The organism is Winogradskya humida, assembly GCF_016862215.1.
GTDB classification, from domain to species: Bacteria; Actinomycetota; Actinomycetes; order Mycobacteriales; family Micromonosporaceae; genus Actinoplanes; species Actinoplanes humidus.
This window is the reverse complement of record NZ_BOMN01000132.1, coordinates 1-57,671: the sequence shown is the minus strand read 5'-3', so window position 1 is coordinate 57,671 and position 57,671 is coordinate 1. Positions and strand designations below refer to the sequence as shown.

44 protein-coding genes and 1 pseudogene (1 of these 45 running past the window's edge) are annotated in these 57,671 nt (G+C 71.3%); 23 read left to right on the top strand and 22 right to left on the bottom strand.

Annotation, left to right across the window (positions count from 1 at the left end):
* A protein-coding gene (locus Ahu01nite_RS45440) for a cation:proton antiporter (protein ID WP_203842977.1) crosses the window boundary here: on the bottom strand, positions 1-45 show its 5' end (the start). Its footprint begins 1,665 nt before the window's first position; the window shows 45 of its 1,710 coding nt (coding positions 1-45); its start codon is at positions 43-45; its stop codon lies beyond the left edge, outside the window.
* Between the two features lie 31 nt (positions 46-76).
* Positions 77-13,333: a fibronectin type III domain-containing protein gene (locus Ahu01nite_RS45435; RefSeq protein WP_203842976.1), complete on the bottom strand. Its 13,257-nt coding sequence runs from the start codon at positions 13,331-13,333 to the stop codon at positions 77-79.
* 124 nt (positions 13,334-13,457) lie between these two features.
* Between Ahu01nite_RS45435 and Ahu01nite_RS45430 the strand changes: the two genes are divergently transcribed.
* From Ahu01nite_RS45430 to Ahu01nite_RS45415, 4 genes are all read left to right on the top strand, one after another.
* The gene (locus Ahu01nite_RS45430; RefSeq protein ID WP_203842975.1) at positions 13,458-13,862 is read left to right on the top strand and encodes a PPOX class F420-dependent oxidoreductase; all 405 of its coding nucleotides are present in this window, start codon (positions 13,458-13,460) and stop codon (positions 13,860-13,862) included.
* Complete coding sequence (locus tag Ahu01nite_RS45425; RefSeq protein WP_203842974.1) at positions 13,859-14,809, top strand: D-2-hydroxyacid dehydrogenase family protein; 951 nt, start codon at positions 13,859-13,861, stop codon at positions 14,807-14,809. The genes Ahu01nite_RS45430 and Ahu01nite_RS45425 overlap by 4 nt, the downstream gene beginning before the upstream one ends.
* A gap of 329 nt (positions 14,810-15,138) precedes the next feature.
* Positions 15,139-17,277 carry an MMPL family transporter gene (locus tag Ahu01nite_RS45420; RefSeq protein ID WP_203842973.1) on the top strand — a complete coding sequence of 713 codons (2,139 nt, stop codon included), beginning with the start codon at positions 15,139-15,141 and terminating at the stop codon, positions 17,275-17,277.
* Positions 17,278-17,327: 50 nt separating this feature from the next.
* Entirely contained in the window at positions 17,328-18,002 is a 675-nt protein-coding gene (locus tag Ahu01nite_RS45415; protein WP_203842972.1) for a response regulator transcription factor, read from the top strand.
* 360 nt (positions 18,003-18,362) lie between these two features.
* On the opposite strand, the gene Ahu01nite_RS45410 is transcribed toward Ahu01nite_RS45415, so the two are convergent.
* Complete coding sequence (locus Ahu01nite_RS45410; RefSeq protein ID WP_203842971.1) at positions 18,363-19,454, bottom strand: Gfo/Idh/MocA family protein; 1,092 nt, start codon at positions 19,452-19,454, stop codon at positions 18,363-18,365.
* Positions 19,455-19,861: 407 nt separating this feature from the next.
* Between Ahu01nite_RS45410 and Ahu01nite_RS45405 the strand changes: the two genes are divergently transcribed.
* The 3 genes from Ahu01nite_RS45405 to Ahu01nite_RS45395 all read left to right on the top strand — a co-directional run bounded on the left by Ahu01nite_RS45405 (position 19,862) and on the right by Ahu01nite_RS45395 (position 23,795).
* On the top strand, positions 19,862-20,449 hold the full coding sequence (locus tag Ahu01nite_RS45405) for an esterase/lipase family protein (protein WP_239159660.1): 588 nt from the start codon (positions 19,862-19,864) through the stop codon (positions 20,447-20,449).
* Between the two features lie 217 nt (positions 20,450-20,666).
* Entirely contained in the window at positions 20,667-20,921 is a 255-nt protein-coding gene (locus Ahu01nite_RS45400; RefSeq protein WP_203842970.1) for a TM2 domain-containing protein, read from the top strand.
* Between the two features lie 45 nt (positions 20,922-20,966).
* The gene (locus Ahu01nite_RS45395; protein WP_203842969.1) at positions 20,967-23,795 is read left to right on the top strand and encodes a glycoside hydrolase family 2 TIM barrel-domain containing protein; all 2,829 of its coding nucleotides are present in this window, start codon (positions 20,967-20,969) and stop codon (positions 23,793-23,795) included.
* A 12-nt stretch (positions 23,796-23,807) separates the two neighbouring features.
* On the opposite strand, the gene Ahu01nite_RS45390 is transcribed toward Ahu01nite_RS45395, so the two are convergent.
* Complete coding sequence (locus tag Ahu01nite_RS45390; RefSeq protein WP_203842968.1) at positions 23,808-24,752, bottom strand: aldo/keto reductase; 945 nt, start codon at positions 24,750-24,752, stop codon at positions 23,808-23,810.
* Positions 24,753-24,910: 158 nt separating this feature from the next.
* Here Ahu01nite_RS45390 and Ahu01nite_RS45385 point away from each other — a divergent pair, with 158 nt between their 5' ends.
* Together Ahu01nite_RS45385 and Ahu01nite_RS45380 are read left to right on the top strand one after the other, a co-directional pair.
* Positions 24,911-25,570, top strand: a complete 660-nt coding sequence (locus Ahu01nite_RS45385; RefSeq protein WP_203842967.1) for a response regulator transcription factor — start codon at positions 24,911-24,913, stop codon at positions 25,568-25,570.
* Between the two features lie 46 nt (positions 25,571-25,616).
* Positions 25,617-27,014, top strand: a complete 1,398-nt coding sequence (locus Ahu01nite_RS45380) for a sensor histidine kinase (RefSeq protein ID WP_203842966.1) — start codon at positions 25,617-25,619, stop codon at positions 27,012-27,014.
* A gap of 603 nt (positions 27,015-27,617) precedes the next feature.
* Here Ahu01nite_RS45380 and Ahu01nite_RS45375 read toward each other — a convergent pair.
* Positions 27,618-28,556, bottom strand: a complete 939-nt coding sequence (locus Ahu01nite_RS45375; RefSeq protein ID WP_203842965.1) for a TAXI family TRAP transporter solute-binding subunit — start codon at positions 28,554-28,556, stop codon at positions 27,618-27,620.
* 122 nt (positions 28,557-28,678) lie between these two features.
* Between Ahu01nite_RS45375 and Ahu01nite_RS45370 the strand changes: the two genes are divergently transcribed.
* Complete coding sequence (locus tag Ahu01nite_RS45370) at positions 28,679-29,323, top strand: hypothetical protein (protein ID WP_203842964.1); 645 nt, start codon at positions 28,679-28,681, stop codon at positions 29,321-29,323.
* Positions 29,324-29,352: 29 nt separating this feature from the next.
* Here Ahu01nite_RS45370 and Ahu01nite_RS45365 read toward each other — a convergent pair whose 3' ends face one another.
* Complete coding sequence (locus Ahu01nite_RS45365; RefSeq protein WP_203842963.1) at positions 29,353-30,459, bottom strand: glycoside hydrolase family 27 protein; 1,107 nt, start codon at positions 30,457-30,459, stop codon at positions 29,353-29,355.
* Between the two features lie 86 nt (positions 30,460-30,545).
* Positions 30,546-32,309, bottom strand: a complete 1,764-nt coding sequence (locus Ahu01nite_RS45360) for a hypothetical protein (RefSeq protein ID WP_203842962.1) — start codon at positions 32,307-32,309, stop codon at positions 30,546-30,548.
* Between the two features lie 44 nt (positions 32,310-32,353).
* Here Ahu01nite_RS45360 and Ahu01nite_RS45355 point away from each other — a divergent pair, with 44 nt between their 5' ends.
* Positions 32,354-33,382 (top strand): FAD-dependent oxidoreductase, encoded by a 1,029-nt coding sequence (locus Ahu01nite_RS45355; RefSeq protein ID WP_203842961.1) that lies wholly within the window; start codon positions 32,354-32,356, stop codon positions 33,380-33,382.
* 4 nt (positions 33,383-33,386) lie between these two features.
* On the opposite strand, the gene Ahu01nite_RS45350 is transcribed toward Ahu01nite_RS45355, so the two are convergent.
* Positions 33,387-34,001, bottom strand: a complete 615-nt coding sequence (locus Ahu01nite_RS45350) for a TetR/AcrR family transcriptional regulator (protein ID WP_203842960.1) — start codon at positions 33,999-34,001, stop codon at positions 33,387-33,389.
* Positions 34,002-34,095: 94 nt separating this feature from the next.
* On the opposite strand from Ahu01nite_RS45350, the gene Ahu01nite_RS45345 reads away from it, so the two are divergent.
* From Ahu01nite_RS45345 to Ahu01nite_RS45335, 3 genes are all read left to right on the top strand, one after another.
* Positions 34,096-34,839 carry an SDR family oxidoreductase gene (locus Ahu01nite_RS45345; RefSeq protein WP_203842959.1) on the top strand — a complete coding sequence of 248 codons (744 nt, stop codon included), beginning with the start codon at positions 34,096-34,098 and terminating at the stop codon, positions 34,837-34,839.
* Positions 34,839-35,699 (top strand): SDR family NAD(P)-dependent oxidoreductase, encoded by an 861-nt coding sequence (locus Ahu01nite_RS45340; RefSeq protein ID WP_203842958.1) that lies wholly within the window; start codon positions 34,839-34,841, stop codon positions 35,697-35,699. The genes Ahu01nite_RS45345 and Ahu01nite_RS45340 overlap by 1 nt, the downstream gene beginning before the upstream one ends.
* A gap of 63 nt (positions 35,700-35,762) precedes the next feature.
* A complete protein-coding gene (locus Ahu01nite_RS45335) occupies positions 35,763-36,527 on the top strand; it encodes an SDR family oxidoreductase (RefSeq protein WP_203842957.1) in 765 nt (254 codons plus the stop codon).
* Between the two features lie 34 nt (positions 36,528-36,561).
* On the opposite strand, the gene Ahu01nite_RS45330 is transcribed toward Ahu01nite_RS45335, so the two are convergent.
* Positions 36,562-37,092, bottom strand: a complete 531-nt coding sequence (locus Ahu01nite_RS45330; protein WP_203842956.1) for an aminotransferase class IV — start codon at positions 37,090-37,092, stop codon at positions 36,562-36,564.
* 233 nt (positions 37,093-37,325) lie between these two features.
* Here Ahu01nite_RS45330 and Ahu01nite_RS45325 point away from each other — a divergent pair, with 233 nt between their 5' ends.
* Complete coding sequence (locus tag Ahu01nite_RS45325; protein WP_203842955.1) at positions 37,326-38,345, top strand: glycoside hydrolase family 6 protein; 1,020 nt, start codon at positions 37,326-37,328, stop codon at positions 38,343-38,345.
* A 50-nt stretch (positions 38,346-38,395) separates the two neighbouring features.
* On the opposite strand, the gene Ahu01nite_RS45320 is transcribed toward Ahu01nite_RS45325, so the two are convergent.
* The 3 genes from Ahu01nite_RS45320 to Ahu01nite_RS45310 are packed head-to-tail and all read right to left on the bottom strand — an operon-like array spanning position 38,396 to position 40,118.
* The gene (locus Ahu01nite_RS45320; RefSeq protein WP_203842954.1) at positions 38,396-38,977 is read right to left on the bottom strand and encodes a DUF3618 domain-containing protein; all 582 of its coding nucleotides are present in this window, start codon (positions 38,975-38,977) and stop codon (positions 38,396-38,398) included.
* Positions 38,953-39,378, bottom strand: coding sequence for a phage holin family protein (locus Ahu01nite_RS45315; RefSeq protein ID WP_203842953.1), 426 nt, complete (start codon positions 39,376-39,378; stop codon positions 38,953-38,955). The genes Ahu01nite_RS45320 and Ahu01nite_RS45315 overlap by 25 nt, the downstream gene beginning before the upstream one ends.
* The gene (locus Ahu01nite_RS45310; protein WP_203842952.1) at positions 39,375-40,118 is read right to left on the bottom strand and encodes a CsbD family protein; all 744 of its coding nucleotides are present in this window, start codon (positions 40,116-40,118) and stop codon (positions 39,375-39,377) included. The genes Ahu01nite_RS45315 and Ahu01nite_RS45310 overlap by 4 nt, the downstream gene beginning before the upstream one ends.
* A gap of 239 nt (positions 40,119-40,357) precedes the next feature.
* On the opposite strand from Ahu01nite_RS45310, the gene Ahu01nite_RS45305 reads away from it, so the two are divergent.
* The 3 genes from Ahu01nite_RS45305 (at position 40,358) to Ahu01nite_RS45295 (ending at position 42,756) form a co-directional block, all read left to right on the top strand.
* Positions 40,358-41,137, top strand: coding sequence for a SigB/SigF/SigG family RNA polymerase sigma factor (locus tag Ahu01nite_RS45305; protein WP_203842951.1), 780 nt, complete (start codon positions 40,358-40,360; stop codon positions 41,135-41,137).
* Positions 41,138-41,248: 111 nt separating this feature from the next.
* Complete coding sequence (locus Ahu01nite_RS45300; protein WP_203842950.1) at positions 41,249-41,980, top strand: GAF and ANTAR domain-containing protein; 732 nt, start codon at positions 41,249-41,251, stop codon at positions 41,978-41,980.
* A 44-nt stretch (positions 41,981-42,024) separates the two neighbouring features.
* The gene (locus Ahu01nite_RS45295; RefSeq protein ID WP_203842949.1) at positions 42,025-42,756 is read left to right on the top strand and encodes a GAF and ANTAR domain-containing protein; all 732 of its coding nucleotides are present in this window, start codon (positions 42,025-42,027) and stop codon (positions 42,754-42,756) included.
* A 12-nt stretch (positions 42,757-42,768) separates the two neighbouring features.
* Here the strand turns inward: Ahu01nite_RS45295 and Ahu01nite_RS45290 are convergent, their stop codons facing one another.
* Positions 42,769-44,031, bottom strand: coding sequence for an alpha/beta hydrolase family protein (locus tag Ahu01nite_RS45290; RefSeq protein ID WP_239159659.1), 1,263 nt, complete (start codon positions 44,029-44,031; stop codon positions 42,769-42,771).
* A gap of 54 nt (positions 44,032-44,085) precedes the next feature.
* A complete protein-coding gene (locus tag Ahu01nite_RS45285) occupies positions 44,086-44,529 on the bottom strand; it encodes a MarR family winged helix-turn-helix transcriptional regulator (protein WP_203842948.1) in 444 nt (147 codons plus the stop codon).
* A gap of 250 nt (positions 44,530-44,779) precedes the next feature.
* Here Ahu01nite_RS45285 and Ahu01nite_RS45280 point away from each other — a divergent pair, with 250 nt between their 5' ends.
* On the top strand, positions 44,780-45,859 hold the full coding sequence (locus tag Ahu01nite_RS45280; RefSeq protein ID WP_203842947.1) for an alkene reductase: 1,080 nt from the start codon (positions 44,780-44,782) through the stop codon (positions 45,857-45,859).
* Here Ahu01nite_RS45280 and Ahu01nite_RS45275 read toward each other — a convergent pair.
* On the bottom strand, positions 45,829-46,350 hold the full coding sequence (locus tag Ahu01nite_RS45275) for a winged helix-turn-helix transcriptional regulator (RefSeq protein ID WP_203842946.1): 522 nt from the start codon (positions 46,348-46,350) through the stop codon (positions 45,829-45,831). The two genes, Ahu01nite_RS45280 and Ahu01nite_RS45275, sit on opposite strands and share 31 nt — an antisense overlap.
* 78 nt (positions 46,351-46,428) lie before the next feature.
* Between Ahu01nite_RS45275 and Ahu01nite_RS45270 the strand changes: the two genes are divergently transcribed.
* Entirely contained in the window at positions 46,429-47,598 is a 1,170-nt protein-coding gene (locus Ahu01nite_RS45270) for an SDR family NAD(P)-dependent oxidoreductase (protein WP_239159658.1), read from the top strand.
* Positions 47,599-47,712: 114 nt separating this feature from the next.
* Here the strand turns inward: Ahu01nite_RS45270 and Ahu01nite_RS45265 are convergent, their stop codons facing one another.
* From Ahu01nite_RS45265 to Ahu01nite_RS51085, 3 genes are read right to left on the bottom strand one after another with little or no spacing between them, the layout of a single operon-like run.
* Positions 47,713-47,991 carry a hypothetical protein gene (locus tag Ahu01nite_RS45265; RefSeq protein ID WP_203842945.1) on the bottom strand — a complete coding sequence of 93 codons (279 nt, stop codon included), beginning with the start codon at positions 47,989-47,991 and terminating at the stop codon, positions 47,713-47,715.
* The gene (locus Ahu01nite_RS51090; protein ID WP_239159657.1) at positions 47,988-48,581 is read right to left on the bottom strand and encodes a class I SAM-dependent methyltransferase; all 594 of its coding nucleotides are present in this window, start codon (positions 48,579-48,581) and stop codon (positions 47,988-47,990) included. The genes Ahu01nite_RS45265 and Ahu01nite_RS51090 overlap by 4 nt, the downstream gene beginning before the upstream one ends.
* Positions 48,578-49,981, bottom strand: coding sequence for a glycosyltransferase family 39 protein (locus Ahu01nite_RS51085; RefSeq protein WP_239159656.1), 1,404 nt, complete (start codon positions 49,979-49,981; stop codon positions 48,578-48,580). The genes Ahu01nite_RS51090 and Ahu01nite_RS51085 overlap by 4 nt, the downstream gene beginning before the upstream one ends.
* Positions 49,982-50,204: 223 nt before the next feature.
* On the opposite strand from Ahu01nite_RS51085, the gene Ahu01nite_RS45255 reads away from it, so the two are divergent.
* Together Ahu01nite_RS45255 and Ahu01nite_RS45250 are read left to right on the top strand one after the other, a co-directional pair.
* On the top strand, positions 50,205-50,675 hold the full coding sequence (locus Ahu01nite_RS45255) for a hypothetical protein (RefSeq protein WP_203842944.1): 471 nt from the start codon (positions 50,205-50,207) through the stop codon (positions 50,673-50,675).
* Positions 50,676-50,711: 36 nt separating this feature from the next.
* Positions 50,712-51,626, top strand: coding sequence for a serine hydrolase (locus Ahu01nite_RS45250; protein ID WP_203842943.1), 915 nt, complete (start codon positions 50,712-50,714; stop codon positions 51,624-51,626).
* Positions 51,627-51,660: 34 nt separating this feature from the next.
* On the opposite strand, the gene Ahu01nite_RS45245 is transcribed toward Ahu01nite_RS45250, so the two are convergent.
* Positions 51,661-52,107, bottom strand: a complete 447-nt coding sequence (locus Ahu01nite_RS45245; protein ID WP_203842942.1) for a hypothetical protein — start codon at positions 52,105-52,107, stop codon at positions 51,661-51,663.
* Between the two features lie 76 nt (positions 52,108-52,183).
* On the bottom strand, positions 52,184-53,782 hold the full coding sequence (locus Ahu01nite_RS45240) for a chitinase (protein ID WP_203842941.1): 1,599 nt from the start codon (positions 53,780-53,782) through the stop codon (positions 52,184-52,186).
* 90 nt (positions 53,783-53,872) lie between these two features.
* Between Ahu01nite_RS45240 and Ahu01nite_RS45235 the strand changes: the two genes are divergently transcribed.
* Positions 53,873-56,890 (top strand): EAL domain-containing protein, encoded by a 3,018-nt coding sequence (locus tag Ahu01nite_RS45235; RefSeq protein ID WP_203842940.1) that lies wholly within the window; start codon positions 53,873-53,875, stop codon positions 56,888-56,890.
* 14 nt (positions 56,891-56,904) lie between these two features.
* Here the strand turns inward: Ahu01nite_RS45235 and Ahu01nite_RS45230 are convergent.
* Both Ahu01nite_RS45230 and Ahu01nite_RS45225 read right to left on the bottom strand, forming a co-directional pair.
* Positions 56,905-57,102 (bottom strand): annotated as a pseudogene (locus Ahu01nite_RS45230) (transposase family protein); the annotation flags it as partial.
* A 318-nt stretch (positions 57,103-57,420) separates the two neighbouring features.
* Positions 57,421-57,671: hypothetical protein (locus Ahu01nite_RS45225; RefSeq protein WP_203842939.1), on the bottom strand; the 251-nt coding region annotated here is incomplete at its 5' end.

Below are 57,671 nucleotides of genomic sequence, written 5' to 3'. Positions count from 1 at the left end.
GATCACCATGAGCGCGGTCACGATGACGACAAGTAGCTCGGTCACGGCGGCAGGCCCTCCCGGCGCGAGAAAGGGGTCAGCGGCGGCGCGGGCCGTCGCGCCGGACCAGGGCCAGCCCCAGACCGGCGATGATCATCAGGAGACCCACCCCGGCGATGAGCGCGATGTTCTCGCCCGTCCGCGGCATGGTGGTGTCGGTGGGCGGCGTGGTGGTCGGCGCGGGAGTGGCCGGGGTCGGCGTGGAGACAGCGGGCGTGGGGGTGGGCGTCGTCGTGGCGGCCTTGACCGTGACGGACAGGCTGCGGCTGAACGTGTTGCCCTGCGGGTCCACGCCCGTGGCGAGCAGGGTGTGCCGGCCCGGGTCGAGGCCGGCCGGGATCGTCACCGCCTTGCGGAACGCGCCGCCGGCGTCGGTGGTCGCGGTGGCAAGCAGCGTCGGGGTCGAGTAGAGGGCGATGGTGATCGTCGAGTACGGCGCGAAGCCGTCGCCGACCAGGATGATCTGCTCGCCGGGCACCGCGGTGCTGATGTCGCCCTTGGTGGTGGTCAGCGCGGGCGCCGAGGCGGGCGGCGCGGCGGGCAGCGACGGCGCGATCGGCGTCGCCGTAGCCGATGCGGAGGAAGTGGTCGAGGCACCGCCGGCGGCGAGGGCCACGACCCGCAGCGTGTAGCGCACGCCCGCGGTGCCGCCGATCAGGCAGGACGTCTCGGTCGGACCGGTGGCGCAGGTCGCCACCCCCGGCGTGGCCACGACGCGGTAGCCGGTGATCGGGACCGGTGTGGTGGCGGGTGGCGTCCAGGTCACCAGGATCGACGAGGTACGGGCGGCGGCGGTGACGTTGCCGGGAGCGCCTGGGGCCGTGCTGCCGGTGGACGTGACCGCGGTGCTGGCCCGGCCGGGGCCGGCGGAGTTCACGGCGCGGACGCGGAACGCGTACGTGGCGGTGTTGTCGAGGCCGGTGACCACGTAGGGGCTGGCCAGGGCCGTCCAGGTGGTGCCGTTGTCGGTGGAGTACTGGTAGCCGGTGATCGTGTCGTCGTCGGGGGCGGTGAAGGCCAGGGCCGCGGTGGTGTCGCCGCGGGTCACCGTGAGGCCTGTGGGCGCCGCTGGCGGGGTCGCGAGGTTGAACTCCGTATCGGCATCCCCCGCGCCGACGGCGTTGCGGGCGCGCAGGGCGACCTGGTACGTCGCTCCGGTGGTCAGGCCGGTGACCGTGGCGGTCAGCGTGCCCGTGCCGGTCGTGGTGATCGGGTTGTAGGTCGATCCACCGTCGAGGGACAGCTCGTACGCGGTGATCGCGGACCCGCCGTCGGATGCCGGCGCGGTGAACGTCACGGTCGCGGTGGTGCCGGAGAAGGCGACCGTGACGATCGACGGCTGTCCCGGGACCGTGGCCGGGGTGACCGGGACCGACGGCGTGGCAGGGCCGGAGCCGGCGGTGTTGACCGCGCGGACGGCGATCGCGTACGTGGTGCCGTTGGTCAGGCCCGCGACGATCCGGTTGGCCGCGAGCGGGCGCCACGTGACGCCGCCGTCGATCGAGACCTCGTAGCCGCTCGGGTCGCCGCTGCCGGCCGTGAACGCGAGCGTCGCGGACCCGTCGCCGCGGGTGACGGTCAGGCCGGTGGGTGCGCCGGGCAGCGCCGCCCGCGGTGTGACGGTGACCGCCGCCGACGCGGGCCCGGCACCGACGGCGGTACGGGCGCGGAGCCGGATCGTGTAGGTGGTGCCGTCGGTGAGTCCGGTGACGATGCCGGTGGCGGGCAGCGCCGTCCAGGTCACGCCGTTGTCGGTGGACACCTCGTAGCCGGTGATCGGGCTGCCGCCGGTGGCGGGTGCGGTGAAGCTGACCGACGCCGAGGCGTCGCCGGCGGAGGTGGCGACCGAGGTGGGTGCGCCGGGCAGACCGGCGGGGGTGACGGTGGTGGTCGCGCTGGGTGCGCCGGTCCCGGTCGCGTTCACGGCACGAAGCTTGATTTTGTACGCCGTCCCGTTCGTCAGCCCTCCGACCACACCGCCCGCCGGTAGCACAGCCCACGTCGTGCCGTCGTCGACCGACACCTCGTAGCGCGTGATGGGCGAGCCGCCGTCCGAGGCGGGCGCGGTGAACGTCACCGTCGCCGACGAGTCGCCACGTGCGGCGCTGACCCCGGTGGGCGTACCCGGAACGGTTGAGGGTGTGACGGTGACCGACGCGGGAATGCCCGCGCCGACGTCGTTACGGGCGCGGACGCGGACCACGTAGGTCACACCGTTCGTCAGCCCGCCGACGGTCAGCGAGGCGGGCAGCGCCGACCAGGTCGTGCCGTCCAGGGAGTACTGGTAGTCCGTGACCGGCGAACCGCCGTCGGACGCGGGCGCGGTGAACACGAGGGTCGCGCTGCCGTCGCCCGCAGCCGCGGTCAGCCCCACCGGCGCGCCCGGGGTCGTCGCGGGCGTCACCGTCACTGCGGCGCTGGCCGGGCCGGTTCCCACGTCGTTGCGGGCGCGCAGCCGGATCGCGTACGCGGTCCCGTTGGTCAGGCCCGTGATCACGCCGTTGCCGGGCAGCGCCGACCAGGTCGCGCCGTTGTCGGTGGACACGTCGTAGCCGGTGACCGGTCCGGACGGCGGGATGAAGTAGACCGAGACGGAGGCGTCGCCGCGGGTCACGGTCACCGATCCCGGTGCGGCGGGCAGCCCGGACACCGGGGTCACGGTGACGCCCGCGCTCGGTGCGCCGATGCCCGCGTCGTTGCGGGCCCGGACCCTGACGGTGTACGCGGTCCCGTTGCTCAGCCCGCCCACGGTGTTCGACGCGGCGAGGGTGGCCCAGGTCATGCCGTCGTCGGTGGACACCTCGTAGCGGGTGACCGGCGAACCGCCGTCGGCCGGCGCGGTGAACGTCACGGTCGCCGTCGAGTCCCCGGGCGCCACGCTGAGATCCGTCGGGGCGCTGGGCACGGTCGCGGGTGTGACGGTGGCCGGCGCGGATGCCGGGCCGGTGCCGGCGCTGGTGCGGGCGCGGAGCCGTACCGTGTAGGTGGTGCCGTTGGTGAGCCCGGTGACCGTGCCGCCGGCCGGTAGCACCGCCCACGTGGATCCATTGTCGATGGACACGTCGTACGCGATGATCGGGCTTCCGCCGTCGGAGTCCGGCGCGGTGAACGTGACCGTGGCACTGCGGTCCCGGCCGACCGCGACGACGCCGGTGGGCGCGCCCGGCACCGCGGTGGGAGTCACCGGCGGCGCCGACGCGGACGGCCCGGCGCCGACGTCGTTGCGGGCCCGGAGCCGGATCGTGTACGCGGTCCCGTTGGTGAGGTCACCCACGGACGATGAAGGGGGCAGCGCCGACCACGTCGTGCCGTCGAGGGAGTACTCGTAGCCGGTGATCGGCAGGCCCCCGTCGTAGGACGGCGGCGTGAACGACACGGTCGCGCTGCGGTTGCCCGGGGTCGCGGTGACCCCGGCCGGCGCGGACGGGTTCGTCGCGGGGGTCACGGTGACCGGGGCCGACGCTGGCGAGACGCCGTTGTCGTTGACCGCGCGGACGCGGAAGGCGTAGCTGACGCCGTTGGTCAGCCCGGTGACCACCCCGTCGCCGGGCAGCGTCCGCCACGTGGCCCCGTCGTCGACGGACACCTGATAGCCGGTGACCGTCCCGGTGGCAGGCGTGTAGGTCACGGTCGCGGAGGCATCGCCCCGGGTCACCGCGACGTTGCCGGGCACGCCGGGCAGCCCGGCCGAGGGTGTCGCCGTGGCGTTGTCGCTCGCGGCGCCGGTGCCGGCGGCGTTGCGGGCACGGACCCGGACGGCGTACGTGGTCCCATTGGCCAGCCCGTCCACGGTCTGCGACGCGGGCAGCACGGTCCACGTGGTCCCGTTGTCCACGGACACGTCGTAGCCGGTGATCGCGGAGCCACCGTCCGACGCGGGCGGCGTGAACCGCACCACGATCGACGCGTTGCCCGGCGTGGCGGTCAGCCCGGCCGGCGCCCCGGGAACCGTCGCCGGGGTGGCGATGACCGACGAGCTGGCCGGCCCGGCACCCACGCCGTTGCGGGCACGGACCCGCACGGTGTAGGTCGCGCCGTTCGTGAGCCCCCCGACGACCCGGGAAGCGGGCAGCGCCGCCCACGTCACGCCGTCGTCGACGGACACGTCGTAGCCGGTGATCGCGGAACCGCCCACGCCGGCGGGTGCGGTGAAGCTCACCGAGATCGAGCCGTTGCCCGGGGTCGCGACGAGATCCGTGGGCGCACCGGGGACAGCGGCCGGGGTGACGGTGACGGCGGCGCTGGCCGGGCCGACACCCGCGGCGTTGCGGGCACGGAGCCGGATCGCGTACGCGGTGCCGTTGGTCAGCCCGGCGACGACGCCGTTGGCGGGCAGGACCGCCCAGGTCACGCCGTTGTCGGTGGACACCTCGTACCGGGTGATCGCCGAGCCGCCGTCGGACGCGGGCGCGGTGAACGTGATCGTCGCGGTGCCGTCCCCCGGCGTGGCGGCGACGTTGGTGGGAGCGCCGGGAAGGGCTCGCGGTGTCACGGAGACGGAAGCGCTCGCCGGGCCGGCCCCGACGTCGTTGCGGGCGCGGACCCGGACCGGGTACGCCGTCCCGTTCGTCAGCCCGCCGATGATGAGGGAAGCGGGCAGCGCGGACCAGGTGGTGCCGTCGAGCGAATATTCGTAGCCGGTGATCGTGGAGCCGCCGTCGGAGGCGGGCGCGGTGAACGTCAGGGTGGCGGTGGTGTCCCCCGCTGTCGCGCGCAGCCCGGCCGGTTGTCCCGGCACGGCCGCCGGGGTGACCGGGGCGCTGTCGCTCGCCGGGCCGGGGCCCGCGGCGTTGACGGCGCGGACGCGGACGGCGTACGTGGTGCCGTTGCTGAGCGCGGTGATCCGGTTGTCGGCGGCCAGGGGTGCCCAGTTCCAGCCGTCGTCGGTGGACACCTCGTAACCGGTGATCGCGGATGAGCCCGGGTTGGCGGGTGCGGTGTAGGAGACCGTCGCCGAGCTGTCGCCGCGGGTCGCGGTCAGGCCGGTCGGTGCGCCGGGCAGCCCGTTCACCGGCGCGGCGGAGATGCTGTCGGTGACGGCTCCGGGACCGGCGGCGGTGACCGCGCGTACGCGTACCCGGTAACTGGTCCCGTTCGTGAGCCCGGTGACGATCCGGTCCGGGGCAACCGCCGCCCAGGTGCCGCCGTCGTCGACGCTGACCTCGTACCCGGTGATCGGGCTGCCCCCGTCGGACGCGGGCGCGGTGAAGTACAGGTACAGCTGCCCGTCACCGGACGTGACGTTGAACGCGGCCGGCGCGTCCGCAGTGGTCGCCGGGGTCACCGTGGCGCTGTCGCCGGCCGCGCCCTTACCGGCGGCGGTGACGGCGCGGACGCGGATCGGGTACGAGGTGCCGTTGGTCAGCCCGGTCACAGTGCCGGTCAGGGTCGCGCCGCCGGAGACGGTCAGCGGGTTCCAGGTGGTGCCGTCGTCGACGGACACGTCGTAGCCGGTGACGGCGCTGCCCCCGGTGTCCGCGGGCGCCGTGAAAGTCAGCGCCGCCGAGGAATCGCCGGGGGTCGCGGTCAGTGCGGTGGGTGCGGCCGCGGTGGTCGCCGGGGTGACGGTGACGCTCGCGCTGCCGGGTCCGGCACCGGCGGCGTTACGGGCGCGGACACTGATCTGGTACGCGGTCCCGTTGCTCAGCCCCGTGACAACGCGGTCAGCCGCGAGGGGCGTCCACGTGATCCCCTCGTCGACGGAGACGTCGTAGCCGCTGATCGGGGACGAGCCGGCCGACGCGGGCGCGGTGAACGTCAGGGTGGCGCTCGCATTGCCGGGTGCCGCGGTCAGCCGGGTGGGCGCGCCCGGGCGGCCCGGCGACGGGGTCACGGACACCGCGTCGCTGCTCAGGCCGGTGCCGACGGTGTTGACCGCGCGGACGCGTACCGGATAGGCAGTCCCGTTGGTGAGCCCGGTGACCACCCGGTCGACGGGCAGCGTGACCCACGACGTGCCGTTGTCGGTGGACACGTCGTAGCGGGTGATCGGGTCGCCGCCGTCGCTGACCGGCGCCCGGAACGCCAGCGCCGCCGTCGTGTCGCCCGGATTCGCGGTGAGCCCGGTCGGCGCCTGCGGCACGGTCGCCGGGGTGGCCGTCGCGCTGCTGCTCGCCGGTCCCGGCCCGGCGCTGTTACGGGCACGGACCCAGAACTCGTACGCCGTCCCGTTCGTCAGCCCGCCGACGACACCACCCACGGCCAGCGCCGTCCACGTGACCCCGGCGTCGGTGGAGTACTCGTACCCGCTGATCGCACTGCTTCCCGGATCGGCCGGCGCGGTAAAGGTCAGCGTGGCGCTCTGGTCGCCCCGCGCGGCAGCGAGCCCGGTCGGCGCCCCCGGCACCCCACTGATCGGCGTCACCGTGACGGCGGCGCTGGACGCTCCCGTCCCGACGCCATTGAACGCCCGGACCCGCACGGTGTACGCGGTCCCGTTGTCGAGCCCCGTCACCGTGCCCGTCCTGGCCGAACCCGATCCGGTGGCGGTGAACGCGGACCACGTACCGCCGTCGTCGGCCGACACCTCGTAACCGGTGACCTGGTCGCCGCCGTCGTCGGGGGCGGCGAACATCAGCGTCGCGCTGCTGTCCCCCGCGGTGGCGGACAACCCGCCCGGCGCGCCGGGGCTTGTGGCCGGGGTGACGAGCGTGCTCGCGCTCGCCGCGCCGGGCCCCGAGCTGTTCACCGCGCGCACCTGGACCGTGTACGTGACGCCGTTGGTCAACCCGGTCACCGTGCGGTCGGCCGCCAGCCCCGCCCACGTCTGCCCGTTGTCGGTGGACACCTGGTAGCCGGTGATCGGGTCCCCGCCGTCGGACGCCGGGGCGGTGAACGTGAGCGTCGCGCTGCCGTTGCCGCGCTGGGCGGTCAGCCCGGTGGGCGCCGCGGACGTGGTGGCCGGGGTGATGGAGACGCTGGCGCTGGGCGTTCCGGCGCCGACGCCGTTGACCGCGCGTACCCGGATGACATAGGTCGTGCCGTTGGTGAGCCCGGTGACGGTCCGGTCGGCCGCGAGGGGGTTCCAGGTCGCGCCGTTGTCGGTGGAGACGTCGTAGCCGGTGATCGGGTCGCCGCCGTCGTTGACGGGCGCGGCGAACATCAGGGTCGCGCTGTGGTTGCCGCGCGACGCCCGCAGGTTGGTGGGCGCTCCGGGCGCGGCGGCGGGGGTGACGGTCACGCTCGCGGAGGACGGTCCCGCTCCGGCGTCGTTCACTGCCCTTACCCGCACTGTGTACGCGGTCCCGTTCGTCAATCCGCCGACGATCCGGGAAGCGGGCAGCGCCGCCCACGTCGTCCCGCCGTCGGTGGACACCTCGTAGCCGCTGATCGCGCTGCTGCCCGGGTCGGCGGGGGCGCTGAACGCGAGCGTCGCGCCGCGGTCGCCGCGGGTGGCCGACAGCCCGGTCGGCGCCCCGGGCAGGCCGTCGACGGGGGTGACCGTGACGGCGGCGCTCGCGGGGCCGGTTCCGGTGCTGTTCACCGCGCGTACCCGGATGGTGTAGGTCGTGGTGTTGGTCAGGCCCGTGACCGTGCCGTTCGCGGGCAGGGTGGCCCAGCTGACGCCGTCGTCGGTGGACACCTCGTAACGCGTGACCGGCGAGCCGCCGTCGCTGGCCGGGGCGGTGAAGGTCACCACGGCCCGGCCGTCACCCGCGGTCGCGGACACGCCGGTGGGCGCGCCGGGAACCGTCGACGGCGTGCCGGTGGTGCCCGCGGTGGGGGTGCCGGCGCCGACGCTGTTCACCGCGCGGACGCGGAACGTGTACGACGTGCCGTTGGTCAGGCCGCCGACGATCCGGGAAGCGGGCAGCGCCGCCCACGTGCTCCCGTCGTCGGTGGACACGTCGTAACCGGTGATCGCGTCACCGCCGTCGCTCGCCGGGGCGGTGAAGGACAGCGTGGCCGTGCCGTCGCCCATCGCCACGGACAGGCCGGTCGGTGTGCCGGGAGTCGTCGCAGGCGTCACGGTTGCCGAGGCGCTCGCCGGCCCGGGACCCGAGGCGTTCACCGCGCGTACCCGGACCGTGTACGTGGTCCCGTTCGTCAAGCCGGTGACCACTTTCGACGCGGCCAGCGCGGACCATGTCGCGCCGTCATCCGTGGACACGTCGTAGGAGCTGATCGGGCTCGCACCGGTCATCGCCGGCGGCGTGAACGTCAGGGTCGCGCTGCGGTCGCCACGCGCGGCGCTCAGGCCGGTGGGCGGGTCCGGGGTGTTCGGCACCGGGGTCACGCTGACCGGCGTGCTGGACGCGCCCGCGCCGACGGCGTTGAGGGCCCGGACGCGGACGGCGTACGTCGTGCCGTTGGTGAGACCGGTGACGGTGCCGGACGCGGGCAGCGCCGCCCACGTCGTGCCGTCGTAGGTGGAGACCTGGTAGCCGGTGACCGGGCTGCCGCCCGTGCTCGCCGGCGCCGTGTAGGTCACCGTGATCTGGGTGTTGCCCGGTGCGGCGGCCACGCCGGTCGGGGCGCCGGGCACGGTCGCCGGGGTCACGGTGGCGGTCGCGCTGGGAGCTCCGGTGCCGGCGAGGTTCAGGGCTCTGACGCGTACGGAGTAGGTGATGCCGTTCGTGAGCCCGGTGACGGTCGCCGTGTTGGTGGTGCCGGACGTGGACACGGTCAGCGCCGACCACGTGCCGCCGTTGTCCGTCGACACCTGGTAGCCGAGGAGCGTGTTGCCGCCGTCGGCCGGTGTGGTGAACGTCAGGACCGCCTGGCCGTTACCGGGGACGGCGATGAGGCCGGCCGGCGCGTACGGCGCCCCGCGCGGGGTCACCGGGACGCTGTCGGTGGCCGGGCTCGGGCCGGTCGGGTTGAGGGCGCGGACCCGGATCGCGTACGTGGTGCCGTTGACGAGCCCGGTGAGGGTCGCGTTGCGCATGCCGAGCAGGCCGTCGGTCGTGGCGAGCGCCGACCAGGTGGTGCCGTCGTCGGTGGACGCCTCGTAGCCGGTGATCGTGGCGCCGCCGTTCGCCGAGGGCGGCGCGAACATCAGGGCCACGGTGGTGTCCCCCGCGATCGCGACCAGCCCGGACGGCGCAGTGGGGGCCAGGGCGGGCAGGACCACGGCGGTGCCCGCGCTCGCCGCGCCGGTGCCGCCGAGGCTGTACGCGCGGACGCGCAGCGCGTACGTCCTGCCGTTGGTGAGGCCGGTGACCGTACCCGTGTTGGTGGTTCCCGACGTCGTGACCGTGAGCCCCGCCCACGTCGAGCCGTCGTCGGTGGAGACCTGGTAGCCGAGGATCCCGTAGCCGCCGTCGTTCGGGGTCGTGAACGTCACGGTCGCCTGCGTGTTGCCGGGCACGGCGGAGAGGCCGGTCGGCGCGTACGGTGCGCCGCGCGGGGTCGCGCTCGCACTCCCGCTCGCCGGGCCGGGGCCGACGGCGTTGAGCGCGCGGACGCGTACGGCGTAGGTGGTGCCGTTGGTCAGGCCGGTGAGTGTCGCGTTCTTGACCCCGAGCAGGCCGTCGGTGGTGCTGAGCGTGGTCCAGGTGGTGCCGTTGTCGACGGACGCCTGATATCCGGTGATCGCGCTGCCCCCGTTGGCGGCCGGCGCGGCGAAGCTGAGCGTGACCGACGAGTCCCCGGCGCCGGCGACCAGACCGGTCGGCGCGTCGGGGGCCAGGGACTGCAGCGTGACGGACGCGGCCGTGCTCGCGATGCCGTTGCCCGCGAGGTTGAGCGCGCGGACCTTGAGCGCGTAGGTCGTGCCGTTCGTCAGGCCGGTCACCGTGCCCGTGCCGGTGGAGCCCGTGGTGGTGACCGTGAGGGCGTTCCAGGTGGTGCCGTTGTCGGTGGAGACCTGGTAGCCGAGGATCGCGTTGCCGCCGTCGGCGGGCGTGGTGAACGTGACGGACGCCTGGCGGTCACCGGGGGTGGCCGTGAGGTTGACCGGCGCGTACGGGACGCCGCGTGGCGTAGCACTGACAGCCGCAGTAGCGACGCTGGAGCCTATAGCGTTGACCGCGCGGACCTTCACGGCATAGGTCGTGCCGTTGGTGAGGCCGGCGATCGTGCCGTTGCGGACGCCGAGCAGGCCCGCGGTCGTGGTGAGCGAGCTCCACGTCACGCCGTTGTCGGTGGACGCCTCGTAGCCGGTCAGAGCGCTGCCGCCCGTGGTGGCCGGGGGCGCGAAAGTGACCGCGATCGAGGCATCCCCGGCGATCGCGACCAGCCCGGTCGGCGCGTCGGGCACGAGCGCGGGCAGCGTCACCGGGGCCGGCGAGCTCGCGATGCCGTTGCCTGCCAGGCTGATCGCGCGGACCTTGAGCGCGTACGTGGTGCCGTTGGTCAGGCCGGTCACCGTGCCGGTGTTGGTGGTGCCGGCCGTCGTGACCGTCAGCCCGTTCCACGTCGCGCCGTTGTCGGTGGACACCTGGTAGCCGAGCAGCGCGTTGCCACCGTCACCCGGCGTCGTGAACGTGACGGTCGCCTGGCGGTCACCGGGTGCGGCGGTGAGGTTCGTCGGCGCGTACGGGACACCGCGTGGCGTAGCACTGACAGCCGCAGTAGCGACGCTAGGACCCACAGCGTTGACCGCGCGGACCTTCACCGCGTACGCCGTACCGTTGATCAGGCCTGTGATCGTGCCGTTCCGCACGCCGAGCAGGCCCGCCGTCGTCGCGAGCGGGCCCCACGTCACGCCGTTGTCGGTGGACGCCTCGTAGCCGGTCAGCGCACTGCCGCCCGTGCTCGCCGGGGGCACGAACGTGACCGCGATCGAGGCATCCCCTGCCACGGCGATCAGCGTTGTCGGAGCGTCCGGCACCAGGGCCGCGAGGGAGACGGTGGTGGCTGAGCTCGCCGCGCCGGTGCCGGCGAGGTTCACTGCTCTGACGCGTACGGGGTAGACGGTCCCGTTGCTGAGGCCCGTCACGGTCGCGGTGTTGGTCGTCCCTGCCGTGGTGACCGTCAGCGCTGCCCAGTTCGCGCCGTCGTCGGTCGACACCTGATACCCCAGGATCGCGTTGCCACCGTCACCCGGCGTCGTGAACGTCAGCGTCGCCTGGCCGTTGCCCGCGACGGCGGTCAGCCCGGTCGGCGCGTACGGCGCGCCCCGGGGAGTCACCGTGACGCTCGTGCTCGCCGGGCTCGGGCCGACGGCGTTCACCGCGCGCACCCGGACCGTGTACGACGTCCCGTTGGTCAGACCGGTGATCGTTGCGTTCCGCACGCCGAGCAGGCCGGCCGTCGTCGCGAGCGCGCTCCAGCTCGTGCCGTTGTTCGTGGACGCCTCGTAGCCGGTGATCGCGCTGCCGCCGTTGCTCGCCGGGGGCGTGAAGCTGACCGCGATCTGGGCGTCCCCGGCGACGACGACCAGCCCGGTCGGGGCGTCGGGCACCAGCGCGGCGAGGGAGACGGTGACGGCTGAGCTGGCGATTCCGGTGCCGGCCAGGTTCAGGGCTCTGACGCGTACGGGATAAGCAGTGCCGTTGGTCAGCCCTGTCACGGTCGCCGTGTTGGTCGTCCCGGCCGTGGTGACCGTCAGCCCGGCCCAGTTCGCGCCGTCGTCGGTGGACACCTGATAACCCAGGATCGCGTTGCCACCGTCGGCCGGCGTCGTGAACGTCAGCGTCGCCTGCGCGTTACCCGGGACGGCGGTGAGATTCGCCGGCGCATAGGGCGCACCCCGCGGCGTCGCGGTCACGGCAGCTGTCGACGGGCCCGGGCCGACAAGATTCACTGCCCGGATCTGAAAGGTGTACGCCGTCCCGTTGGTCAGCCCGGTGACGTTCCCGGACAGCCCCAGCACGCCGGTCGCGGCGAACGCCGACCACGTGGAGCCGCTGTCGGTGGACACCTCGTACCCGGTGATCGCGCTGCCCCCGTCGTTCAGCGGCGGGACGAACGTCAGGTTCACCTGGCCGTCCTGGCCGACCGGGATCAGCGCGGTCGGGGCGCCCGGCGCCGTCGCGGGCGTGACGGTGGTGCTCGCGCTCGCCGTGCTCGTGCCGACGGCGTTGACCGCCCGGACCCGTACGGTGTAGGCGATGCCGTTGATCAGGCCCGTCACCGTGCCGGTCTTCGTGCCCGACCCGGTCGTGGCCAGCGCCGCCCACGTGGTGCCGTTGTTCGTCGACGCCTCGTAACCCGTGATCGTGCTGCCGCCATCGCTTGCCGGCGGGGTGAACGTCAGGATCGCCTTCGACGGGCCGGGAACCGCGGACAATCCGGTCGGGGCGCCCGGCACGGTCGGTGCCGCGATCCGGAGCAGGTAGTTGTTGTCCGTGTCACCGGCCAGCACCGTGCTCGCCGCGGGGGCCACCAGAGCCGGGATCGTGCCCAGCGGCGAGCTCGTCGAGACGCCGGCGACGGGCGTACCCGTACCGCCGGTGCCCGCCACCAGCGTCGGCGCGCCGAGCCCGGCCAGCGTGAACGACAGGATCTGGTGGCTGTAGTTCTCGGCGACGTAGAGGATCGAGGCGCTGTCGAAGGCCATCGCGTACGGCGCCGGGACCGGTGAGGTGATGCTGCCCGGCACGGGGGTCGCGGTCGCCCCCGAACCGGCGAAGAAGCTCAGGACGTTCGCGGTGCTGACCTGGTAGATGCGCTTGTTGCCGATGTCGCCGACGTAGAGGTTCCCGGTCGTGTCGACGGCGAGGCTCGCGGGCTGGCTGATCTGCGTCAGCGTGGCGACGCCACCGAGGATCGGGGTGCCGGCGGTGCCAGTCCCCGCGTACCGGGTCAGCGCCCCCGCCGCGGTGATCTTCACGACCTGCGCCTGGCTCACATACCCGACGAAGAGATTCCCGGACCCGTCGACCGCCATGCTGTCGGGCCGCACCGCGGTCGAGGTCGCCGATCCCGCGACCGGTGCCGTCGTCGTCCCGTTCCCGGCGAAGACCGACAGCGTCCCGCCGGACGTGACCTTGAAGACCCGCGCGTTGCCGTAGTCCCCGACGAACAGGTTCCCGCTGCCGTCCACGGCGAGCGCCTTGACACTGCTCGACAACGGCGACGACGTCGCGTCACCGGCAACAGCGGCCCCGCACGTCCCGTTACCCACAGCCGGGGACAGCGTGCCCGCCGCGGAGATCTTCACGACCCGGCACGCGGAGCGCACGTACACCCAGACGTTGCCCGCCCCGTCGGTGGCCATCGCGTCCGGCCGCCCGATCGGGCTCGACCCGGCCGGACCGGACACGGGGGCACTCGCCGCCCCTGTACCGCCGTAGAGGGACAGCACGTACCCACCCGCTGCCGCCGCCGGACCGGACAGACCGACCACCGCTGACAGCGAAACCAGGACAATGATCGTGAACAGAGCCACCGCGCGGCGTGACGTCATCGGCCTCTCCTACGAGTGGGCAGCGCTCACCACCACCTCCCGCGAGCTAATCAGAATAAAGCTCGCAAAACTCGCACATTCACGCTTCGACATGTTGAATCCGGGACCCTCTAGGCTTGATCGCATGACAGCCATGCCCCTGCCCACCCAGGTCCTCGATCTGCTCCGCCTCCCCAACCCGGCCGTCATGGCCACGGTCGCCGCCGACGGCCGCCCGGTCACGGTCGCCACGTGGTACCTCCTCGAGGACGACAGCAACGTGCTGCTCGGCCTCGACGCCACCCGGGTCCGGATCAAGCACCTCAAGAAGGACCCCCGCGTCTCCCTGACCGTCCTCGCCTCCGACGACTGGTACACCCACGTCAGCCTGCAGGGCACCGTCTCCGAGATCGTCGAGGACGTCGACCTGGCCGGCATCGACCGCATCTCCCGCCACTACAACGGCGACGCCTACCCCGACCGCGAAAGCCCCCGGGTGCTCACCCGGCTCGCCATCGAGCGCTGGCACGGCTGGGGCAAACTCAAGTGAGAATCGTCGTCCTGGACGACTACCAGCGGGTGGCAGCCGGCTTTCTCGACGGCGCTTCCGTCGAGGTCCTGCACGACCACATCGACAACCTCGACGACCTGGCCGCCGCCCTCCGCGGCGCCCAGGTCGTCATCGCCATGCGCGAACGCACCCCGTTCCGGGCCGAAACCTTCGACCGCCTCCCCGACCTGCGACTCCTGGTCACCACCGGCATGGTCAACGCCTCCATCGACCTGACGGCAGCCGCCGCCCACGGCGTCACGGTCACCGGCACAGCCATGGCCGTGCCCGCCTCGCCCAAGAGCTCCAACACCGCCGAACTCACCTGGGCCCTGATCCTCGCCTGCCGCCGCCACGTGGTCACCGAGGACCGGGCCCTGCGAGACGGCCGCTGGCAGACCACGGTCGGCACGGACCTCGCGGGCAGCACCCTGGGCGTCCTGGGCCTCGGCCGCCTCGGCACCCAGGTCGCCCGCATCGCCCAGGCCTTCGACATGAAGGTCAACGCCTGGAGCGAAAACCTCACCCCCGACCGCGCCGCCGAGGCGGGCGCCACCTGGGTCCCCAAGGACGAACTCCTGTCCACCAGCGACATCCTGACCATCCACCTCAAACTCAGCCCCCGCACCACAGCCCTGATCGGCACCCCCGAACTAGCCGCGATGAAGCCATCGGCCCTCCTGGTCAACACCTCCCGAGGCCCCATCGTGGACGAAACCGCCCTCGCCGCAGCACTGACAACCGGCACCATCGCCGGCGCCGGCCTCGACGTCTACTCCACCGAGCCCCTCCCGGCCGGCCACCCCCTCCGCGGCGCCCCGAACACGGTGCTCCTCCCCCACCTCGGCTACGTCACCGAAACCACCTACCGCACCATGTACACCCAAGCCCTCGAAAACATCGCCGCCTGGCAGTCCGGCACCCCCCTACGAGTCCTCACGCCCTGAGACCGCGGATTCAGCCAGCTGATCGAGCACCTCCCGTGCGAAGGCGCCCCATCCCTCGAACGGGAGGTCGTGCCAATCGCCTGTCGCCAGGGCTCTGGCCAGTAGCTGTCGGGCCCGTCCCTGTCCCCCGCCCCGGCACGGAGGGTCACCAGGCGACTCAACGTGAAAGCGCGGGTGGACGGGTTGGTGATGCCGATCTGGGCAACGTTTCCACGCCCTCACCACGTCGGTTTCATGACGGCGCCGGCAGGCCCGTACCGCGGGTGCGGTACCCGGGACCACCGCGCTGGGTTGACGACGAAAATGCAGGTCGCAGCGAGGCTGGACGCATGACCTCACTTGCTCGCTGGTGCTCCCGGTGGCGCTTCGCCGTCCTCGGTGGCTGGATCGTCGCCCTCGTCGCCCTCGCGGTCGTGACCCTGAGCGCCGGGACCGCGTTCACCGACTCGACAAACCTGCCCGACAGCGAACCCGCCAAGGCGTACAGCCTGCTGGCACAAGGCTCTTCCGCCGACACTGAACAGGGCACCATCGCCTGGCGCACGACCGGTGCCGGCATCGATGACGACGCCGTCCAGAGGCGGATCACTGCGATGCTCGACGAGGTCGCGGCGCTGCCCGGTGTCGAATCGGTGGTCAGCCCGTACGGGAAAGCCGGCGCCGCGCAGATCAGCGCCGGCTCGGACACCGCCTACGCGATCGTCGTGCTGGACAGGGATGCCGACACCGGCCCGATCATCGAGGCCGCGTCGGATGCGGCCGGCGGCACCGTGGCGGTGACGACCGGCGGGGCCGCGTTCACCGAGCAGCCCGGTGCGTCGCACGGCACCGAGGCCGTCGGCATCCTGGCCGCCCTCGCGATCCTGCTGCTGGTCTTCCGGTCCGGCTGGGCCGCCGCGCTGCCGATCGTCACGGGCCTGGTGGGGGTGGCGGCCTCGCTGCTGCTGGTGATGCTCGGCTCGCACGTCGTCGACCTCGCGGCGACCAGCCTGACCATGGGCGCGCTGATCGGCCTGGGCGTCGGCATCGACTACGCGCTGTTCATCGTCAACCGCTACCGGAAAGCCGTGCAGGGCGGCGCGTCCGGACCCGACGCGATCGCGAAGTCGCTGGACACCTCGGGCCGCGCCGTCGCGTTCGCCGGTGCCACCGTCATCGTCGCGCTGCTCGGTATGCGCGTGGTGAACCTCGGCATCCTCACCGGCATGTCCCAGGCCGCCGCGGTCACGGTCGCGTTCACCGTCGCCGCCGCGATCACGCTGCTCCCCGCGCTGCTGGCGATCCTCGGCCCGCGTGTCCTGCCCCGCTCCGCGCGCCTCTCGCAGCCGGCCGGCGGATTCCTGACCCGCTTCTCCCGGCCGGTCCATCGTGCCGGGTTTGCCGAGCGCTGGGCTGCTCTGGTGCAGCGCGCCCCGCTGCGCCTCGGCTCCCTCGCCGTCGTGGTTATCGTCGCGCTCGCCCTGCCGGTCACCGCCCTGCGCGTGGGCGACGCCGACGCCAGCAGCGACCCCGCCGGAACGTCCTCCCACGCCTACTACGAGATGATGTCGCAGGGCTTCGGCGACGGCTTCGACGCCACCCTGCTCCTGGTCTCACCGACCCCCGGCACCGCGTTCACCGCCCTGGTCAAGAGGCTGCCTTCCGTACCAGGCGTGGCATCGGTGAAGGCCGTGCCCGCGCAGAACGGCATCGCGGTGGCAACCGTGACCCCGGCGACCAGCGCTCAGACCGCCGAAACCTCGGATCTGGTCGCCACCCTGCGCAACGATGTCATCCCCGCGTCCGGCGCCGAGGTCTACGTCGGCGGCACGACCGCCACGAGCATCGACCTGTCCGGCGCGCTGATGAGCAAACTCCCGCTCTACCTGGGCCTGATCGCGCTGCTCGGTTTCCTCCTGCTGGCCGTGGCGTTCCGCAGTCTCCTGGTGCCGCTGGTAGGAGCGATCAGCAACGTGGCCACCATCGCCGTCGGCCTCGGCGTCGTCACCGCGATCTTCCAATGGGGCTGGGGCACGGAACTGCTGGGAGTCGGCACCGGCGCCCCGGTCATGTACCTCATCCCGGTTCTGATCGTCGGCATCATGTTCGGCCTCTCCATGGACTACCAGGTCTTCCTGGTCAGCCGCATGCACGAGGAATGGACCCACACCCACGACAACCACCGCGCCGTCCGCACCGGCGTAGCCGAGACCGCCGTGGTCATCGCCGCCGCGGCAACCATCATGCTCAGCGTCTTCGCATCCTTCGGCTTCAGCGGCGAACGCATCGTCTCCATGATCGGGATCGGCCTCGCCATCGCCGTCCTCGTCGACGCCCTGGTCGTCCGGCTCACCCTGATCCCCGCCCTGATGACCCTCCTCGGCCGGGCAAACTGGTACTTCCCCCGCTGGGCCGACAAGCTCACCCCCAAGGTCTCCATCGAAGGCCCCGCCCCCGCCGAAACCCGCGACCCCGTCACCGTCGGCTGACGTTCCCGCCGCCTCCCGCGCCGCCCGTCCGCTTCTGAAAGGCTCACCCGGTGACAGTTCGCGTCCTCCTCGCCGACGACCAGGCCCTGCTCCGCGCCACCTTCCGCCTGCTGATCGACAGCACCGAAGGCCTCGAAGTGGTCGCCGAAGCCGCCACCGGCGAGGAGGCGGTCGCCCTGGCCCGTACCTCCCAGGCCGACGTGGTCCTGATGGACATCCGCATGCCGGGAACGGACGGCATAGCCGCCACCCGCCAGATCACCGAGAACGAGGACCTGGCAGGCGTACGCATCCTGGTCCTCACCACCTTCGAAACCGACGAACTGGTGGTGGCAGCCCTCCGCGCCGGCGCGAGCGGCTTCCTGGGCAAAGGCGTAGACCCCGAAGAACTCCTCCAGGCCATCCGTACGATCGCAGCCGGCGAATCCCTGCTCTCCCCGTCCGCCACCACAGCCCTGATCGCCCGCTTCCTGACCCAACCAGCAACCCCGCCCGTCCAGCACACCCCGTTGCCGGCCGAGCTGACCGCCCGCGAACGCGAAATCACCGCCCTCGTCGGCGCCGGCCTCTCCAACACCGAAATCGCCGACCGCCTCTACATCAGCGCCTCAACAGCCAAAACCCACGTCAACCGAGCCATGATGAAAACCACCTCCCGAGACCGTGCCCAACTGGTCGTCTTCGCCTACGAAACCGGCCTCGTCACCCCCGGCCGCCCCACCTGACCCGGCCACATTCACCGCGTTCCCGGAGCTGCCACCCCGCTACGGCTTGTCTTCCTCGCCGAGGTTGGGCCGATTCCATACCGGACCCTGCGGACGGATTTGATCCCTCCGCCGGCCCGTGGCAGGAGGCTCGGGGCTGTCCCGAGCTTTCGGCTCGGCCCCTCGTGAGGCCCGCGGTGCTGTTCCTGGACGCCTGGGGATCACACAACGCCACATGATTCGCGGGCCGAACGGACCGAGCGTGGTGGACGGCAGACGGTGACCGAGCCCGTGGTGATGCTCCGGCCGCCGCCGGACAGGTGGCGCAGCGCCTCCTGGACGGCATGCACCGGGCCCGCGCGGGTGGGTGTGGCAAGCCATCTACAGGTGGGTGGTTACTCGCCGGCCTGTGTCGGCGGAGCGGGTGATCGCGTCCAGGAGGCGGTGGCGGCGGACGGCGTGGGTGAAGTCGGGTGCTGTGGACGTGCCGTGGATCAGGTCGTCGCGGATGGCGGTGTAGGCGTGGGTCAGGGTGTGGATGTGCGTTCCGGCCAGGCGGGGATGGGCGTCGTAAGCGCTGGGCAGGGGGAGCTCGGCCGGGCGGGTGTGACCGCGGGTGCCCCGCACCGTGACCGGTCCGAGGTGGGGGAACTCGGCGCCGGTGACGTCGAGCCTGCCGTCGGTGCCGTCGATGATCAGGGAAAATCCCGCTCCCGAGGTCGCACCACCGCGATGGTGGACGGACAGGATCGCCCCGCCGGCCAGGGTTCCTGAGACGGCGATCTGGTCCTCGGCGGTCATCGGGACGAGTTGACCGGTGGTGGCCAGAGGCACGTGGTGGCGGCGGGTCGCGGTCGTGGCGACCACATCCTGCAGTTCACCTAGGACCATGGACACCAGGTCGATCGCCGGAGCGAACGCGATGGTCAGCATCGTGGCCCCGAGCGTGCGATCGAGGGTGTAGACCCCACGCGGCGGCACGGGTGTGCCCCATTCGGTTGAGGACGCCACCACGGTGGCGGAGAGCACCTCCCCCACGTATCCCTGTGCCACCAGGTCGCGAAGCCAGCGGAAAGTGGGCGACGATCGCCCCTGCAGGCCGACGAAGGCCGGCGTTGCTCCGGCCGCGCGTTGCAGTTCCTCGGCCTCGGGCAGGTCAACCGCGAGCGGCCACTCCGACAGCACCGGGACGCCGGCCCTCAGCACGGGCAGTACGAGCTCGCGATGCTGAGGCACCTTGACGGCGACGACCACGAGGTCGACGCTCTCGTCGTCGGCGAGCTGCTCGACGGAGGCGTAGGCGGGGACGCCGTACGCTGCCCCGGCGGCGCGGGCCGAGGCGGGTGAGCTTGTCGCCAGGGCACGCAACTCGATCCCGTCGACCGCCGCCAGGGCGGGCAGGTGACCCGCGGCCGCCCAGCCCCCCTTGGCGCTCAGGCCGACGATACCGACGCCGATCGGCCGGTCAGCCATGCCGCTGCTCGGTGAGCGGCTCGGCGTCGTGCAGGTTCGCCATGTGCGGATCCATGCCGGACATCAATACCCTTTTTCGGCTCCGCGGCGGAAGCCAAGCTCGGGCGTTCGGCGGGCTGAGACATGTGGCCGAGGCGTTGATGGTCACCGGCCCGCTGGATTCAGCATGCGAGCCGCCGGCGCTACGGTCCATGACGCCGAGTCCGAGATTTATTGCGCATCGTCCACAGCCGGGACTTCCCGACACCCGACGCCGCGACCACCACCCGGCTGATCTGTTCGGGTGATGGGGTGGCGGGCGGCAGTGCGGCGGGGGTGGGGGGCGGTCATCTGTTTCGGGGATACGGGGGCGGTTCGGGGCTGGTTTTCTGGGGCGGACTCAGCGGCTCTGCAGACAGGACGAGATCATGGCCGGCGAACGTACCCCCATTGTTTTTATTCATGGGTTGTGGCTTCACGCTTCGAGTTGGGGACCGTGGGTGGAGTTCTTCCGGGAGGCGGGTTATGAGCCGGTTGCGCCCGGGTGGCCCGGGGAGCCGGACACCGTAGAAGAGGCGCGGGCGAACCCCGATGCGGTTGCCGGCACCGGCATCGACGATGCCGTGGCGCATTACGCGACGATCATTGAGTCGCTGCCGGCCAGCCCGATCATCATCGGGCACTCGTTCGGCGGGCTCGTGGCGGAGAAGTTGCTCGGGCAGGGCGTCGGGGTAGCGGCCGTGGCTGTTGATCCGGCTCAGATCAAGGGTGTGTTCGCTCTGCCGTTTGCTCAGTTGCGGTCGGCGTTGCCGGCGTTGCGGAATCCGGCGAATCTGCACAGGGCTGTGTCGCTGAGCCGGGAGGAATGGCGTTACGGGATCGGGAATGAGGTGAGTGAGCAGGAGTCGGGGGCGTTGTTCGATGCGTGGTCGATTCCTGCGCCGGCGCGGCCGGTGTTTCAGGTGTCGGCGGCCAACTTCGCGGTGCATTCGGCGGGGGCATTCGCTGACCGTTGATCACGGGTGGCGGGAAGTGGCCGGCGTGACGCTGAAATGGCTGCAGGATCAAGGTTTCTGAAAGCGCAGGAACGGTGCAAGCGGGCGGCGACAGGGGTCCGGAACGGTACGCACAGCCCATCGTGACCAGCCGAACGGACAGGTTTGCCCGGTCGGTGTCCCATATTGTGGACCCCGGGCGTAGCGGAGCACATAGAGATCACTATGGTTCCGCGTCATGACCACACCTCAGTACCAGCAGCCGGGCGGTGTCTCGGACAAGAGCAAGCTCGTCGCCGGGCTTCTCGGTATCTTCCTCGGCTCGCTCGGCATCGGCCGGTTCTACATGGGTCACACCCGTACCGGTGTGCTCCAGCTCGTCGCTTCGGTCTTCACCTGTGGCATCGGGGGCCTGTGGGGCTTCATCGACGGCATCATGATTCTCGTCAACGGTGGCGTGGACGGCCAGGGCCGTCCGCTGCGCGACTCCTGACATAGCTGAAGGCGGCGGCGCCGGGGGTTGAGTAGCCTGCAGAAGGTGATCAACGACCTGGCGTCGCCGCTGCCCGGCACCGGGGGCCGCGCACCCCGTGCACACCTGCGCTCCGACGCTCCGCGGCAGGTGCTCGACGGCACGTGGCAGGTGCGGTCGTTCCCGACCCCGCGCCACGTCACCGACGACGATCAGGGGATCTGGTCACCGGTTGAGGTGCCCGGCCATCTGGCCCTGCAGGGAATCGGCACCCCGATCTACGCGAACGTCGACTATCCGTTCCCGATGGATCCGCCGTTCCCGCCGGACGACAACCCCGTTTACGACCACCGCCTCGAGTTCAACGCCGGCTCGGACGTGCTCGCCCACCCCTCGGTGCTGCGGTTCGAGGGCGTCGACGGTGCCGCGACCGTGTGGCTCAACGGCGTCGAGCTCGGCACGCTTCGCGGGAGCAGGCTCACCACCGAGTTCGAGACCACCGGGGTGCTGCGGGCGGGTGCCAACCTGCTGCTCGTACGCCTGGCGCAGTGGTCCGCGCACAGCTACCTCGAAGACCAGGACATGTGGTGGATGCCCGGCATCTTCCGCAGCGTCACCCTGCTCGCCCGCCCACGTGGCGGAATCCGCGACGTCTTCGTGCACGCCGGATACGACAACGGCGCCGGCACCCTGCGCATCGATGTCGACAGGGAGAACGGCGACGCGAAGAACGGCGACGCGGAAAACCACGACGTGGAGGACGGTGCCGAAGCGACCATCAGCGTCGACGGCCTCGGCGACTTCACCCCGGGTGTGGACCATCTCCTGCCATCGGTCCGGCCTTGGAGCGCAGAGACACCTTATTTGTACGCGGCCCAGGTGCGCACGCCGTCCGAGACCGTGAACCTGCGCATCGGTTTCCGGACCGTGCACGTCGAGAACTCCACACTGCTGCTCAACGGCGCGCCGTTGCTGTTCCGCGGCGTGAACCGGCACGAGCACGACCCGCGCAGGGGCCGGGCGGTGGACCTCGACACCGCGCGGGCCGAGTTGCTGCTCATGAAACAGCACAACATCAACGCCGTACGCACCTCGCACTACCCGCCCGACGCCGCGTTCCTGGACCTCGCCGACGAGATCGGGATCTACCTCGTCCTGGAGAACGACCTCGAGACGCACGGCTTCGTGACCGAGGACTGGCACCGTAACCCGAGCGACGACCCGCAGTGGCTGCCCGCGTACGCCGACCGGATGCGCCGCACGGTGGAGCGCGACAAGAACCATCCCAGCGTGCTGATCTGGTCGCTGGGCAACGAGGCCGGCACCGGCGCGAACCTCGACGCGATCGCGATCTGGGCGAAACAACGCGACCCCGAGCGGCTCGTGCACTACGAGGGCGACCCGCGCTCACTGCACGTCGATCTCTACTCCCGCATGTACGCGACGACGGGCGAGGTCGAACGGATCGGCAGCTTCGCGGACCCCGACGAGGACGAGCACCGGCGCTCGCTGCCGTTCATGCTCTGCGAGTACGCCCACGCCATGGGCAACGGGCCGGGCGGGCTCAGCGAATACCAGGAGCTGTTCCACACCTACCCGCGGCTGGCCGGCGGCTTCATCTGGGAATGGGTCGAGCACGCGCTGTACGAGATCGGCGGCCGCCCGGTCAGCCTGTACGGCGGCGACTTCGGCGAACGCGTCCACGACGGCAACTTCGTCATCGACGGGCTCGTGCACGCCGGCAAGACGCCCGGCCCCGCTCTCGCCGACCTCGCGCGCGTCTTCTCCCCCGTCGGCCTGGAACTCGCCCCGGACCTGTCGGCGGTGACCGTCATCAACCGCTACCACGCGCTGGACCTGGCACACCTGGAAGCGGTCGCGGTCGTCGACGGGGTCACCACGCCGATCGAGTTGCCTTCGGTGACGGTGGGCGCACAGGTCGTCGTACCGTTGACTTTGGCCGCCACGAACGGCCCGGTGATCATCAGCCTGCGGCGGCGTGCGGCCGGCGACGGGTGCGAGGCCGGGCACGAGGTCGCGTGGGTCCAGCACGTCCCGCACCGCCCGGCACCGACCCTGACGTCGGTCCCGCTGCGACTCGGGCCCGCGGTTTTCGACGAGCACACAGGCATGCCGGTACGCCTCGGCGAGCTCGACCTGCACGACGTGGCCGTGAGCCTGTGGCGGGCACCCACCGACAACGATCGCGGCACCGGCTGGGAGGAGCAGGACCTGCCCCCGGTCGCCGTCCGCTGGGCGAACGCGCGGCTGGACGACCTGCGGACCCGGCTGGTCGAGTTCACTGAGGACGGCGACGCACTGGTGGTGCGGACCCGTCATGGTCTGCCCGTGCGCTACGCGGGTGTCGCCGCGACCTGGCGCTGGACCACCGACGGCACCGCGCTCGCCCTCGACCTGAGCCTGGAACCCTACGGTCCGTGGCCGTGCGACTGGGCCCGCGCCGGACTCGACCTGCGCGTGGCGGCACCGGCCCGGCAGGTCACCTGGACCGGCTACGGCCCCGGACCGCAGTATCCGGACACCGGCCAGGGCGCGCGCTACGGCACGTTCACCGCGAGCACCGATGACTTCGCGGTCCGGACCGTACGCCCGCAGGAGCACGGCGCCCGCGTGGTCGACGACGCGCTGATCGACCTCGGGGCAGCGTCCCTGCGCGTGCTCGGCACGGACGTGTCGCTGACCGTGCGCCCGTGGTCCCGCGCGACGATCGCCGCGACCGCCCACGACCACGAACTGCCTGACGCCACGGAGACCTGGATCTCGCTGGACGCTGCCACCAGCGGCGTCGGGACTGCTTCGTGCGGCCAGGGCGTGCTGCCCGAATACAGGCTCACGCCCTCGCCGCAACGACTCCGCGTCATCCTGCAGGCTTGATCCGGCCCGCTCCTACTGCGGGACGCTCGCGGAGACCTCGTCGAGCGCGCGGCGTCCGTCGGCGCTGAGCTCGAACGTGGCCGAGGCGAGCAGCGCGGGGAGCTGCTCGACCTTGCTGGCGCTGGCGATCGGGGCGGCCACGTCGGGACGGCCACGCAGCCAGGACAGTGCCACCGTGGCCGGGGCGACGTCGCTGCCCGCTGCGATGTCCTCGAGCACCTTGACGACGGCGAGCCCGGCATCGTTGAGATACGAGCCGGCGGCCTGCCCGCGTGCCCCGGCCACATCGGCGGCGGTCTTGTACTTGCCGGTCAGGAAGCCACTGGCCAGGCCGTAGTAGGGCACGACGGCGAGGTGCTCGGCGGCGGCGACGGGGGCGATGTCGCGCTCGTACGCGCCGCGTTTGACCAGGTTGTAGTGCGGCTGGACCGCGACGGGCAGTGCGTAGCCCTCGCGCCGGGCGATCTCGAACCACTCCCGGATGCGGTCGCCGGTGTAGTTCGACACCCCGATCGCGCGCACCTTGCCGGCCCGCACCAGCGCGTCGAACGCCCCGGCGGTCTCCTGCAGGGGCGTGTTCGCGTCGTCGTAGTGCGCCCAGTAGAGGTCGATGACGTCGGTGCGGAGCCGGGTGAGGGAGGCGTCGGCTGCCGCGGCGATATTGGCCGCGGAGAGGCCGCGGAACTGCGGGTGCTGGCTGACCTTGGTCGCGAGGACGATGCGGTCGCGGTTGCCGCGGGCGGCCAGCCAGGCACCGATGATCGTCTCCGACTCGCCGCCGGAGTTACCGGGGGCCCACGCCGAATATCCGTCGGCGGTGTCGATGAACGTGCCGCCGCCCGCGAGGTAGGCGTCGAGGACCTGCTCCGACGTGCTCGCGTCGCTGGTCCACCCGAAGGTGTTGCCGCCGAGGGCGAGCGGGAAGACCTCGATGCCGCTGTTCCCGAGTTCAGTCATAAGTCAACCGTAGCGTTACATTCCGGCGTGCACGAAGCGACTACGGTCACAGGAGAGCGAGGGCCGACCTGAACCCGGGGTGCCGGGAGGCGAAACATCCGGGGGTTATCTTCTGGCCTCGGACGGGCGGGTGCGAGGCGGAAGATCGGCGGCGGGGCATGCGGATTTTGCTGGTGGAGGACGACCGCCGGGTGTCCGCGGTGATGGTCTCGATGCTGCAGCGCCGCGGCTACGACGTGGAGCACGCGGCCACCGCCGGCGCGGCACTCGCGGCCGCCCCGTGCGACCTGGTGCTGCTCGACCTCAACCTGCCCGACGGCGACGGCCTCGACGTGTGCCGCACCCTGCGGGCCCGCAGCGCGAACCTCGGCATCATCGCGGTGACCGCACGCGCCGAGGAACGCGACCGGGTTACCGGGCTGCGGGTCGGCGCGGACGACTACGTGGTCAAGCCGTACTCCATGGCGGAGCTGCAGGCCCGGATCGAGGCGCTGCTGCGACGGGCCACCCGCCCGGGGCCGCCGCCACGGGACGTCGCCGAGGTGGGGGCGCTACGGGTCGACTTCTCCGCGCGTACGGTCGAGGTGGATTCCCGGCCTGTCTCCCTGACCCGCAAGGAGTTCGACATCCTGGCGTCGCTGGCGCGGCGGCCGGGTGACGCGCTGACCCGCGAGCGCATCCTGCTCGACGTCTGGCAGACCACGTGGTCGGGCAAGCACACCCTCGAGGTCCACGTCGCGTCGCTGCGCGCGAAACTGGGCCGCCCCGAGCTTGTGGAGACCGTCCGGGGCGTCGGGTACCGTCTGCGCACCGACTGACGACGGCCCCGTTGACGGCGGCAGGGATGACGACGGTGGGGGCGGTGTGCGCACGCGACTCGTTACCACGTACGTCCTGTTGCTGTGCCTGGTCCTGCTCGCCCTCGAGGTGCCGCTGGCGATCGCGCAGACCAACCGCGAGACCGAGTTGCTGCTCGCGGACCGGCTCGCCGACGCGACCCGGTTCGCGTCGCTGGCGGCGCCCGCCATCCGCACCGGCGAACTGGACTCGGTCATCGGCGAGCTGCGGCAGTATCACGACCTCTACGGCATCAGCACCCGGCTGATCGATCAGGACCAGCGGCTGCTGACCGGGTTCGGTGACCCGGTGAGCGATCCGCCGGGCGCGGGACCGGCCGTGCGGGGCGCGCTGGCCGGGCGGCAGGTGGGCACCCCGGCGACGCTGTGGCCGTGGGAGGAGCATCCGCTGGTCGTCGCCGTGCCGGTCAGCGACGGCGGCGCCGTGCTGGGCGCGGTCCTGACGATCTCCCCGACCGGGCGCAGCCGGCGCGCCGTCATCGTCGACTGGCTGGTCCTCGGCCTGGTGTGGGTGCTCGCGGTCCTCGCCTGCGTGACCGCGGCGGTGCGGCTCGCGAGCTGGGTCCTGCGCCCGGTGACCCGGCTCGACGCGGCGGCCCACGAGATCGCAGGCGGCGACGGGGGCGCCCGGGTGCCGCCCGGGGTCGGCCCGCCCGAGCTGCGCCGGCTGTCGGCCAGCTTCAACGAGATGGCCGACGCGGTGGCCGAGGCCCTCGAACGCCAGCAGTCCTTCGTGGCGCACGCCAGTCACCAGCTGCGCAACCCGCTCACCGTGCTGCGCCTGCGGGTGGAGGATCTGGGCGGCATGCTGACCGGCGACACCGCACGCGCCGACCACGAGATGGTGCTGGAGGAGACCGACCGCCTCGCGGACGTGCTCGACGGCCTGCTGGCCCTGGCCCGCGCCGAACGGGAACGCCCCAGCGTCGAGGTGGCGGACGCCGTCGCGATCGCCCTGAACCGCCGCAAGGCGTGGCTCCCGCTCGCCGAACGCCGCGGCATCGACCTCGTCACCGCGACCCCGGACGAGCCTCGTCCCGCCCTGCTCGTCGCGACCGCGCTCGACCAGTCACTCGACGCCCTGATCGACAACGCCCTGAAGTTCACGCCGGCCGGCGGACGGGTCGTCGTGGCGGTGACCGACCACGACGACGGCATCGAGGTCACCGTCCGCGACACCGGGCCGGGCATGACCGACGATCAGTGCCAGCAGGCGACCCAGCGTTTCTGGCGCGCCCCGGACGCGCAGAACGTCGACGGCGCCGGCCTCGGCCTGCCGATCGTCGCCGTCCTGGCCGAGGCATCCGGCGGACGGCTGACGTTGTCCCGCGCGGACGAAGGCGGCCTGGCCGCCCGGCTCTGGTTCCCCGCCCCGAAACCGGCCGATAAAGTAGGCACCGCGTGACTCGACGTGATCCCCCCAAGCCGGACCCTTGTAATGTGGTGGTGAAATTGCCGACTTCCGCATAATTATTCTTGCGTCCCGGATTGCCGGTCAGAAGATACCGTCAAATCGCCCGATAAAATGAAATAAAGATTACGTGTCAGCGGCCGCAAACCGCGCCAGGCTGGCTGAATCTTGAGGTGAAACCGTGGACGGTGAGCGGCATACCGGTCGCTCGTAGTCATCCGCCCTGGCCGGCGCCCACGCCATTGAATAGTTATTCGGGGCTCCTCGGTTTCTTGTTTAGACCGAAGTCACCAGACATCAAGTCGCTCTCAATATGTGTCTCGAACGTCGCTACCCGAAATTGTCGCAGCGTGCGACGTTGCCTCTGGCCACCCTGGTAACGCGGCGTGGCTTCCGGCCCGTTGCGGCCCGCGGATCATCTCTCCAGGGCTTCCGGATCCCGTCCCGGTCGGCCGATCTATGCACTCACGGCCGATCTATGCACTCACGGCCGGTCTATGTACTCACGGCCGGTCGACGCTGACGCCCCATGTGATGGTGCTGCCGCAAACATTCGATCCGGCCGGCCGCCGTCAACCACCTGTCCGGGCAGGGCGTTCAGGGCTTGACGGAGCGGTAGTAGCGGGCCGCGCCGGGGTGGAGGGGGACGGGCAGGGTGGCGATCGCGGTGCGTGGGTCGAGGCGTTCGGCTGCCGGGTGGGCGGCGGCGAGGACCTCGCGGCGTTCCATCAGGAGGCGGGTCAGGTTGTAGGCGAGGTCGTCGGGCATCGAGGCGGGGACCACGAGCAGGTTGGGGACGGCGATGGTTGCCACGGCGGGCAGGTCGTACGCGGTGGTGGGGATGGTGCGGACCACGTAGACGTCGCTGTAGGTGCGGCGGAGGCGGCCGGCCCATTTGGACAGGTCGACGATCCGGGTCGGGGTCTGCACGCCGAGTTTCTTGATTCCGGCGACGGGGAGGCCGCCCGAGAAGAAGAACGCGTCGATGTCGCCGTCGGACAGTGCCTGGACGGAATCGTCGAGGTTGAGCTCGCGGCGGTCGACCGCATCGGCGTTGGCCAGCCCGGCGACGGTCAGCAGCCGGCCGACGGTCACCACGGTCCCCGATCCGCGTGACCCCACCGACACCCGTCTGCCCTTGAGGTCCTCGAGGGTGCGGATCGGGCTGTCCGCCGGCACCACGAGGTGCAGCAGGTCGTCGTAGACGCGGCCCAGCGACGCCAGCTCCGGGGCGGGTGTGCCGCCGTCGACGAGGATGTCGGCCTGGGTGAACCCGATGTCGGCGCCCTTGCCAAGCACGAGCTGCACGTTCTGCGCCGACGCGTCGGTGACGAGCACCCGCGCTTCGTACCCCGGCAGGTCCTGCTCGATGACACCGGCCATCGCGTTGCCGACGGCGTAGTAGACGCCAGTGGGGCTGCCCGTGGCGATCCTGATCTCGCGGTGCCGCGGGGTCGGCGATGTGCAGCCTGCCGCCGTCAGCAAGATCAGGACTCCGGCCAGGGCCGCGCTGGGAATTCCGCTCCGCAGGATCATCCGAATCTCTCACGCAGGACCACCCGGTCCGCGCAAGTTTCCCTCAAGTCCTCGCCGCAGCTGTACCGGCCGAACGGTCCGATCGGGGACGGTAACGGGAACCGCACCTCAAGGAGCTACCGATGGACCCCGATCGGGTACGCACAGTAGTCCTCGCCGACGCCCTGCCCCCCGCCTTCGAGGCGGCGTGCCTCGTGCGGTGCACCGAGGTCGCCGGTCTGCCCGGGCGGCGCCGCCCGCAGCAGGCACTGGCGACGCCCCCGGTCGTGGCCCCGCGCGGGGTGCTGGCCGAGTTCGACCAGCCGGCCGCGGCGGCGCGGCTGACGGCCCTGCTGACCGGGCTGGGCTTCCCGGCCCGCCACGACGTGCACTCCGGCGGCAACCGGTGGTCGTACGACGTGCAGCGGGTCCTGCTGCCCGAGTCACGCCGCGCCGCCGCGACCGCGATGATGGCGACCGCATGGCGTCAGGGCCGGCAGTCGCTGCTCGACGCGACTCCCCTGGGCGGCTCGTCGCCGCGGCACACGCAGCGGCTCGCGCTGGCGTACACGGCGTGGCGGGCGGTGCTGCTGGCCGGGGGCCGCCGGCGGCGTACCGATCGGGTGCGGGTCCATCTCGGCAACCATGACCTGGCGACGGTCCTGGTCCGGGCGGCGCGGCTGCTGGAGGTGCGCGCCGAGGTGATCAGCCGGCCGGGCTGCCTGATGGTGGCGGTCCCGGCCGCCGACGCCGCGGTCCTCGAAGCCCCGGAGCTGATCAGCGCGTGAGCACCCCGCGCTGATCGGCACGGGGGTGATCAGCGCGGGGTGACCCGGAACATCTCGGTGCAGTGCGGGCCGACGAGCGCGGAGATCTCCCCCGAGCCGCCGGTACGCGCACCCGTCCACAGGTCGCGCAACTCGTACTGATCAAAACCGGGCAGCGCCGCACTGATGGTGACAGGCGCAGCGGTGGAGTTGTAGAGCGCGACGGCGTGATCGCCGCCGGTCAGCTCCTTGCCGAGCACGACCGTGCCGTCGCGCTCGGCCAGAACCGTGGCCTGCCTGCCGAGCGGATCCTGGTCGACGGCGATGACGTCGGTGTTGAGCAGCACCTGGCGGGCGATGGGGCTGAGCGCGTCGAGGTCGGTGCCGATGAACAGGGGTGCGGCGAGCATGGCCCAGATGCTGAAATGCGTACGGTTCTCGTCGTCGGTGAGGTTGCCGTTCCCGACCTGGAGCATGTCGGGGTCGTTCCAGGCGCCGGGGCGGCTGGTATGCGGGCCGCGGATCAGGGCGAGCTGCTGGTCGATGACACCGGCGACGGAATTCCACTCGGCGAACAGGTCGTCGGTGGTGCGCCACATGTTCCCGATGCCGGGACCCCACTTCCAGGGCTCGTAGCGGCCGTACTCCGAGATCGAGTAGACGATCGGGCGGCCGGTCGCGGCGATGGAGTCGCGCATGTGGGTGAACGCGGGCACCGGTTCGAGGCCGGCGTTGATGTCGGCGAGGCACCAGTCGTACTTGAGGAAGTCGACTCCCCAGGACGCGAACAGGTCGGCGTCCTGCTGCTCGTGACCCAGCGAGCCGAGCAGCGTGCCCGGGTACTCGTCGTAGTGCATCGCGCAGGTGTCCGTGCCGGGCGAGGAGTAGAGGCCGAACTTGAGGCCCCGCTCGTGGACGTAGCCGGCCAGCGCCGCGATGCCGCCCGGGAAGCGGCTCGGGTGCGGCTGCAGGTTGCCGTCCGCGTCACGGGTGTGGGCCTGCCAGCAGTCGTCGACCACGACGTACTCGTAGCCGGCGTCGCGCATGCCCGTGGTGACCAGGGCGTCCGCGGCCCGTTTGACCACGTTCTCGTCGAGCTCGTAGCAGTGGACCTGGTTCCAGCTGTTCCAGCCCATCGGCGGGGTGGCGGCAAGCATGTTTTCTCCGATCGGGGGGAAGCGACGAGCTTCGCGACTCCCCGGGCGGACCGCAAGCACCACCGCCGCACCCGGAAGGGTGGGACTCAGCGGCGCAGGAATTCGCGGAGATTGATCACGAGCACCCAGAGCCCGGCGGCGACGAGGGCGAACGTCACGACGTAGCGCCCGTCGAACCAGAGCAGGACCAGCAGCGCGACCGCCACCGCGGCGAGCAGGATCCGCAGCAGGACGGCGAGGAACTTGCCGCGGGCGAGACCCTCCACCGACAGCAGCACCAGCAGCCCGATCAGCGCGATGAGGGGCGCCGCGACGAACAGCGGGGACACCACCGCGGCGACGGCGGCGAGGACCAGCGGGGTGCTGATCACCGCCCACCACGAGATGAACCTGCCGCGGAGGCCGGTCGCCGTCGCCATCGGAACCCGCCGGTGCAGCAGGTGGGCGTGCGGATGGTGCTCGCCGCGGCCCGCCGCGCCGGTCGCGTTGCGGGTCTGCTCGTCGGCCAGCCGGGTGCGTTCCATCCGCAGGTCGAGCAGCTTCTGCTCCCGTCCGGCCAGCGCGCGGACCTCGGGCGCCGAGACGGCCAGGCCCGCTGCCGCGACGGTCAGCTCGCCGCGCAGGTCGTCGATCTCGCGGTCCAGGGCGGCGAGCCGGTCGTCGTTCTGCTGGATGCGCAGCTCGACGAGGGCCTGCTCGGCGGCCGGGTTCGGTGCGACCTTCGCCAGGCCTGCCCAGCCGACCGGGTCACCCCACGACGGCCGCACCCGCCCGTCGCGGTGGTAGCGCGGGCCGGCCGGGCCGCGCTCGCCGCCGAGCCGGTCGCGGGTGTCGCGGCCCCACAACCCGCGGTAGTCGCGGACCCAGGCCGTCTCGTCGTTGATGACGACCGGATGCCAGTGCTCGGGCTGGCCCGGGCCGACGGCGCGACCGTCACCGCGGGCATAGTCGACATAGGGCACGCCGACGGACTGCTCCTTCGCCGACCATGGCGCGAGCAGGCCCGCCACCCAGCGCAGACCGCTGACCAGGCCTTTCAACTTCGGTGGGCGTACGGTGATCAGATAATCGCCGCTCAGATAGGCCCCGGAGTGCGACCCCGCTCCGACGTAGACGACCGGATGGCGCCCGCCGACCAGATCGAGGTCCGGGTCGTCGCTGCGCCGCCGCAGATCGTCACCGGTCTCGTCGTGCGCGGAGAACACCACCCACCGCACCGGCGGCAGCCCGTCCGGCCCGGTCACCCCGCTCCCGTCGAGATAGACGGTCACCTGCTCCCAGTCGGCCTCGTGCTCGTTCACCCCGCCGTAGGCCGACCGCCAGTTGTTGAAGCTGTAGAAGTACCAGTACTGGCACACGATCCACGGGTAGTCCCGCAGTACCCGGCCGTAGTACGTGGGCTTCTCCGGCTCCAGATGATCACGTTGGAGCAGGAACGAGTGCGCGGCACTGCCACCGGGCACGCTGCCCCGGAACAGCAGCGAGAACCGGATCACCGCGTCGAGCAGCCGTGCGCTGAGCCCGACCGACGCGAGCCGGCTGGTGCGTTTCAGGTTGCGGGGCCGCTCCCGGATCGGGATGTGCGCGACACCGAGCGGGCCGGGGCTGCTGCCGATCCCGGACAGCGACATCTTCAGGCCCTGCTCGGCGCCGCCCGCCGCGGCCAGCAGCTCCAGCGTGAGACCACCGGGCGGCGTCTCGTCCACCGCGCTCGCCCCCGGCTCGGCCCGCCACAGCGAGGCGCGGCGCACGTACCGTTCGACCGAGACCGGGAAGAAATACTCACCGTCGGTGAACCGGGTGACCGGCTCGTAAGCGCGCAGCAGCAGCAAGTCGTCATCGAGGCCCACGCCATCAGAGAATAGGGACAATCACCCGGCGGAAGGCGTGCACTATGACCAAGATCCTCATCGCGGGCGGCGGAGTCGCCGGTGCCGCGACCGCGCTCGCCCTTCATCAGGCCGGCGTCGACGCGGTGGTGTTCGAGGCGCACGAGTCCGGCGGGGACGACGCGGGTGCGTTCCTGACGGTGATGGCGAACGGCATGGCCGCCCTGGAGAGCGTCGGCGCTGCTACAGCCGTGATCGAGGCGTCCTACCCGGCCGCGGCGGTGGAGATCTTCGGAGCGGGCGGCGAGCACGTGCGCCACAAGGACATTCAAGGCTTGGCTCGTACGCTCACCCGCGCCGCCCTCTACCGGACGCTGCAGGACCTGGTGGAGGCCCGGGGCATTCCGGTCGTACACGGGAAACGCCTGGCCGACGCCGTCCCTGACGGTGCCGGGGTGATCGTGCGGTTCGCGGACGGCAGCACCGCAACGGGCGACGCCCTGGTCGGCGCGGACGGCATCCACTCCCCCACCCGGCACCTGATCGACCCGCAGGCGCCGACCCCGCGCTACACCGGGCAGCACGTCGTCTATGGGTACGCCGAGGGCAATCCTGCGGCGAGCGCTCCGGACGCGTACCACATGATCCTCGGCTCGAAGGCCTTCTTCGGTTTCACGGCGCCGGGTGACGGGCGCACCTGGTGGTTCTCGCGGGTCACCGGCGAGGCGAGGGCCGATGCGACAAGTCCGGCGCAGTGGCGGGAGCTGGTGCTCGACGCGGCCCGCGCGGACAGCACCCCGGCTGCCGCCATCGTCTCCGCCACGGCGGCGGATGCCGTGGTGGGCGGGGACTCGTACGACATCCCGACCACCCCTCGCTGGCACAACGACCGGATGGTGCTGGTCGGGGACGCCGCGCATGCCGCCGCCCCCGCCGCGGCCCAGGGCGCGTCGATGGCCCTGGAGGACGCCGTCGCGCTGGGTTCCGCCCTGGGTTCCCTCGGTGTGCCGGCCGCGTTCACCGCCTATGAGCAGCGGCGCCGGGCCCAGACCGAGGAAACCGTGGCGGCGAGCGCCCGGATGGGCACGAGCTGATCCGTCAGCGGGCGGCTGCGCCGTCGAGCGCGTTGTTGACGAGCGCGACGGCGTAGTCCTCGGTGAGGGGCGCGTCGGGGATGAGCAGGCGGTTGTAGCAGGCGCCCCAGAGCTGGTCCACGAGGATGCCGAGGTCGATGCCGGCGCGCAGCTGCCCCCGGTCGCGGGCCTTCTCGAACGCGGCCACCGCCAGCGCCCGCCGGGGTGCCGAGTAGTGCTCGGAGAACGCCGCCGACAACTCCGGGTCGGTCTGGGCGACGCCGATCAGGCCGGCGAGGACCGATCCGGTGCCCTCGCGGGTTCGTTCGCCCTCGTGGGTGAGCAGCCGGACGAACGAGCGCAGCTGCGCGGTCAGGTCTGCTCTGATGTCGCCGGTGTCGGGGAATTCCAGCTGGTGCTCGCTGTGCGCGAAGTACGCCTCCGCGGCCAGCGCGCCCGCCGACGGCCACCACTTGTACAGCGTCATCTTGCTGGAGCCCGCCGCCGAGGCGACCCGGTCGAACGTGACGGCCTTGATCCCCTCGCTGAGCAGGAGGTCGGCGGCGGCCCGCAGGACACCCTCCCGCACCTCGCCGGCCGGTCGCCGGCCACGCCCTCGCCGCTGTGCAGTCTCACTCATGCCTCCATCGTAGTGGACAAGTTGTCTTTATCGCGCTACCTTCAAATGGACAGCCAGTACACATAGTGATTCGTAGACAAGCTGAGGAGTTCCCATGAGTGACACGCAGACCCCGGCCCGCGTCGCCATCGTCACCGGCGGTTCGGGTGGCATCGGCCGGGCCGTCGCTGAGCGCCTGGCGGCGGACGGTCTCGCCGTGGTGGTGCACTACAGCGGCAACGAGGCCAAGGCACAGGACGCCGTGAAGGCCATCACCGCCGAAGGTGGGCGGGCCACCGCGTTCGGTGGCGACGTCGCCGAGCACGAGGAGATGGCCGCGCTGTTCCAGCACGCGACCGACACGTTCGGCGGGGTCGACGTCGTCGCGCACACGGCGGGCATCATGCCGCTCGCGCCGATCGCGCAGATGGATCTCGAGACGTTCGACCGCATTCAGCGTACGAATGTCCGCGGCACGTTCGTGATCAGCCAGCTCGCCGCCCAGCAGGTCCGCGCGGGCGGCGCGATCATCACCTTCTCCACGTCGATCACCCGGCTGCAGATGCCGACGTACGGTGCGTACGCCGCGTCGAAGGGTGCCGTCGAGGCGATGACCCTGATCCTGGCCCGGGAGCTGCGCGGCCGCGACATCACGGTCAACGCCGTCGCCCCCGGCCCCACGGCGACCCCGCTGTTCTTCGAGGGCAAGAGCGAGCAGGTCATCAACCACATCGCGAGCCTGAACCCGATGGAGCGCCTGGGCACCCCCGAGGACATCGCCGAGGTCGCCGCGTTCCTCGCCGGTCCCGCCCGCTGGATCAACGGCCAGGTCCTCTACACCAACGGCGGTGCCGCCTGATGTCCGTCGTCCTCATCACCGGCTCCAGCACCGGCATCGGCCGCCTGACCGCCCTGACCCTCGCCCGCCAGGGCCACACCGTCTACGCGAGCATGAAAACCGTCGCCGGCAACGAGTTCACGGACGTCGACGGGCTGGACCTGCACACCGTGGAGCTGGATGTCACGTCGCAGGAGTCCGCCGACGCCGCCGTCGCAGCAGTGGTCGAGCAGGCGGGCCGCCTCGACGTGGTGATCCAGAACGCCGGTCACCTCTACGTCGGCTACGTCGAGGCCTTCACCGGCGACGACCTCACCCGCCTGCTCGACATCAACGCCGTCGGCGCTCACCGCGTCAACCGCGCCGCCCTGCCCCACCTGCGCGCCCAGCGATCGGGCACGCTGCTCTGGGTCGGCAGCACGATCATCGTGACGACACCCCCGTTCCTCGGCCCGTACGTAGCCTCCAAGGCCGCGTTCGACGCCCTCGCCGTGGTGACGTCCTACGAGGCGGCCCAGTTCGGCATCGAGACCACCATCGTCATGCCGGGCGCCATCACCCAGGGCACCTCCCACTTCCCCAACGCCAGCCACGCATCGGACACGGCGGTGACGGCGGCCTACGCGGCACTCGACCCACTGGTCGAACGCAACGAGGAGGCCACCGCCGGCCTGGTCCGCCCCGGCGTCAACCCCCACCCGCAGGGCGTCGCCGACGAGATCGCCCGGGTCCTCGCCCTGCCCCGAGGCGAAAAGCCCTTCCGGACCGTCGTCGACTTCACCGAGGCCGGCGTCGACCACGTCATGGCGTTCGCCGATCTCACCCGCGAGGCCTTCGTCACCCGCATGGGCTTCGGTGACACCCTGCTGTTGCAACGGTGACGCCGCCGCGATCCGGTGGACCGTGGGCGATACTACGGTGAAGACCTGAGTGGAGGGTGCCGGATGGCGGACAAGCCGGTCGCGGTGGTGACGGGTGCGGGGCGGGGCATCGGTGCGGCCACGGCGCTGATGCTGGGCCGGCGCGGCTATCACGTCATTGTCAACTACCTCCGGGACACCGGGGCGGCGACGGCCGTGGCGGCGCGGATAGCGAGCGCGAGCGTCGCCCGCGCCGACGTCTGTGACCCCGGGCAGGTGGACGCGCTGGTCGACGACGTGCTGGCGGAGCACGGGCGGATCGACGCGCTCGTCTGCAACGCGAACGTCTGGCAGCCGATCCTCAGCGACGTCGAGACAACCAGCTGGGACGACCTGATCGGCAAGGTCGGCGCGGAGCTCGGCGGGGCGTTCTTCATCACCCGGCGGGTCCTGCCGGTGATGCGGGCAGCTGGGTCGGGGCGCATCGTCTACCTTTCCAGCATGGCGGCCGGCTGGACGGGCAAACGCCAGCTCACCCACGCGGTGTCCAAGGCGGCACTGAACTCGTTCGCGCAGCAGGTCGCCGCGGAGGCCGGGCGGTACGGCGTCAGCGTGAACACCGTCGCGCCGGGCGCCGTCCGCACCGACGCCAGCGCGGCTTTCATGGCCCCGGAGATGGGTGAGCATCTCGCCGGGCACTCGGTGCTGGGCCGCATGGTCGAGCCGGACGACGTCGCGGCGGTGATCGAGTTACTGCTGGACGACCGCACCGGCGCGCTGACCGGCGCCCTGATCCCCGTCGACGCGGGATTCGACGTCATCGTCGGCGGCCCACCGCGCCTGCTCTGAGAAGATCGAGCCACCCTCGCCGCCGTGGAATCGCCTAGCTGATCGGCTCCCACGGCACCGCGTCCCAGGCGCGCCGCAACCGGCTGACGAGCTCGTCGCCGCCCGCGAAAACCGTCTCGCCGATCGCGGCGATCGGCTGGGCCGGCCACTGCGAGTTGACCGCGGCCGCGGCACCCATCCCGGCCGGCGAGGTCAACGGCCTCACCTCGTCGGGGATCCCCAGCTTTCGCAGCCCGATCCGCAGGACCTGCATGGTGATGCCTGCCAGCACCGGAGCGTCCGGCCAGACGACCCGCTCGCCGTCCCAGAACGCGACGTTCCAGACCGAGCCCTCCCGAAGCAGCCCGTCCCGTCCCGCGAACAGCACGTCGTCGAACCCCGCCCGGCGGGCCTGCAGCAGGTGGTACGTCAGCCCCATCGTCGCCACGTGTTTCAGGTGGGGCAGCTCCCGCTCGTACTGAACAGTCCGGACCCGGAGCGCGGGCAGCGTCACATCCGCAACCGGCTCGGAGACAGAAACCATCACGTCCGTGCCCTGGGCGCCCGGCAGGATCGTGACCCGCACCGAGGCAACCCGCTCATCCCGCAGCGCATGGTCCAGATACCCTTCTGGCAGCGCTCCAGACCCGGACAATTCGACGCGACCGCCGCCGCATCACCCCCTGGGTTCGACCCGACCGCCGCCGCGTCACCCCCTCGGTCCGGCGCGACCGCCGCCGCGTCACCCCCTGGGTCCGGCGCGACCGCCGCCGCGTCACCCTGGGTTCGACGCGCCGCTGAGCAGTACAGTCGTTCGCCATGCGAAGTCGGAGATCGATCATGATCATCGCCGGGGCGGCCCTGTCCACCGTGTGCGCGCTGGCAGCATGCGGGGGCTGCACGACGGATGCCGCCGGCACGACGAGGGCCGTCAGTACGAAGGGGGCCGCCACCAGCGCGGGGTCCGGGCCGCTCGCGATCACCACCGGGTTGTTCACCGATCCGAAGCTGCCCGCCGCGAGCTGGGTGGCCGCCCATCCGGGTGACCCGCGGGCCGCCGCCATCGGGGCGTCGATCAGCAGCCGGCCCATGGCGCGCTGGTTCACCGGGACGAGTGATTCTGACATCGGGAAGGCTGTCGGGAAGTACACGGGGACCGCGCAGGCGGCCGGTGACAAGTTGCCCGTGCTGGTCGCATACAACCTGCCGGGCCGCGACGCGTGCGGGCGCGAGTCGGCCGGTGGCGCGCGGACCGTCCTGGAGTATCAGACCTGGATCTCGACGTTCGCCGCCGCGATCGGCACCCGGCCGGCGATCGTCATCATCGAACCGGACTCGCTCGGGGACTTCTCGTGCCTGAGCGCCGGGCAGAAACAGACCCGCAACACCCTGCTGGCGTTCGCCGCCCGGATGTTCGCCGAGAAGGCCCCGAACACCTGGGCCTATCTCGACGGCGCCAACCCCCGCTGGACCCCGGCCGGGACGATGGCAAAGCGGCTGGAGGACGCCGGTGTCGCCCGCGTCCACGGGTTCACGGTCAACGTCGCCAACTACGTCGACACCGCCGGCGCCCAGCAGTACGCCGAGGACATCCGCAAGAAGCTCGGCACGACGACCGGCTATGTGATCGACACCAGTCGTAACGGCAACGGGCACGGCGGCGAGTGGTGCAACCCGCCCGGGCGCAGGATCGGCGCGGCCTCGACCGCCGACCCGGCCGCGCTGCAGCTGTGGATCAAGAACCCGGGTAACTCGGACGGCACCTGTGGCATCGCCCCCGCGACCCCCGCCGGCACGTTCGACCCGGAACTCGCCCGGCACCTCATCACGGGGGCATAAAAAAGGATCGGAGGCGCCGGCAAGCGCCTCCGATCCTCATCAGAGGACCGTCAGGAGGCGGAGGACTTCACGTCCTGGGCACCCGACTGCGCGGTCTCCTTCGTCGTGCGGGCCGCGCCCTGCGCGGTCTCCTTCACCTCGCCGGCGGCGTGCTGCACGCTGCCCGAGAGGTCGTCCTTCAGCTCGGTCGCGACGTCCTTGACCTTGTCGGTCAGGTCGCCGGTGTTGTCCTTGAGCTGCTGACCGGCGCGCCGCTCGATGTCGGTCACCGGGATCAGCGTGGCGGCCAGCATGCCGACGCCGAACGCGATGATGCCCGCGGCGATCGGGTTGCCCTGCGCCTGCTGGACCACGGCCTGCGGGGCCTTGCGGACCGAGCCGGCCACGTCGTGCGCCGCCTCGCCGGCCTTGCCGGTCAGCTCCGACGCCTTGTCCTGCACCGTGCTCGCGGTGTCCCCGGCGGCGTGCCGGGCCTGCTGCGAACTGCCCATGACCTTCTCCTTGGCGGCGGTCCAGCGGCGCTGGGCGACCCTCGTGGGACTGGTCTTCTCGGCCAGCATGTCGACGTCGCGGGTCAGCGACGCGCGGGTCTCCTCGATGGTCTGCCTCAGCCTGTCGGGTTCTTGAGCCACTGCGCGTCCTCCTTGATCGTGTCGACGGTGCGGTGCGGCATCGGGTCGACGTTCTTGAGCTGCTTACGGCCGGTCGTGTAGAGCACGGCGCCGACGATCCCCCAGATGACCGCCACGATGAGCGCGGCCCAGCCGGCGTCCATGACGTTGGAGAGCCCGAAGACCAGGGCGAAGCTGAGCAGGACCACGGCGAGGTAACCGGCGAACCCGGCGCCGCCGAGCATCCCGGCGGCCTTGCCCGCCTTGCCCGCTTCCTCCTTGAGCTCGGCCTTCGCCAGCTCCACCTCCTGGCGGAACAGGCTGGTGAGGTCGTCGCTGATGTTGCCGATCAGCTCACCGATCGAAGTCTCGGACACCTCGTCGGTGCGATCGCTGTGCGGGGCCGGGTAGGACGACGTCATCGGGTCCAGCTCTCCTCGGACACCACGACGGGTACGCCGGTGCCGGTGGCGGCATAGTCCGTGCCGCCGGTGGGGTAGTCGTTGCCTCCGGCGGGGTAGTCGGTACCGCCGCTGCTGAAGGACTCGAACGAGTCGGTGTGCGGCTTGTCGGCGCCCGCGTCGGGGTCCGCCTTGACGACACCCTTGCCGAGCCGGCCGACGACGAATCCCGCGGCGAGCGCGGTCGCCAGGAACGCACCGGGGCGGCGACGCGCGAAGTCCTGGACCTCACGGAGCACGCCGTCCGGGCCGTTGCGGTCGAGGTAGTCGGCGAGCTGCCGGCCACCGTCCGCGACCCGGGAGACCACTGCGGCGGCCGGCGAGTCCTGCCGGTCGCCGCGCATCTCGTCGAGCTGGTCGGCGGTCTCGCGGATGGTGCCCACGAGCTTGTCGTTCTGCGTACGGGCCTGCTCGCCGACCTTGTCACGCACGTCGGACGCCACGTTGCGGGCCTGGGCCTTGGCCTCACCCGCAACCTTCTGCGCCTGCTCCTTGGCGGTGTCCTTGACCTCACCGGCGGCCTGGGACGCCTGGCCCGCGACCTGCCTGGCCTTCGAGTCGTCGCCGCCTCCGGTGTCCGCGGTGGACGGTGATCGTGCCGGATAGCGTTCAACCGGCGTCGCGTACGGATCGGACACCGGGTACGCCGGGTCGGTGAAAGGCTCGTCCGGGAACCGTGCTCCCGATGAAACATCACTCATGGTTACCTCCAGGGGGTGAGTGCTGTGCTCGACGGCTACCCCTGACCTGCTTGATCACACATATTTGCCCAAGAACAAATATCTCTACGTGTACGGCGCGGCCCGGGAGCGGGCGCGCCCGGACAGCGCATTCGGACGAGGCGCGAAAGTCCTGAGCGGACTAGAATCGACGGCGCAGCCCCTCGTGGGGTCGCTGCCCCGGCCCCCGGCATCGAGCATTTCTCCGCCAAGGGGGGATCATGCCCGGGGACTCCGGCACCCGTTTCGCGACCGACTGCGCCACTCAGCTCCTGATGGCGATGACCGCCCTGCCCGTGGGGCATCCGCAGCGGGCACTCCTGCGGGCCCGGGCCATCGAGGCCTGGCTGCCCATGGCCCGGCGGCTGGCCTCCCGTTACTCGGGCCGCGGGGAACCGCTCGGCGATCTCGTGCAGAGCGCCGCGATCGGCCTGATCCGGGCCGTGGACAACTTCGATCCGCTGCGCGGCGTCGACTTCGTCGGATATGCCCTGCCCACCGTGCTCGGCGAGATCAAACGCCACTTCCGGGATCACACCTGGGCGGTACGAGTCCCGCGCCGGCTGCAGGAGCTACGGCTCGCGATCACCGCGGCGAACAACGAGCTGACCCAGACGCTGTCCCGCCTGCCCACGGTCGCCGACATCGCCGCGCACCTGAGGATCACCGAGGAGCAGGTGCTGGAGGGGCTCGAAGGGGCCCGCGCCTACCATGCGATGCCGCTGTCCACACCGGTCGGCACCAACAGCCGCGGTCAGCTCGACGATCTGCTCGGCGGCGACGACCACGGGTACGAGCTGGCCGAGACCCGGATCGCGCTCGCCCCGGCTCTCGCCCGCCTCGACCAGCGCGAACGCATGATCCTGACCCTGCGCTTCTACGGCAACCGGAGCCAGGTCCAGATCGCCGGGCAGCTCGGCATCTCCCAGATGCACGTCTCCCGGCTGCTCGCCCGGGCCCTGCTGACACTGCGCCACCAGTTCGAGGCAGAAATTCTGTGACCGGTGACTACCGGAGTAGCAATCGCCCGCACCGGGTAAAGTACCCGCCAACCGGATCTGCCGGTTCTGCTGCCCTGGTCTCCGGCGGTGCCTCGCTGGAAGGTGCAGCCCATGGAGGACCGCAGCGCGATCATCACCGATCTGATCACCCGGCAGGCCGCCGCGCACGGCGACCGGCCGGGCTTCCTGCGGGGGGTCTGCGGAGCTGCAGCCGAGGTGCTGTCCGCCTCCGGTGCCGGGATCAGCATCATGACCGACGACGGCACCCGGGGCGAGACCGCCGCCTCGGATTCCGCGTGCGAACGCATCGAGGAGCTGCAGTTCATCCTCGGGGAGGGGCCGTGCATGGACGCGTTCACCAGCCGGCGCCCGGTCCTGGTCCCCGACCTCGGCGATCCCGCGCCGGACGCCGGCGGCCGCTGGCCTTTCTACACCCCGGCGGCCAGCGCGGGCGGCCTGCGGGCGGTGTTCGCGTTCCCGCTGCAGATCGGCGCGGCCCGCCTCGGTGTCCTGGACGTGTTCCGGGACCGCCCCGGCCCGCTCACCGCCGGCGAGTTCGCCGACGCGCTCACGGTCGCCGACGTCACGGTCGCCGCCCTGCTCGACCGGCACGTCCAGGCCCGCGACGGCCTCGTCCGGGAAATCGACGACAATAACTACGCTGACGGGTACCGCGCGCAGTTGTTCCAGGCGCAAGGCATGGTGATGGTGCAGCTCGGCGTCTCCCTCGCGGAGGCGATGGCACGGATCCGGGCCCACGCGTACGCGCAGGAGCGCCGCCTCTCCGACGTGGCCCGCGACATCGTCGCCCGCCGGCTGCACTTCGACACCGACAAGCCGTGAACTCTGATGACGCCAATGAGCCGAGAACGTGCCAGGAGGCAGGGATGACCACAGTTTCCCCGGAACGACTGGCGAAGATCTTCGTCGAGGTCGCCGATACGCTCGTGGACGACTTCGACCTGATCGAGTTTCTGCAGACCCTCACCGACCGGGCGGCTTCCCTGGTCGGAGCGGGCGCCGTCGGGCTGCTGCTGGCCGACGAGCGGGGCAAGCTCGAGTTCATGGCGGGCTCCGACGAGAACGTCACGCTCGTGGAGCTGTTCCAGTTGCAGACCGACGAGGGCCCCTGCCTGGAAGCCGTCCGCACGGGCCGGCCCGTCATCAACGTCGACCTGGGCGCGGCGGCCGCGCGCTGGCCGCGTTTCGCACCGCGCGCCGCCGCCGCCGGCTTCCAATCGGTGCACGCCTTCCCGCTGCGGCTGCGCAGTCAGGTGATCGGCGCGCTCAACGTCTTCGGCACCAGCCTGGGCGGCCATCTCGCCGAGGCGGACGTCCCGGTGATCCAGGCGTTGACCGATGTCGCCGCGATCGCCCTGCTGCAGGAGCGCGCCATCCGCCGGGGCGAGGTGCTCTCCGAGCAGTTGCAGGGCGCCCTCAACAGCCGCGTCGTCATCGAACAGGCGAAGGGTGCGGTCGCGCAGTCCATGGGTCTCACCGTGGACGACGCCTTCGCCGTCATCCGCGGCTACGCGCGGCGGCACAGCTGGAAACTGACCGACGTCGCCCACGCGATCGTCACCGACCCGGAGGCGCTGGCCCGGCTCAAGGAATCCTGATCCGTCACCGCCCTACCCGGGGAACACCACCTCGGGGAAGACCCGGCTCGGCCCGTCGAGCAGGCCCTCCCGGAGCCCGCGCAGATGCCGGTCGAAGAACGCGAGCGGATAGGCCTGCTGGATCCGCACCGCCCGGCCCGGGTCAAGGGTGCCGATCAGCGCGGCCAGCTGCTCGTCACCCATCCCTACGACCCCGGCGAGTTGCGGGTAGAGCACCTGATAGTCCACATAGGATGAATGCACTGCGCCCTCGGCCCGGACGTCGAGCCGCCAGCCCCGCAGCCGTGACCAGAACTCGGCGACGCTCGGCGCGGCATCGCGGGTGTATTCGGCCGTCATCAGCATGAAGGGCCGGTCCAAGTCGGCGGTGATCACCGGCAGCATCGGGCCGTCGAAGCTCAGGCCGGCCAGCACCCGCCGATCCTCGATCATGGTCAGCGCCGCGGCGGTGGCACCTTTGGACCAGCCGAACACGCCGATCCGCCGCGGGTCCAGGGCCGGCCCCAGGCCGCCCCTCCCGATCGTGTCCACGAGAAACAGCAGGTCGTCGGCGAAGTCCCGGGCCAGCAGAACCGGATCGCCGACGGGCACGATCACCCGGCCGTCCGGGAACTCACTGAACGCGTCGTACGTATGGTCCACCGTGACCACCGCGTATCCGTGGCTGGCCAGCTCCTGGACCACGACGGTGCTGTCGGCCCGGTGATCGTGGGCGCCGTGCGAGAACAGCACCACGGGCAGCCCGCCGGACGAGCGCCGCACCGGGGCGCCCGCGTGCCCCGAGGTCCAGGGCGCCAGCACGGCATCGGGCGCGAATCCCGCATCGGCGAGGAGCTCCCGCAGGACCGCGGGGAGCAGCCACGGAGCACGGGGGAAACCCGAGACGTCCCGGGCGGGATACCAGACCGAGACCATCAGCTCCCGGAAGTGCCCCGCACCGGCGACCGGGTCCGGACGGGAACGATCGACGAGGCGCATCGGCACCGTCCCCACGGGAAACGGCCCGGTCGGCCGGGGCAGCGTGAGCCGCACCGGCCCGGGCCCCGCACCGGCCTCGGCACCGGCGGCAGAGACACTTGCGGCAGAGACACTTGCGGCAGAGACACTTGCGGCAGAGGCACTTGCCGCACCGGTGCTGGCATCGGCCGCACCGGCACCGGCACCGGCGCTCGCGGCACCGGGCACGGCGTCGGCGGGCCCGATCGGCAGGCCGGCGCCCATTGCGCCCGCTGCCAGCGCTGCCCCGAGCAGACCTCGGCGTGTCAATTGCCCCATGAGCACTCCTCTGTCGCGCGATCCGTGACTATGCGCTCAGAGTATACGCCCGGTTTATAGACGCGCGGCGATTTTTAGGTTGTTCTCGATGCGTTCGAGGGTGGCCAGGGTCTCGGCGCGGCCGGTGTCGCTCTGCTCGCCGAGGGTGCGACTCTCGACCTCGGCCCAGATGTTCTCGACCTCGCGGCGCAGGGCGAGGCTGGCGGCGGTCGGCTCGATGATGGTGACGCGCTTGTCCGTGGCGCACGGCATGCGGCGCACGAAACCCGCGTGCTCCAGCCGCTGGACGGTGCGGGTCATGGTGGCGGCGTCCGAGCCGAGCAACCGTGCGAGGTCGGTCTGGCGCTGCGGGCCGCCGTCCCAGAGCTGCATCATGACGAGCTCCTGACCCGGGTGCAGGCCGACGCGGCGCAGCAGCTGACCGACGTGCATGCGGTGCAGCCGGGCGACCCGGAAGATCGCGTGACTGACCGGACCGGCCGCCGCACTGGCCGGCATCGAAAGACCGGCCGGCGCGCAGGCCGCGTCGCAGTCCGCCGGCTCCCCCACCCGCCCAGAAGGCTCGGTCGACCCAGAAGGCTCGGTTGACCCAGAAGGCTCGGTTGACACGGGATCCTCCAGGAATGTGCTCGGACAATGAATCCGAGTCTACCCGGCCGTGATGTGGCTTACTAACGTGCTCCAAGTCGCTTCGGACGCGCTTTACTTGTCTGGACAGGTAAATTATCTCGGGACAAGGATCACGATCATGACGTCGGCGTTCGACTCACACGATCTGGCCGGAACGAAGCTTGCCAACCGCATCGCGATGGCCCCGATGACGCGCAGCCGGGCCTACGGTCCCGGTGCGACCCCGACGGACCTGATGGCCACCTACTACGCGCAGCGGGCGGGCGCGGGCCTGATCATCACCGAGGGCGTGCAGCCGTCGGTGGTCGGCCAGGGCTACACGAACACCCCGGGCCTGCACTCCGCCGAGCAGGTCGCGGCGTGGCGCAAGGTCACCGGCGCCGTGCACGCGGAGGGCGGTGTGATCTTCGCGCAGCTCATGCACGGCGGCCGGATCGGGCACCCCAGTCTGCTGCCCGACGGCCTGACCCCGGTCGCGCCGTCCGCGGTCGCCGCGACCGGGCAGGTCTTCACCGACACCGGCCCGCAGGACCTGACCACGCCGAAAGAGTTGTCCGAGCAGGAGATCACCGAGACGATCCGGGACTTCGCGGACGCCGCGCGCAACGCGATCGCCGCGGGCTTCGACGGCGTCGAGATCCACGGCGCCAACGGATACCTGGTCCAGCAGTTCCTGTCCGTGAACGCGAACCGGCGTACGGACGGATGGGGTGGCTCGGTCGAGGGCCGGATCCGTTTCGCCGTCGAGGTGGCCGCCGCGGTCGCCGGGGCCATCGGCGGGGACAAGGTCGGCTTCCGGATCTCCCCGCACAACACGACGAACGACATCGCCGAGCACGACGTCGAGGAGACCTACCTCGCGCTGGTCGCCCGGCTGGCGCCGCTCGGGCTCGCCTACCTGCACGTCATGGAGAGCACCGACCGCGACCTGACCAGGCGGCTGCGTGCGGAATGGCCGGCGACGTTCATCCTCAACCCGGCCACCAAGCCCGCCCCGACCGGGCTGGACGCACTCCGGCTCATCGAGGACGGGACTGCTGACGTCATCGCGTACGGTGCGATGTTCCTGGCCAACCCGGACCTGCCCGCCCGGCTCGCGGCAGGCGGGCCGTTCAACACCCCGGACTTCGCGGCGGCCTTCGGCGGCGATCACCGCGGCTACACCGACTATCCCACCCTGGCGGCGCCGGGGGCGTGAGACGACCCGGCCCCCACATAGCGTGCGCGCATGGCCTCGCTGGCGGCCGGGCCGGCGGTGAAGACGTACGCCTCGGCGTCGTCGAGAGGGTGCCCGGTGGTGCGGTCCACGACCACCGGGTCCACCTCCGCGCCGGACTCGGCGTCGACGAGGATCATGCTGCGCCCCTCCGGCCGCAACCGGTTGTTCCCCCACGCCGCCAGCGTCACGATCACCGGACGCAGGGAGCGCCCCAGCTCGGTGAGAACGTACTCGTGCCGCGGCGGGTTCTCCTGATATCGCCGGCGCTCCAGCAGCCCATCGGCGACCAGGGATTTCAGCCGGCTCGTCAGCATGCTGGACGAGATCCCCAGGTTGGCCTGGAACTGGTCGAAGCGCGTGAAGCCGTCGAACGCGTCGTGCAGGAGCAGCAGCGTCCACCACTCGCCCACGTGCTGCAGGGTCGTCGACAGCGGGCATTCCCGGTCCTCGAGCCGAATCTTGCCGGCCATCTGGCGCCTCCCCGAGTTACTGCTAAAGTCGAAGCCACTAGCTTCTGTTTTAGAAGTCTATCGTGTGGGGGAACCGCTGTGCCCAGTGCTGTCAGCCGTCTTGTCGCGGCTCTGAACGCTTACGACACCGATGCGGTGCTCGCCGTCTTCGCCCCGGACGCGGTGGTCACCGACGACGGGAAGACCTACCGCGGCCACGACGAGATCCGGCGGTGGAACACCCTCGAGGTCGCCGCGGCGAGGGTCGTCCTGACCCCGCTGGCCACAACGGAGGAGGACGGCCGGACCGTCGTCACCATGCGCGCGACCGGCGACTTCCCCGGCAGTCCGCTGTCGTTCGCGTTCCACCTGCGCCCCGCCGACCCGGACTTCACCCGGATCGCGGAGTTGTCGATCGCGCTGAACCCCGGCAGGACCTGGTTCATCACCGGGGGTACGCCCGGCGGCTTCGGCGTCGCGTTCGCCGACGCCGCCCTCGACCGCGGCGACCGGGTGGCCCTGACCACCCGCAAACCGGACCAGCTCGCGGACTGGGCCGCGCCCCACGGCGACCGGGTCCTGCTGCTACCCGCCGACGTCACCGACGCCGCCCAGGTCAGCGCCGCCGTCGCCAAGACCGAGGCGACGTTCGGCGGCATCGACGTCCTCGTCAACAACGCCGGCCGTGGCTGGGTCGGCACCGTCGAAGGCATGCCCGACCAGGCCGTCCGCGACCTGTTCGAGCTGAACTTCTTCGCCGTCCTCACCGTGCTCCGCGCCGCCCTGCCCGGCATGCGCGCCCGCCGCACCGGCACGGTCGTCAACGTCTCCTCGGTCGCCGGCCTCGCGGGAGCCCAGGCGTTCGGCCACTACGCCGCGGCGAAGTACGCCATCGAGGGCATCACCGGCTCCCTGCGCCGCGAGGTCGAACCGTTCGGCATCACCGTCATCGCCGTCGAACCGGGCGCCTTCCGCACCAACGCCTACGCGGGTTTCGCCGGCGAACCGGTCAACGAGGGCATCGCCGACTACGAACCCCTGCTGACCGCCGTCCACACCACCATGGTCGAGCAGGACGGCCACCAGCCCGGCGACCCGGCCAAGGCCGCCCGCGCGGTCATCGACGCGGTCTACGCCGCCCAGCCACCCCGCAACCTCGTCCTCGGCAGCGCCGGCTTCGACCGCGTCACCACCCACCTCGACGAGCTCGTCACCGGCATCCGCGCCGGCGAGCAGATCGCCCGCAGCGTCGACTTCCCTACCGGCTGAGCCAGGGCAGCAACCCGGGATCCGCGACGCTCAAGATGCCGGGGTCCGCGGCGGTGACGTATGCCGCCTCGAAGGGCAGCAGGAAGCAGAGAAAGAGGGGGAGGCTGCCGGCCGTTATGTAGGCCGGGCCCAATGAGGATGGCGTCGCAGGATCGGCAGCGCGTCGAGCCGGTTCCGTGACGTCCCGGCACCGTAGAGCCCGCCGGGACCGGCCGGCGTTCCGTTGCAGAAACGCAGCCATCGCACGTACACATCGGGAAGTGGCTTTTCGTAGTGTCCGGCGATCGAGGCGATCTGCTCGGCGGTCGCACCCTGCACCGGGCCCTCACCAGCCGGCATCGGCACCCGCCGGAGCAGGTCCGCGATGCCGGACCACTCGCCGGGGGCGATCACGCCGGAGTGAGGACGGCCACGAGGAAGTCGGCGCTCTCGGTGAAGGGGCGCAGGTCCCAGGTCGCGAGCAGGAGATCCTCGGTGAAGCCGGCCGTCTTCGCGTCGGCCAGGAAGTCGCTGAATTCGTAGCCGCGTCCCGCCCCGAAACCGACGACCGCACGGCCTCCCTCGGCCAGATGGGCACTGAACCGGCGCAGCACCTCGACCCGGGTAGAAGGTGCCAGGAACGCCATCACGTTGCCACCGCAGACGACGACGTCGAACCCGGGGCCGGGTGATTCCCATTCGGCCAGATCGCCGACCAGCCAGGTCGAAGCCGGGTGCTGGGTGCCGGCCTCGGCGATCAGCACCGGGTCCAGGTCGACACCGGTGACCTGGTGGCCCGCACCCGCCAGATAGCCGCCGATCCGGCCGGTGCCGCAGCCCGCGTCGAGGATGCGGGCGCCCCGGGGCACCATGGCGTCGATCAGGCGGCCTTCCCCGGCCAGGTCGGCGCCGTTGGCGGCCAGGTCCCGGAATCGCTGAATGTAGCTGCGGGAATGGCCGGGGTTCTGCGCGAGCTGGCGCAGCCAAAGATTGTCCTGGGTCACGGGCCCACCGTACGCGGCACAAAAAGGGCGAGTGTCCCCCGCTTGACCTGCCAGATGCCGGCCCGTACATAACGGGTACGCAGTACCGCCGCCAGATCCGCCCGATGCGCGAGCGGATCCTCCTCCCGCGCCCCGACCAACAGCCACACCCGCCCCGCCCCGAGCCGGTCCGCAGTGCCCGGCCACTCCCCCGCGACCAGGCTGGCCTCGTCGGCGGCGTCCCGGCGCAGCAGCAGATCCCGCGGCCGCCCCGGATCGTCGCGCAGGTAGTAGTCGACGCCGGGCCGCAACGTCCGCGACCCCGGCTGGTAGATGATGCCGTCCCCGGGTTGCTGACCGGCCTGGACGATCCGGGCGACGCTGCGGTCGTCGGTGCCGTTTTTCACGGTCCGCCCGCGCACGGTCCACTGCGCCGGATACGCGACGGCGGCCAGCAGAAGCAACACAGCGACGACCCTGACAGTCCCGGCCCGGCTCAGCAGAGCCCCGGCACCGCCCGGCAGAGCCCCGGCACGGCACAGCGCGACCGCCGCCAGGATCGCCGTCGGTGCGAGCACGAACAGCAGATACCGGTTCACCCAGAACGACGGCCCGTGCGCGGACACCACAAGAATCACCCCGAGCGGGATCACCGCCGAGAATGCCATCGCGAGGACGTGCCGCCGCACCCGCCACCCCGCCGTGACAGCCAGCCCGATCAGCAGCCATGCCACCTCGGCCGACCCGGTCAACGCGACGGGGAAGTTCCGCACCGCTTTTACGGTCAGCGGCGGCACCCAGTGCAGCTGCGCGCCGCGCTGCCCCGACCCGAGCCAGAAGATCGGCCCGAGCACCACCAGCGCCACCGCGACGCTGACGGCCCACGGCACGATCGCCCGCCGCCGGCACATCAGCACCACCGCACCGTGAGCCCCGAGAGCGGTCAAGGCGATGACATGGCTCAACCCCAGACCCACCACCGCCGCACCGTACGCAAGCCAGCGCGCCCTCCCCGGCCGGGTCAACGCCCGATGCAGCAGGATCAAACCCAACACCGAGACCAGACAGGCCATGGCGTACGGCCGAGCCTCCGCGGCGTACCGTGAAATGTTGGGAACAGCGCAGAACACGAGCCCACCGACCAGCCCGGCCACCGTCCCGAAAAGGCGCCGCCCGAGCTCACCGGTGAGCGCAGCCGCCCCCGCCATGGCCACAATGGACGGCAGTCGCACCTCGAGCACCCCGCGCCCGGCAACCGCGGTCCAGAAATGCATGAGCAGGTAATAGGGCCCGAAAACCCCGTCGATATGCTGCATCAGCCGCCAGATCTGGGGCACCGACCGCCGCGCCACATCCACGGTGGCGATCTCGTCCCAGCTCAGCATCGACCGCGTGGCCCCGGCCAGCCCCAGAACCAGCATCCCCAGCCCCGGCACGATAACCGGCACAATCCGCCCAGGCCACGCTCTCTCCCCCATCGCGCCAACCTATTCACAGCAGGCAAACGGCCGGCCCACCTCGACGCCCCACCACCCGAACGGGACGCAGCGGCGGACGCCCGCGGGGGCTGGCGGACAGCAACCAGCGTCCCTTCCAGAACAGGCTCCCCCATCGTCAACGCCGGTCGCCGGCATCCAGCAGGCGGTGTCCGGTAACCCGAGCGGTCCAGTGACGATTATCGGCCAGATCAACCGCAATGTTTCGCTGGGCGCGACGGTCGCGGTATGCCTCACCCTCCTGGCCACTGTCGCTCTTCTGCTCAACCGATCACAGAAGGCGGCACCGACCATGCTGCCGGACGTCTCGCCGACGCCGTCCGCCGCAGGCACCAACATGCCGGGCCCCACGGTGACGGCCGAGCCGGGCCTCGGGACAGACCAACCGGTTGCCGGCGTCACGACGGCGGCCAAGCGACCCGAGCCTGCGAAGTCGCGCAGCCACAAATCCGCCCGGCCGACCACGACGGCAACGCCCACGTCGGGCAAGGCGATCATCCTCCACGAGGACCTGCTCATCGCCGTCACGCGCCATGACGGAATCTCCATCACGTTCAGCCCGCATTCCGATCCGGGCGAAGGCCTGCACCGGCTTCTGACCGTGTCGTTCCCCACGTAGCCTGTGGTCCCTGCGGGACGCGACTATCGTCGGGTCATGGTCGACAAGCTGTTCGATGAGGCCGGCGCGCAGGGTTTCCTGTACGTGCGGGAGGTCGGCGGGACCGACGAAGTCGCCATGGCGGCGGACGCGCCGGTGGTTCTCGCCTCGGTCGTCAAGGTGATCGTCGCGGTGGCGTTCGCCCGCGCGGTCGTGGCCGGCGAGCTCGACCCGGCCGAGGTGGTCACCGTGCCCGCGCGCTATCAGGTCGGCGGGGCGGGCACTGCGGGCTGCTCCGGCCCGGTCACCATGACGCTTGCCGACCTGGCCCTGTTCATGCTGACGATGAGCGACAACGCGGCCACCGACGTCATCTTCCAGCGCGTCGGCCACCCGGCCGTCAATGCCGTCGTCGAGGATCTGGGGCTGCACAACACCCACGTCCGCGGCGACATCGAGTCGGTGCTGCTGAGCATCGTCACCGACCTCGCCCTGCCGGAACCCACCGACGTCGACGACCGCATCGCCGAGGCCGGCCCGGCCGCGGTGTGGGCCCTGTCCTGCATCGACCCGGCCCGCACCAACGCCTCCACCGCCCGCGACATCGGCACCCTTCTCGAAGCGATCTGGACCGACCGGGCCGCGCCGCCGCGGGCCTGTGCGCTGGTCCGCTCGTGGATGTCGCAGGCGTTCACCACGCACGGCCTGGCCGCGGCCTTCCCGGACGGCGTCAAGGTCGCCGCGAAAACCGGCACCCTCCCCGCGATCCGCAACGAAGCAGGCGTCGTCACCTACCCCGACGGCCGCAGCTACGTCGTGGCCGCCTTCACCCGGGCCCACACCCTGACCGATCGCCAGCCCGCCATCGACGTCGCCATCGGAGCCGCCGCCCGCGCGGCCGTCGACCACCTCCGCGCCCACCTCACCCTTGACCCCTCACGCCCTGACCGAAGCACCCACCTCACACTCTGACCGAAGCACCCGCCTCACACCCTGACCGGCGCAGCTACCCCGTCACCGCAGCGTCCAGCGTCGCCTCGACCGTCGCGATCATGCGAACAACATCGACAACGTCCTCCTGGAACTCCAGGGCGACGATCTCGTAAGGATCAGCGGCACGGCCGTCCGCGGTGGCAACCACGTAACGGTAGCCGCACGGCGTAGATGGGGCGGCACGGACGCCCCAGTAGGCGGCACGCCTCACCGCCGCGAGCCGCCCCAGAAAAGTGGCGAGATCGGTCTGCAGGGTGAACCAGTCGTCCGCCTCGAAGTCGGCCAGCGGCAACGCCTCCACGTATCGCTGCAGCCGCGGGATAAGCGTCGCCGGATCGCGCTCGGCGGCCTCCGCCCCGGCCCCGGTCAGCTGGACGATCGCCGCGAAGTTCCGGCGCCGCTCCGCATTCCACTCCAGCAGGGTGGCCAGCCCGGCAGCCAGAGGGTCAGTGTCCGCCACCGGCGAAACGGTACCCTGAGAGCCCCAGCCGACGCCCGCGCGCATCGCCCTGAGTGCATGAACGAACCTGAATCAGCTACCGCGTCGCGGGTTCGCCCGGCACGGTGAAGAGCGGGTTCCAGGGCTCGTCCGGGCCGATCGGATATTCGGTCGAGGGGGCGTCGCCGGTGGAGGACCAGCGGGCCTCGTACGGGAGGCCGTTGAAGAGGACCCGGTCGCCGCGGGCGTAGACGGTGGTCGAGGACCACGGGGCGGTGACGCCGGTGACCGTGGGGCTCGGGACGGGGGCTTTCTCGCCGGAGCCGACCGGGCCGATGACCGACCACGGGGTCGGGGTGGTGGAGTCGCCGGCCGCCGACGGGTCCGAGCCGGCGTTCGCCCATTTCGCCTCGTAGACGACGCCGTGCCAGACGACCTTGTAGCCGCCGACGTACTGCGCGGTCAGCCGCCAGATGGGGTAGGGGCTGGTCGCCGGGTCGTCGGCGGTCGTGTCCTGGGTCGGGACGGTGATGGCCTCGCGACCCGAGGTGCCGACGGCGGCGCCGGGCAGATCCGCGAAGACCGAGGAGAAGGCCAGAGCGTCCTGGGGTACGCCGCTGCACGTGTTCGAGTGCACCACGACGTTCGAGAACGTCCCCTTGCACGGGGCGTCGCGGTTCAGCGACCACATCGACACCCGCCCGAGGCCCTTGTCGACGGCGTACGACGCGAGCCCCTTGGCGTCGTCGACCGTGAAGCGTTCGGCGTCGACGTCGTTCTGCCCGATCATCGGGGTCGCGCCGATCCGCGACCACACCTGCGGCGAGGTGAGTTGCACGCCGAGCCGCAGGTACAGGTCGGAGAGCTGCTTGTGGGTGGCTTCGAGGGCGTCCGTGCTGAGCTCCAGCATGTCGGGGTCGGAGCCCTGATCGGAGCCGAAGTCCATCGTCATGACGTTGACGCCGCGCAGCGAGACGCCGCCCTTGAGCGTGGCCTGGACCGCGGCGAGTCCGTCGGCCGTCAGCCCCGTGGGAGCCACCGGCAGGGTCAGCCACACCTCGAGCGGGTCACCTGCGGCCGTACGTTCCGCCTGGATTGTTGTCAGTGCCGTTGCCCGCCGGGTCAGGGAGGCCTGGTCGGCGACGGCCGTGCCCTCGATGTCGAGGTCCAGGGTCGCCACGTCGTAGCGCTTGACGAGCTGCCGGTAGGCGTCCGTCAGCTTGGCCTGATCGGTGCAGGCGACGGCCAGCTCGCTGTTGTTGAGCCCGCCGACGCTGAGCATGACGTTGCCGCCGGCCGCCCGCAGCTGGCTGATCCGGCGGTCCAGCTCCAGGGACGCGGCGGCCTCGTCGGGGGTGTACGCGCCGCCCCAGCTCGGGGAGCAGCCGTCCTTGGGGTCGGCGACGACGAACGCAAGCGCCACGTTGTTCGACGGGTTCGCGTCCGGGTCCTGGAACTCGAACGTCGGGGTGAGCGTGACGTCGACGTACGGCACCGCCCACGACTTCGCGGTCGGGCCGGACGTGTCACGCAGGTGCAGCACGGCGAACGTACCCCCGGTGCCGAGCCCGGCCACCAGCAGGATCAGGAAGCCGAGCCGGAGCCAGGACAGCCGCTCAGCCGGGGGTTCGGGTTCCTGCCAGTCCGGGTCGGCGAGCGGGTCATAATCCGGCCGCACCGCCTGCTGAGTGACCATAACCCCCCGATCGGCAGATTTCCGCGCCGCTGAAGGCCTCGTGATCACAAAACATTCAGGCGGGGTCGCGATGCCGCCGATGGGAAGGACATGCAGTCATCTCCGAGACAGTGGGGCGCGGATCGGCGGTCCGCCCCGCACCCGCTCGTGGCGCCTCCCGTCTCCGAGGGCCGGATCAACCGCGGCCGGCTCGCAATCGTCCTCACGATCACCGTCTGGGCCTGTTACATCATCGGTACGATCATCCAGCAGTTCATCGCCGGTCACGCCAGCAGCGCGCGGCTGGCGGTCGAGGCGATCGTGTACATGGTCGTGGTGACGGGGCTGGCGGCGTCCGCCACCGCGTACCTCATCACCCGGATCGGCTTCTTCTACCGCAGCCGGGCCCATCACCGGGCGCCGCGGGTCATGCTCGACAGCTTCCTGCAGGGTGAGACGCCGACGGTGACGGTCCTGGTGCCGTCGTACCAGGAGGACGAGCGGGTCATCCGCACCACGCTGCTGTCGGCGGCGCTGCAGGAATACCCCGGCCTGCGGGTCGTCCTGCTGATCGACGACCCGCAACAGCCCAAGACGCGGGCTTCACGGGACCTGCTGCTGGCGGCCCGCGCGCTGCCGGGGGCGATCGAGGCCGAGATGAGCGTTCCGTACGAGCGGGTGCGGGCCGCGTACGAGAAGTTCGAGGACGCCCTCGACGAGCGCGACCACCGCGCCACCACCATCGACGACATGCGCGACCTCGCCGCCGAATACCGCTACTCGGCCGGCTGGCTGATCGGCCTGGGCCGCAGCCAGGACATGGTCGACCACACCGACGTCTTCTTCGTCGACCACATCCTCAACGCGCTCGCCGAGGACCTCGGCACGATCGCCGAAGCCCTCGAGGGCGGCGCCGACGAGGACGCGACGCTGCCGGTGCCGCGGATGCATCAGCTGCACCGCCGCCTGCTCGCCATCTTCGACGCGACCATGACCAGTTTCGAGCGCAAGAAGTACGTGTCGCTGTCGGGCGAGCCCAACAAGGCCATGAACCTCAACAGCTACATCGGCCTGATGGGCGGCAGCTTCCAGGAGGTCAGTACGCCACTCGGTGTCGCCCTGGTCCCCGCCGGCCCCGGGCAGGCCGAGCTGACCGTCCCCGACCCCGACTACGTGCTCACCCTCGACGCCGACAGCGTGATCCTGCCCGAGTACGCGCTCCGCCTCGTCCACCTGCTCGAACAGGGCGCCCACGAGCGCGACGCGGTGGCGCAGACGCCATACAGCGCATTCCCGGGATCGGCGACCCGGATCGAGCGGATCTCCGGCGCCACCACCGACATCCAGCACATCGTCCACCAGGGCATGACGCACTACGGCGCGACGTTCTGGGTCGGCGCGAACGCCGTCCTGCGCAAGAAGGCCCTGGACGAGATCCGCGAGGTCGCCTACGAGGGTGACTGGGAGATCCGCCGCTACATCCAGGACCGTACGGTCATCGAGGACACCGAGTCGACGATCGACCTCGGCGTCAACGGCTGGACGCTGTACAACTACCCGGAACGCCTGGCCTACAGCGCCACCCCGCCGGACTTCGGCTCGCTCTGCATCCAGCGCCAGCGCTGGGCGAACGGCGGCCTGCTCATCCTGTCGCGGCTCAAGGACCAGTTCCGGGCGAAGACGGCCCGCGGGCAGAAGAACCGCTTCGGCGAGCTCTTCCTGCGGGTGAACTACATGGCCTCCATCTTCTGGAGCTCCGTGTGCCTGGTCGTGATGCTCGCCTACCCGTTCAACGCGGACCTGCTGAACCCGATCCTGCTGCTCGTCTCGGTGCCGTACTTCATGATGATGAGCGCCGACCTCAAGGCGTGCGGCTACAAACGCGTGGACGTCTTCCGGATCTACGGATTCAACCTGATCCTGCTGCCGGTCAACCTCTCCGGCAGCTTCGCCTCGATCCTCCAACTGCTGACAGGCGAAAAGAGCGCGTTCAAACGTACGCCCAAAGTCCGCAACCGAACGACGGCAGCGACCTCCTATCTCCTCGCCCCGATGGCCCTGATCGCCCTCTGCGTCTACACCGCGATCCGCGACGTCCAACTGCACCAGTGGTCCAACCTGGTCTTCGCCGGCCTGAACCTGCTCCTGTCGGTCTATGCGATGGTGGCGTTCGTCGGCGTGGGCAACACCATCGTCGACTTCTTCACCCACATCCGCGGCTGGCTCTACCGCCCGGTCAAACCCCGCAAGCGTGCTGTTTCCGCTGCGGTGGCGACCACCCCGGCCACCCACGCCGAGGCCCGCGCGATGGCCCCGACTGGCGCGATCGGCGACTGGGCCTCGGTCCTGCACTACCGCTCCGACCGCGGCTCCACGGGAGGCCTGGTCGCCGTCCGCTCGACCCAGGCACCGGCCTCGGGCCGCACGGTGCGCCCCGCCCGGTCGAGCACATTCGAGGAGTTCACCTTCTTCACCGTCTTCCAGCCCATCTCCGACCTGAACTCCGGCGAAGTGGTCGGCTACGAAGCCCTCACCCGCTTCGCCGACGGCACCCGCCCGGAACGCGGCCTCGCCGCCGCCGAAGCCCAGGGCCAGGGCATCGACCTGGACGCCGCCCTCATCCGCGCCGCCCTGGCATCGGCGACCGCACTCCCGGCCGGCACCTGGCTCTCGCTCAACGTCTCGGGCGACCTGCTGCGCCGCCCGCGCGAGCTGGAACCCCTGCTCGCGGAAACCACCCGGCCGCTGATCCTGGAACTCGCCGAAGCCGACCGTGCAGACCTCGACAACCTGCCTTCCGGCGTACGCATAGCGGTCGACGACGCCGGAGCCGGTTACGACACCCTGGCCCGCCTCGAAGCCCTCAAGCCCAGCTTCCTCAAACTCGGCCGCGAAAGCCTGGCCGGAGTGGAGACCGAGGGCGCCCGACGGGCATCCATCCGATCGCTGGTCGAATTCGCCCGCGAGAACAACTGCACCATCATCGCCGAAGGCATCGAATCGGCCCAGCAACGCGACGCCCTCGTCGACTGCGGCGTGCCGCTGGGCCAGGGCTTCTACCTCGGCCGCCCGGTCCCCATCGAACGAGCCCTCGCCGACGCCGCCCTCCCCGCCGGCCGGCCCGCCTGATCCAGCACGGCCTCTCGGCCATGGTGGCGTAGGCCGGTGGTGTCGTGTTCGCAGCCGGGCTGCACGGACGAGGTCGAGAGCGGCCGACCGTCCGGGGCGGTGATGATCTGCACGTTCTCGCCGTGGTTGTCGTGCTTTCCCGACCACCAGAGATCCACCGCAAGTGTCGGGCATCTGTCGGTCTCGATCAGGGTGCCATCGATGGTGACGTGGAGTAGCCGGCGCAGGACCGGGATCGCCCCGGCTGGTAGCGGCCGAGCGACCGGGTTCCGGCCCTTTCCTACCGGGCTTCTGCGCCCCTTCGTTGCACCACAAAAGGTTCAGCGTGTCCACACACAACAAGCCACGCACCACCCAGGGCAATCACGCCGTTACCCGGAAAGCCTCGGTGAGCTATCCCGGCATCGGTGGGCGTGCGGTGTTTCTATGGAAAGCGCTGACCTGGTCTTGTTGGGGCGTGCCCCGATACGTGTTGTGCCTCTCGGGGACCCTTACCCGGGGAGTCTCGCCGGGGGGCTGTGGGTGTCGTCTCATGCGCAGGCGGTGCCGTATTTGATTCGCCATCGGCTGGTGAACCGGGCCCAGTTGAACAGGTCACCGGCGGCACGCCTGCGGTCACGCTCGAGTGCGGCAACAGCCTGCGCCCGGCTGGTGTTCGCGTCACGGAACAATGCACGTGCTGCCTCGATCCACATGAGCTTGCCGTCCGGCGTCCGCGCCTCAGGAGAGTCACGCCGCAGCCGGGCAGCATGGCCGAGGGCTTTCCCGAAAGCGCGCCGGA

Coding starts and splice junctions, on each gene's coding strand:
- Ahu01nite_RS45435 (WP_203842976.1), bottom strand. CDS start 13,333: ATGACGTCACGCCGCGCGGTGGCTCTGTTCACGATCATTGTCCTGGTT.
- Ahu01nite_RS45430 (WP_203842975.1), top strand. CDS start 13,458: ATGACAGCCATGCCCCTGCCCACCCAGGTCCTCGATCTGCTCCGCCTC.
- Ahu01nite_RS45420 (WP_203842973.1), top strand. CDS start 15,139: ATGACCTCACTTGCTCGCTGGTGCTCCCGGTGGCGCTTCGCCGTCCTC.
- Ahu01nite_RS45410 (WP_203842971.1), bottom strand. CDS start 19,454: ATGGCTGACCGGCCGATCGGCGTCGGTATCGTCGGCCTGAGCGCCAAG.
- Ahu01nite_RS45405 (WP_239159660.1), top strand. CDS start 19,862: ATGGCCGGCGAACGTACCCCCATTGTTTTTATTCATGGGTTGTGGCTT.
- Ahu01nite_RS45400 (WP_203842970.1), top strand. CDS start 20,667: ATGACCACACCTCAGTACCAGCAGCCGGGCGGTGTCTCGGACAAGAGC.
- Ahu01nite_RS45390 (WP_203842968.1), bottom strand. CDS start 24,752: ATGACTGAACTCGGGAACAGCGGCATCGAGGTCTTCCCGCTCGCCCTC.
- Ahu01nite_RS45385 (WP_203842967.1), top strand. CDS start 24,911: ATGCGGATTTTGCTGGTGGAGGACGACCGCCGGGTGTCCGCGGTGATG.
- Ahu01nite_RS45375 (WP_203842965.1), bottom strand. CDS start 28,556: ATGATCCTGCGGAGCGGAATTCCCAGCGCGGCCCTGGCCGGAGTCCTG.
- Ahu01nite_RS45370 (WP_203842964.1), top strand. CDS start 28,679: ATGGACCCCGATCGGGTACGCACAGTAGTCCTCGCCGACGCCCTGCCC.
- Ahu01nite_RS45365 (WP_203842963.1), bottom strand. CDS start 30,459: ATGCTTGCCGCCACCCCGCCGATGGGCTGGAACAGCTGGAACCAGGTC.
- Ahu01nite_RS45355 (WP_203842961.1), top strand. CDS start 32,354: ATGACCAAGATCCTCATCGCGGGCGGCGGAGTCGCCGGTGCCGCGACC.
- Ahu01nite_RS45350 (WP_203842960.1), bottom strand. CDS start 34,001: ATGAGTGAGACTGCACAGCGGCGAGGGCGTGGCCGGCGACCGGCCGGC.
- Ahu01nite_RS45345 (WP_203842959.1), top strand. CDS start 34,096: ATGAGTGACACGCAGACCCCGGCCCGCGTCGCCATCGTCACCGGCGGT.
- Ahu01nite_RS45340 (WP_203842958.1), top strand. CDS start 34,839: ATGTCCGTCGTCCTCATCACCGGCTCCAGCACCGGCATCGGCCGCCTG.
- Ahu01nite_RS45335 (WP_203842957.1), top strand. CDS start 35,763: ATGGCGGACAAGCCGGTCGCGGTGGTGACGGGTGCGGGGCGGGGCATC.
- Ahu01nite_RS45325 (WP_203842955.1), top strand. CDS start 37,326: ATGCGAAGTCGGAGATCGATCATGATCATCGCCGGGGCGGCCCTGTCC.
- Ahu01nite_RS45315 (WP_203842953.1), bottom strand. CDS start 39,378: ATGACGTCGTCCTACCCGGCCCCGCACAGCGATCGCACCGACGAGGTG.
- Ahu01nite_RS45310 (WP_203842952.1), bottom strand. CDS start 40,118: ATGAGTGATGTTTCATCGGGAGCACGGTTCCCGGACGAGCCTTTCACC.
- Ahu01nite_RS45305 (WP_203842951.1), top strand. CDS start 40,358: ATGCCCGGGGACTCCGGCACCCGTTTCGCGACCGACTGCGCCACTCAG.
- Ahu01nite_RS45300 (WP_203842950.1), top strand. CDS start 41,249: ATGGAGGACCGCAGCGCGATCATCACCGATCTGATCACCCGGCAGGCC.
- Ahu01nite_RS45295 (WP_203842949.1), top strand. CDS start 42,025: ATGACCACAGTTTCCCCGGAACGACTGGCGAAGATCTTCGTCGAGGTC.
- Ahu01nite_RS45290 (WP_239159659.1), bottom strand. CDS start 44,031: ATGGGGCAATTGACACGCCGAGGTCTGCTCGGGGCAGCGCTGGCAGCG.
- Ahu01nite_RS45285 (WP_203842948.1), bottom strand. CDS start 44,529: ATGCCGGCCAGTGCGGCGGCCGGTCCGGTCAGTCACGCGATCTTCCGG.
- Ahu01nite_RS45280 (WP_203842947.1), top strand. CDS start 44,780: ATGACGTCGGCGTTCGACTCACACGATCTGGCCGGAACGAAGCTTGCC.
- Ahu01nite_RS45275 (WP_203842946.1), bottom strand. CDS start 46,350: ATGGCCGGCAAGATTCGGCTCGAGGACCGGGAATGCCCGCTGTCGACG.
- Ahu01nite_RS51085 (WP_239159656.1), bottom strand. CDS start 49,981: ATGCTGGTTCTGGGGCTGGCCGGGGCCACGCGGTCGATGCTGAGCTGG.
- Ahu01nite_RS45250 (WP_203842943.1), top strand. CDS start 50,712: ATGGTCGACAAGCTGTTCGATGAGGCCGGCGCGCAGGGTTTCCTGTAC.
- Ahu01nite_RS45240 (WP_203842941.1), bottom strand. CDS start 53,782: ATGGTCACTCAGCAGGCGGTGCGGCCGGATTATGACCCGCTCGCCGAC.
- Ahu01nite_RS45235 (WP_203842940.1), top strand. CDS start 53,873: ATGCAGTCATCTCCGAGACAGTGGGGCGCGGATCGGCGGTCCGCCCCG.